The 57,287-nt window shown below is 59.7% G+C and carries 53 protein-coding genes and 2 pseudogenes (1 of these 55 running past the window's edge); 27 read left to right on the forward strand and 28 right to left on the reverse strand.

Annotated elements, in window-relative coordinates:
• From ACP8KU_RS02935 to ACP8KU_RS02945, 3 genes and pseudogenes are all read right to left on the reverse strand, one after another.
• Positions 1–447 (reverse strand): annotated as a pseudogene (locus ACP8KU_RS02935) (IS3 family transposase) (its annotated part extends 397 nt beyond the left edge of the window); the annotation flags it as partial.
• A 48-nt stretch (positions 448–495) separates the two neighbouring features.
• Positions 496–1,688, reverse strand: a protein-coding gene (locus tag ACP8KU_RS02940; RefSeq protein ID WP_484483954.1) for an IS3 family transposase whose coding sequence is annotated in 2 segments (ribosomal slippage) — positions 496–1,409 and positions 1,409–1,688 — 1,194 coding nt in all. Because the reading frame shifts where the segments join, the coding sequence is not laid out codon by codon here.
• Positions 1,689–1,764: 76 nt separating this feature from the next.
• Positions 1,765–2,073 (reverse strand): transposase, encoded by a 309-nt coding sequence (locus tag ACP8KU_RS02945; protein ID WP_484483955.1) that lies wholly within the window; start codon positions 2,071–2,073, stop codon positions 1,765–1,767.
• Between the two features lie 69 nt (positions 2,074–2,142).
• Between ACP8KU_RS02945 and ACP8KU_RS02950 the strand changes: the two are divergent.
• Positions 2,143–3,193 (forward strand): annotated as a pseudogene (locus ACP8KU_RS02950) (IS256 family transposase); the annotation flags it as partial.
• Here the strand turns inward: ACP8KU_RS02950 and ACP8KU_RS02955 are convergent.
• Positions 3,144–3,386: a hypothetical protein gene (locus tag ACP8KU_RS02955; protein WP_484483956.1), complete on the reverse strand. Its 243-nt coding sequence runs from the start codon at positions 3,384–3,386 to the stop codon at positions 3,144–3,146. The pseudogene ACP8KU_RS02950 and the gene ACP8KU_RS02955 overlap by 50 nt on opposite strands.
• Positions 3,387–3,543: 157 nt before the next feature.
• Between ACP8KU_RS02955 and ACP8KU_RS02960 the strand changes: the two genes are divergently transcribed.
• Positions 3,544–4,920 (forward strand): M20 metallopeptidase family protein, encoded by a 1,377-nt coding sequence (locus ACP8KU_RS02960; RefSeq protein ID WP_284629199.1) that lies wholly within the window; start codon positions 3,544–3,546, stop codon positions 4,918–4,920.
• 2 nt (positions 4,921–4,922) lie between these two features.
• Here the strand turns inward: ACP8KU_RS02960 and ACP8KU_RS02965 are convergent, their stop codons facing one another.
• The 11 genes from ACP8KU_RS02965 to ACP8KU_RS03015 form a co-directional block, all read right to left on the reverse strand.
• Positions 4,923–5,303 carry a hypothetical protein gene (locus ACP8KU_RS02965; RefSeq protein WP_284610434.1) on the reverse strand — a complete coding sequence of 127 codons (381 nt, stop codon included), beginning with the start codon at positions 5,301–5,303 and terminating at the stop codon, positions 4,923–4,925.
• Positions 5,303–7,102 carry a BCCT family transporter gene (locus ACP8KU_RS02970; RefSeq protein WP_484484149.1) on the reverse strand — a complete coding sequence of 600 codons (1,800 nt, stop codon included), beginning with the start codon at positions 7,100–7,102 and terminating at the stop codon, positions 5,303–5,305. The genes ACP8KU_RS02965 and ACP8KU_RS02970 overlap by 1 nt, the downstream gene beginning before the upstream one ends.
• A 144-nt stretch (positions 7,103–7,246) precedes the next feature.
• Positions 7,247–8,938 carry an FUSC family protein gene (locus ACP8KU_RS02975; RefSeq protein WP_484483957.1) on the reverse strand — a complete coding sequence of 564 codons (1,692 nt, stop codon included), beginning with the start codon at positions 8,936–8,938 and terminating at the stop codon, positions 7,247–7,249.
• Between the two features lie 60 nt (positions 8,939–8,998).
• Positions 8,999–10,447, reverse strand: coding sequence for an ATP-binding cassette domain-containing protein (locus ACP8KU_RS02980; protein WP_484483958.1), 1,449 nt, complete (start codon positions 10,445–10,447; stop codon positions 8,999–9,001).
• On the reverse strand, positions 10,444–11,265 hold the full coding sequence (locus ACP8KU_RS02985) for an ABC transporter permease (RefSeq protein WP_484483959.1): 822 nt from the start codon (positions 11,263–11,265) through the stop codon (positions 10,444–10,446). Before ACP8KU_RS02985 ends, ACP8KU_RS02980 begins: the two co-directional genes overlap by 4 nt.
• Positions 11,262–12,227: an ABC transporter permease gene (locus tag ACP8KU_RS02990; RefSeq protein WP_484483960.1), complete on the reverse strand. Its 966-nt coding sequence runs from the start codon at positions 12,225–12,227 to the stop codon at positions 11,262–11,264. Before ACP8KU_RS02990 ends, ACP8KU_RS02985 begins: the two co-directional genes overlap by 4 nt.
• Positions 12,224–13,744: an ABC transporter substrate-binding protein gene (locus ACP8KU_RS02995; protein ID WP_484483961.1), complete on the reverse strand. Its 1,521-nt coding sequence runs from the start codon at positions 13,742–13,744 to the stop codon at positions 12,224–12,226. Before ACP8KU_RS02995 ends, ACP8KU_RS02990 begins: the two co-directional genes overlap by 4 nt.
• A 189-nt stretch (positions 13,745–13,933) precedes the next feature.
• Positions 13,934–14,953, reverse strand: a complete 1,020-nt coding sequence (locus ACP8KU_RS03000; protein ID WP_005278049.1) for an LLM class flavin-dependent oxidoreductase — start codon at positions 14,951–14,953, stop codon at positions 13,934–13,936.
• 187 nt (positions 14,954–15,140) lie between these two features.
• Positions 15,141–16,568 carry a branched-chain amino acid transport system II carrier protein gene (gene brnQ, locus ACP8KU_RS03005; RefSeq protein WP_484483962.1) on the reverse strand — a complete coding sequence of 476 codons (1,428 nt, stop codon included), beginning with the start codon at positions 16,566–16,568 and terminating at the stop codon, positions 15,141–15,143.
• Positions 16,569–16,783: 215 nt separating this feature from the next.
• Positions 16,784–17,914, reverse strand: coding sequence for a MalY/PatB family protein (locus ACP8KU_RS03010; protein WP_484483963.1), 1,131 nt, complete (start codon positions 17,912–17,914; stop codon positions 16,784–16,786).
• A 42-nt stretch (positions 17,915–17,956) separates the two neighbouring features.
• Entirely contained in the window at positions 17,957–19,843 is a 1,887-nt protein-coding gene (locus ACP8KU_RS03015; protein ID WP_023029101.1) for an ABC transporter ATP-binding protein, read from the reverse strand.
• A 173-nt stretch (positions 19,844–20,016) separates the two neighbouring features.
• Between ACP8KU_RS03015 and ACP8KU_RS03020 the strand changes: the two genes are divergently transcribed.
• Together ACP8KU_RS03020 and idi are read left to right on the forward strand one after the other, a co-directional pair.
• Positions 20,017–20,565, forward strand: coding sequence for a hypothetical protein (locus ACP8KU_RS03020; protein WP_023017120.1), 549 nt, complete (start codon positions 20,017–20,019; stop codon positions 20,563–20,565).
• Positions 20,562–21,107, forward strand: a complete 546-nt coding sequence (gene idi / locus ACP8KU_RS03025; RefSeq protein WP_023017121.1) for an isopentenyl-diphosphate Delta-isomerase — start codon at positions 20,562–20,564, stop codon at positions 21,105–21,107. Before ACP8KU_RS03020 ends, idi begins: the two co-directional genes overlap by 4 nt.
• A gap of 8 nt (positions 21,108–21,115) precedes the next feature.
• Here the strand turns inward: idi and ACP8KU_RS03030 are convergent, their stop codons facing one another.
• Positions 21,116–22,378: a carboxylesterase family protein gene (locus tag ACP8KU_RS03030; RefSeq protein ID WP_484483964.1), complete on the reverse strand. Its 1,263-nt coding sequence runs from the start codon at positions 22,376–22,378 to the stop codon at positions 21,116–21,118.
• Positions 22,379–22,433: 55 nt separating this feature from the next.
• Between ACP8KU_RS03030 and ACP8KU_RS03035 the strand changes: the two genes are divergently transcribed.
• The 5 genes from ACP8KU_RS03035 to ACP8KU_RS03055 all read left to right on the forward strand — a co-directional run bounded on the left by ACP8KU_RS03035 (position 22,434) and on the right by ACP8KU_RS03055 (position 27,571).
• A complete protein-coding gene (locus ACP8KU_RS03035) occupies positions 22,434–22,619 on the forward strand; it encodes a hypothetical protein (protein WP_232218816.1) in 186 nt (61 codons plus the stop codon).
• Positions 22,612–22,887, forward strand: coding sequence for a hypothetical protein (locus ACP8KU_RS03040; protein ID WP_237792471.1), 276 nt, complete (start codon positions 22,612–22,614; stop codon positions 22,885–22,887). Before ACP8KU_RS03035 ends, ACP8KU_RS03040 begins: the two co-directional genes overlap by 8 nt.
• A 151-nt stretch (positions 22,888–23,038) precedes the next feature.
• Complete coding sequence (locus tag ACP8KU_RS03045) at positions 23,039–24,871, forward strand: AMP-dependent synthetase/ligase (RefSeq protein WP_237792472.1); 1,833 nt, start codon at positions 23,039–23,041, stop codon at positions 24,869–24,871.
• 224 nt (positions 24,872–25,095) lie between these two features.
• A complete protein-coding gene (locus ACP8KU_RS03050; RefSeq protein ID WP_005278077.1) occupies positions 25,096–25,776 on the forward strand; it encodes a hypothetical protein in 681 nt (226 codons plus the stop codon).
• A 358-nt stretch (positions 25,777–26,134) separates the two neighbouring features.
• Positions 26,135–27,571: an NOC3 family protein gene (locus ACP8KU_RS03055; protein WP_284898813.1), complete on the forward strand. Its 1,437-nt coding sequence runs from the start codon at positions 26,135–26,137 to the stop codon at positions 27,569–27,571.
• A gap of 93 nt (positions 27,572–27,664) precedes the next feature.
• Here the strand turns inward: ACP8KU_RS03055 and ACP8KU_RS03060 are convergent, their stop codons facing one another.
• The 4 genes from ACP8KU_RS03060 to ACP8KU_RS03075 all read right to left on the reverse strand — a co-directional run bounded on the left by ACP8KU_RS03060 (position 27,665) and on the right by ACP8KU_RS03075 (position 32,480).
• Entirely contained in the window at positions 27,665–28,606 is a 942-nt protein-coding gene (locus ACP8KU_RS03060; protein ID WP_284898816.1) for a hypothetical protein, read from the reverse strand.
• 165 nt (positions 28,607–28,771) lie between these two features.
• A complete protein-coding gene (locus tag ACP8KU_RS03065; RefSeq protein ID WP_237800959.1) occupies positions 28,772–29,926 on the reverse strand; it encodes an ATP-binding protein in 1,155 nt (384 codons plus the stop codon).
• A 107-nt stretch (positions 29,927–30,033) separates the two neighbouring features.
• Positions 30,034–31,092 (reverse strand): CNNM domain-containing protein, encoded by a 1,059-nt coding sequence (locus ACP8KU_RS03070; RefSeq protein ID WP_126319551.1) that lies wholly within the window; start codon positions 31,090–31,092, stop codon positions 30,034–30,036.
• Positions 31,092–32,480, reverse strand: coding sequence for a hemolysin family protein (locus ACP8KU_RS03075; protein WP_284639443.1), 1,389 nt, complete (start codon positions 32,478–32,480; stop codon positions 31,092–31,094). Before ACP8KU_RS03075 ends, ACP8KU_RS03070 begins: the two co-directional genes overlap by 1 nt.
• Positions 32,481–32,629: 149 nt before the next feature.
• Here ACP8KU_RS03075 and hemW point away from each other — a divergent pair, with 149 nt between their 5' ends.
• The 11 genes from hemW (at position 32,630) to ACP8KU_RS03130 (ending at position 44,050) form a co-directional block, all read left to right on the forward strand.
• The gene (gene hemW / locus ACP8KU_RS03080; protein WP_237800961.1) at positions 32,630–33,769 is read left to right on the forward strand and encodes a radical SAM family heme chaperone HemW; all 1,140 of its coding nucleotides are present in this window, start codon (positions 32,630–32,632) and stop codon (positions 33,767–33,769) included.
• Between the two features lie 163 nt (positions 33,770–33,932).
• Positions 33,933–34,973 (forward strand): heat-inducible transcriptional repressor HrcA, encoded by a 1,041-nt coding sequence (gene hrcA, locus ACP8KU_RS03085; protein ID WP_023023433.1) that lies wholly within the window; start codon positions 33,933–33,935, stop codon positions 34,971–34,973.
• 81 nt (positions 34,974–35,054) lie between these two features.
• Entirely contained in the window at positions 35,055–36,215 is a 1,161-nt protein-coding gene (gene dnaJ, locus ACP8KU_RS03090; RefSeq protein ID WP_484483965.1) for a molecular chaperone DnaJ, read from the forward strand.
• Positions 36,215–36,958, forward strand: coding sequence for a 16S rRNA (uracil(1498)-N(3))-methyltransferase (locus ACP8KU_RS03095; protein ID WP_023029095.1), 744 nt, complete (start codon positions 36,215–36,217; stop codon positions 36,956–36,958). The genes dnaJ and ACP8KU_RS03095 overlap by 1 nt, the downstream gene beginning before the upstream one ends.
• A 10-nt stretch (positions 36,959–36,968) precedes the next feature.
• Positions 36,969–37,946, forward strand: coding sequence for a PhoH family protein (locus ACP8KU_RS03100; protein ID WP_005278096.1), 978 nt, complete (start codon positions 36,969–36,971; stop codon positions 37,944–37,946).
• Positions 37,947–38,567, forward strand: coding sequence for an rRNA maturation RNase YbeY (ybeY, locus tag ACP8KU_RS03105; RefSeq protein ID WP_023029093.1), 621 nt, complete (start codon positions 37,947–37,949; stop codon positions 38,565–38,567).
• Between the two features lie 51 nt (positions 38,568–38,618).
• Positions 38,619–39,467 carry a pyridoxal kinase PdxY gene (gene pdxY / locus ACP8KU_RS03110; RefSeq protein WP_023029092.1) on the forward strand — a complete coding sequence of 283 codons (849 nt, stop codon included), beginning with the start codon at positions 38,619–38,621 and terminating at the stop codon, positions 39,465–39,467.
• 126 nt (positions 39,468–39,593) lie between these two features.
• Positions 39,594–40,613 (forward strand): formamidase, encoded by a 1,020-nt coding sequence (locus ACP8KU_RS03115; RefSeq protein WP_484483966.1) that lies wholly within the window; start codon positions 39,594–39,596, stop codon positions 40,611–40,613.
• Between the two features lie 913 nt (positions 40,614–41,526).
• Positions 41,527–42,564 carry a GTPase Era gene (gene era / locus ACP8KU_RS03120; RefSeq protein ID WP_484483967.1) on the forward strand — a complete coding sequence of 346 codons (1,038 nt, stop codon included), beginning with the start codon at positions 41,527–41,529 and terminating at the stop codon, positions 42,562–42,564.
• 6 nt (positions 42,565–42,570) lie between these two features.
• Positions 42,571–43,287, forward strand: a complete 717-nt coding sequence (gene recO, locus ACP8KU_RS03125; protein ID WP_237792607.1) for a DNA repair protein RecO — start codon at positions 42,571–42,573, stop codon at positions 43,285–43,287.
• A 10-nt stretch (positions 43,288–43,297) separates the two neighbouring features.
• The gene (locus ACP8KU_RS03130; RefSeq protein WP_284636514.1) at positions 43,298–44,050 is read left to right on the forward strand and encodes an isoprenyl transferase; all 753 of its coding nucleotides are present in this window, start codon (positions 43,298–43,300) and stop codon (positions 44,048–44,050) included.
• 31 nt (positions 44,051–44,081) lie between these two features.
• Here ACP8KU_RS03130 and ACP8KU_RS03135 read toward each other — a convergent pair whose 3' ends face one another.
• Entirely contained in the window at positions 44,082–44,501 is a 420-nt protein-coding gene (locus ACP8KU_RS03135) for a Fur family transcriptional regulator (protein WP_034658244.1), read from the reverse strand.
• Positions 44,502–44,569: 68 nt separating this feature from the next.
• Positions 44,570–44,860, reverse strand: coding sequence for an ArsR/SmtB family transcription factor (locus ACP8KU_RS03140; protein WP_005278104.1), 291 nt, complete (start codon positions 44,858–44,860; stop codon positions 44,570–44,572).
• 188 nt (positions 44,861–45,048) lie between these two features.
• Between ACP8KU_RS03140 and ACP8KU_RS03145 the strand changes: the two genes are divergently transcribed.
• The 3 genes from ACP8KU_RS03145 to ACP8KU_RS03155 are packed head-to-tail and all read left to right on the forward strand — an operon-like array spanning position 45,049 to position 47,472.
• Complete coding sequence (locus ACP8KU_RS03145; RefSeq protein ID WP_005278106.1) at positions 45,049–46,428, forward strand: glycine--tRNA ligase; 1,380 nt, start codon at positions 45,049–45,051, stop codon at positions 46,426–46,428.
• Positions 46,429–46,432: 4 nt separating this feature from the next.
• Positions 46,433–46,942 carry a hypothetical protein gene (locus tag ACP8KU_RS03150; RefSeq protein WP_023030407.1) on the forward strand — a complete coding sequence of 170 codons (510 nt, stop codon included), beginning with the start codon at positions 46,433–46,435 and terminating at the stop codon, positions 46,940–46,942.
• Positions 46,943–46,953: 11 nt separating this feature from the next.
• Complete coding sequence (locus tag ACP8KU_RS03155) at positions 46,954–47,472, forward strand: hypothetical protein (protein WP_484483968.1); 519 nt, start codon at positions 46,954–46,956, stop codon at positions 47,470–47,472.
• Positions 47,473–47,503: 31 nt separating this feature from the next.
• On the opposite strand, the gene ACP8KU_RS03160 is transcribed toward ACP8KU_RS03155, so the two are convergent.
• Positions 47,504–49,522, reverse strand: a complete 2,019-nt coding sequence (locus ACP8KU_RS03160) for a TPM domain-containing protein (protein WP_484483969.1) — start codon at positions 49,520–49,522, stop codon at positions 47,504–47,506.
• A gap of 71 nt (positions 49,523–49,593) precedes the next feature.
• On the opposite strand from ACP8KU_RS03160, the gene ACP8KU_RS03165 reads away from it, so the two are divergent.
• Positions 49,594–50,181, forward strand: a complete 588-nt coding sequence (locus ACP8KU_RS03165) for a YdcF family protein (RefSeq protein WP_484483970.1) — start codon at positions 49,594–49,596, stop codon at positions 50,179–50,181.
• An 11-nt stretch (positions 50,182–50,192) separates the two neighbouring features.
• A complete protein-coding gene (locus tag ACP8KU_RS03170; protein WP_237792601.1) occupies positions 50,193–51,485 on the forward strand; it encodes a deoxyguanosinetriphosphate triphosphohydrolase in 1,293 nt (430 codons plus the stop codon).
• A 208-nt stretch (positions 51,486–51,693) separates the two neighbouring features.
• Here the strand turns inward: ACP8KU_RS03170 and ACP8KU_RS03175 are convergent, their stop codons facing one another.
• Complete coding sequence (locus ACP8KU_RS03175) at positions 51,694–51,927, reverse strand: hypothetical protein (RefSeq protein ID WP_005278112.1); 234 nt, start codon at positions 51,925–51,927, stop codon at positions 51,694–51,696.
• Positions 51,928–51,929: 2 nt separating this feature from the next.
• Positions 51,930–52,352 carry a guanyl-specific ribonuclease gene (locus tag ACP8KU_RS03180; RefSeq protein WP_035108420.1) on the reverse strand — a complete coding sequence of 141 codons (423 nt, stop codon included), beginning with the start codon at positions 52,350–52,352 and terminating at the stop codon, positions 51,930–51,932.
• Between the two features lie 225 nt (positions 52,353–52,577).
• Between ACP8KU_RS03180 and dnaG the strand changes: the two genes are divergently transcribed.
• Positions 52,578–54,497, forward strand: coding sequence for a DNA primase (gene dnaG, locus ACP8KU_RS03185; protein ID WP_284644034.1), 1,920 nt, complete (start codon positions 52,578–52,580; stop codon positions 54,495–54,497).
• A 68-nt stretch (positions 54,498–54,565) separates the two neighbouring features.
• Here the strand turns inward: dnaG and ACP8KU_RS03190 are convergent, their stop codons facing one another.
• Positions 54,566–54,847 (reverse strand): hypothetical protein, encoded by a 282-nt coding sequence (locus ACP8KU_RS03190; protein ID WP_023017147.1) that lies wholly within the window; start codon positions 54,845–54,847, stop codon positions 54,566–54,568.
• Between the two features lie 154 nt (positions 54,848–55,001).
• On the opposite strand from ACP8KU_RS03190, the gene ACP8KU_RS03195 reads away from it, so the two are divergent.
• Positions 55,002–55,166, forward strand: a complete 165-nt coding sequence (locus ACP8KU_RS03195; RefSeq protein ID WP_005278122.1) for a hypothetical protein — start codon at positions 55,002–55,004, stop codon at positions 55,164–55,166.
• Positions 55,167–55,178: 12 nt separating this feature from the next.
• Here the strand turns inward: ACP8KU_RS03195 and ACP8KU_RS03200 are convergent, their stop codons facing one another.
• Both ACP8KU_RS03200 and ACP8KU_RS03205 read right to left on the reverse strand, forming a co-directional pair.
• Positions 55,179–56,396 (reverse strand): acetyl-CoA C-acetyltransferase, encoded by a 1,218-nt coding sequence (locus ACP8KU_RS03200; protein WP_278722948.1) that lies wholly within the window; start codon positions 56,394–56,396, stop codon positions 55,179–55,181.
• A gap of 9 nt (positions 56,397–56,405) precedes the next feature.
• Entirely contained in the window at positions 56,406–57,179 is a 774-nt protein-coding gene (locus ACP8KU_RS03205; protein ID WP_284623280.1) for an IclR family transcriptional regulator domain-containing protein, read from the reverse strand.
• Between the last annotated feature and the right edge of the window lie 108 nt (positions 57,180–57,287).

A 57,287-nucleotide genomic window follows, 5' to 3' on the forward strand; every position in this document is an offset into this window, starting at 1 on the left:
GCGAACTGCGCATAAGTACAACCAGCCCTCGCCGGTGCGCAGGTAGGTAATGTCTGACATCCATACTCGATTGAGCTCGCCGGTATCAAACATGCGCTTTACCAGGTCAGGAAGACTCGACTTACGTTTAGATTGAATCGTTGTCGCTGGGACGAAGGCACGCGGTGAAATTCCTTCAATGCCCATCAGGCGCATCCGCTTAGCCACAGTCTTGCGGTTAAGAACAATCTGGTAGCGCTCACCTAGTTCTGCGGTGATTCGCGGGGCACCGTAGACCTCGTTGGAGTCTTTCCAGATCTGATGAATCTTGCGGTCAACATCATTGTAAAATGCTGCACGATCATCCTTACCGGTTAAGCGTTGCTGCTGTATATGGGTCCATTTGTAGTATCCAGACCGAGATACCTTCAAAAGGCGTGCCATGCGCTTGATGCTGTAGTTAGCCTTCTCCTGCTGCGGGCCCGACCCCCGGAAAGTGGACACATCGGGGGTTAACTATGCGACTTTAGCTAGTATAGCTGAAGTCTCGGCTTCAAAGACATCAGGAGCCACAAGATTGCACCAGGAGTGGCGCCTGCGGGTGTTGTAGCGCATGCACCACCGGAAGACTTCCTGACGGCAGATAATGGGATTATCAAAGACTTTCCGATCACGCAGCACTTCCCGCTTTAAGGTGGCGTTAAATGACTCTGCCAGGGCATTATCGGCACTCGTTCCAACCGCGCCCATGGACTGGCGCACACCTAACGACGAGCAGTAGTTCCTAAAGGCTTGTGAGGTGTACACGCTGCCGTGATCGGAATGGAAAATAGCCCCGTCAAGACTGCCGCGCACGCCGTGTGCGTGGGCTAGAGCATCGATAACTAGTGAGACCCGCATGTGGTCTTCGAGTGCATAACCTGCAAGTTTCCGTGAATAGGTGTCAATGACTGTAGCCAAATACATGTTTTTGCCTCCCTTGCACGGCAGGTAGGTGATGTCGCCTACATAGACGTGGTTCGGCCTGTCAGCGGTGAAATTGCGGCCTACTAAATCTGGCATGACACGGTGGCCAGGCTTGCGCTTGGTGGTGATGCATCGACGTCGTTTGGTAAAGCCTTTTAACCCCATGGATTTCATGATGCGTGCGACCTTCTTATGATTGGTCGGGCCGAGGTCCGTATCGTCGTTGAGGCTTGCGGCGATGCGTTTGGCACCATAAAGCCCGTGCTCATCATCGAAGATGGTCTTGATTCTTGCACCAATAAGAGCATCAGAGCACATCTTTAACCTGCGATTTTCGCGGGTATTGACCCATTTGTAGAACGAGGAGCGATTGAGCTTTAACACATGGCACATCCGCTTGACCGAGTACTCGGTTCGGTGGTCATAGACAAACTGGAAGCGGATCACCAGCGTGTCTCTTCGGCAAAATATTTCGCGGCCTTACGCAGGATGTCGCGTTCTTCGCGCAGCTTAGAGACTTCTTTTTCCAGCTGACGGATTCGCGCAGAATCATTCGCCGCTTGGGCTTTATCATGCATGGCCTTTGTGCGAGCACGTTTGCCGGTGCCGTACTTTTTGACCCAAGAATGCAGCGAGGCTCGATTGATACCGAGCTCTGCTGATGCTGAGTTCAGCGAGAGGTCCTCATTGTTCTCATAGAGGGCCACGGCATCGCGTTTGAACTGTTCGGAGTACCTAGACATGGTGGTAGATTACCTTTCTTCCCAGCTCGACTGGGCTGGATATCAGGTGTCCACCACATGGGGGTCAGGTCCTGCATTAATTCGAACTTTTCTGTTCGCGTTGCTTTGCGGTGAAGAAGGCTGTCGCTTTTGACAAAAACTCATTATCCATCTTGGCTTCTGCCAGCTCACGACGCAGACGAGCGTTCTCCGCACGAAGATCAGCCTCGCTTAGCCCATCAGAGGATCCTCGGCGTTGACGCTCATTTTTCACCCACCGACCTAAAAGACCAGGTGCGACACCAATTTCTTTCGCTACATGAGCAATCGGGCGTTCTGACTCGATTACCAGGTTCGCGGCTTCGCGTCGATACTCCGGTGTGTATTTCTGGCGTTGTTGACTCACAATGAACATCCTCTCTTACGGACACAAGATCCGCACTAATCGGGTGTCCACTAAACGAGGGTAACCTCACCGGTTACGGTTGATGTGCCGAGAGATCGGGCTGGAACATTCTTGCCGACTATGGCCCCTCAAAGGCTCGAGGAGATTGACCGACGTTGATGACATGATCGTCAGCTTGTATGCCGGCGGGATGACGATTAGGGATATCCAGCATCATATGGCAACTGCGATGCGTGTCGATATTTCCCATGAGACGATCTCCGCAGTCACCGATGTCGTCGGCGATGAGGTCATGGTCTGGCAAAACCGCCAGCTAGACGAATTCTACCCCGTAGTGTTTCTCGATGCGCTGCGCATTAAAGTCCGCGACGGTGGCCGAGTGGTCAACAAGTCCGCGTACATGGCAATTGGTGTGGATCTTGACGGTATTAAGCACATTTTGGGGTTGTGGATTGCCAAAGAAGAAGGCGCTTCATTTTGGGCGCAGGTATGTGCCAATCTTTCTAACCGTGGGGTCAAGGAAGTCTTTATCGTCTGCTGTGACGGGCTTAAAGGCCTGCCAGAAGCTTATCGAGGCAACCTGGCCGAACTCTATGGTGCAAACCTGTATCGTGTACCTGATTCGCGCCGCTAACCGGTGGGTAGCCTACGGGGATCGCCGGGGCGTATCGGCCGCGTTGAAAAAGATTTACACCGCTGCAGACGAATCCACAGCTCAGGCTGCTTTAGACGAATTTGAAGCCTCTGAATTAGGAGAAAAGTATCCCCGCTCAGTCAAGGTCTGGCGGGATGCTTGGGCGCGTTTCGTACCGTTTCTGCAGTTCCCGCCAGCAGCCAGGAAGGTAATCTATACGACGAATTCGATGAATCATTCAACAATGAACTGCGTAAAGCTACCCGCAACAGGGTGCAGTTCACCAACGATGAATCAGCGATGAAGACGCTGTGGTTGATGATCTGCAATATTGAAGACAGACGAGCTGCCAAGAGGGTGAAGCAGGGCAAACGCGTCTCAGCGACAGCCGGCAGACTCATGGAAGGAGCCCGAGTTTCCGGCTGGAAACAAGCCATCAACCAAATGGCCGTGGCCTTTCCCGACCGCTTCGACAAGTACCTATAAACCTAACCCCACACACAAACAACTTGACACGCTCGGTGGGGCCGAAGTAGGCATCGGCAAGCAGCAGCAATTCGCGCGATTCCTGCCGGGAAATGACAATCCGGCGCAGGTCCGCCTCGGCAAGGCCGAAGACCTCTCCGAGAAGCTCCATCGGCGAGGTTAATTGGCGGGCGTAGTCCTGCAAGCGGGTCATGCCTGCGAGGTTAAGCCACCGTCCACCCGCGGGAAAGCCCTCGCCGCCCCGCCTGTGGATAACTCGCCCCACGCGTCACACCTGACGCCTCGACGCCCATTCACCCTGTGGATAACCTGCGGTATTGTCGAATACGACAGCGAGTAAAGGAGCCCACATGACTGATCCCACGAAAATTGTCCGCCCCAACCACCCCGGCCGTAAGTCCGTCCCGCGCCAGGCGCAGGAGTTGCCGCCGCTGCCGGTGACAAGGGCGCGCATCGGCAAGCAGCCGGCGACGGAGATTTTTCAGGACATGGGCGAATCCATGGTGGAGGACCTGCAGGACATTCGGCGCGATTTGCACCGCCACCCGGAAATCGGGCTGCATCTGCCGCGCACCCAGAAAAAGGTCCTTGAGGCGCTTGAAGGCCTGCCGCTCGAGATTCATGTGGGGCAGGATCTCAGCTCCGTGGTGGCGGTGCTGCGCGGTGGCAAGCGCGGCGAGCGGCCGGTTTCGGTGCTATTGCGCGCGGACATGGACGCGCTGGAGGTGCATGAGCAGACCGGCAGCCCCTTTGCGTCGATCAATGAATACATGCACGCCTGTGGCCACGACCTGCATACCGCGGGGCTGATTGGGGCCGCGCGCATGCTGTGTGAGCACCGCGAGGAGCTGCATGGCGATGTCACCTTTATGTTCCAGCCCGGCGAGGAAGGCCCCGGCGGTGCGCAGCCGATGATCGAGGAAGGCGTGCTTGATGCCGCTGGCAGGCGCCCAATTGCCGCCTACGGCCTGCACGTGGGCCCGCAGGACCGGGGCACGTTCCACTATGTTCCCGGGCCGATGATGGCGAGCTCGTCCAACCTGACCATTACGGTGCTGGGCAAGGGCGGGCACGGTTCCCGCCCGCACGATGCCATCGACCCCGTCGCGGCGCTGGCGGAAATCCAGATGGCACTGCAGACCGCGCTGACGCGCCGCTTCGACGCGCTGGAGCCCATCGTGATCACCGTGACCAACCTATGGGCGGGCAATGGTGCGTATAACGCCATTCCGGATCGCGCGGCGCTGGGGGCGACGGTGCGCGTGCTTCGCGATGAAAAGATCGACGCTGTCCGCCAAATGATCACCGAGGTCTCTAGCTCGGTGGCTGCCTCACACCGGTGCACCGCGCAGGTGGATTTCGAGGTGTTGTATCCCACGACCAAGACGAACCCGCGGGAGAACCAATTCGCTGCCACGCTGTGGGGGCAGATGTTTGGTGCGGAAAACATGCAGCCCTTCGAGGCCCCTATGATGGCGTCCGAGGACTTCGGCTATGTCCTTTCCCAAGTGCCGGGCACGTTTATGTGGATGGGCACGGCCAACCCTTCGACGCCCGAAAACCAGCGCGAGTGGAATCACTCGCCGATGATGCGTTTTGATGACTCCGTGCTCGGCATGCAAGCGGCGGCGCTCGCCGCCGTGGCCTTCGAGCGCCTGGCCACCGAAAACGAGCACCCTTCCGCGCAGACCAAGGCCATGCGCGAGGCCGCCGGCGTGCAGAAATAATGTTAATGTCGGCGGATAACGGCAGAGCCGAGGCCGATGAGCGCGATGGCGCCGACAATGATGGAGGCTACCGGCCAGTACTGCGGGAAGTACTTGAGCGTATAGCCGAAGACCTGGCCGTCATCGAAGCGCCGCGCCAAGGCGAAGGGCATCCACCACAGCTTGCTTACTGCGAGCACCGCGCCCAGTACACCGGCGATGACCCGCCCGCGCCCGCGTAGAAATATGCTGGCGGCCACGAGTACGATGCCGGCGATGGTGAGTGCGAAGAGCAGGGGAGTGTTGGTGCTAAGCGGCGAGCCGCGCAATAAGAATTCGTGGTCAATCTCGTGCTGCTCTATGAGGGTGTAGCCGTCGAGGACGACGTCGCTGGGAAGACCCATTACTTCTCCTCCTCTGGGTCGTAGCCATCGGACCATTCGCCGGTTTCGAAGTCATAATCGACGTTTCGACCTTCTTCGTCCGTGCGCTGGTACCACTCAGTGTAGCGGTCTGCGGCGGAATCGAAGTCATGGCCGGCCCCGCGGCCGTCTTCGGCGTGCTGGACGGAGAACTCGAACTCATCGCCATGCTCTGCGATGCCGCGCATGACCGCATTGTCCATTGCCGAACGGGCATAGGTGCGGCGGATAAACATTGGATCAGACCGCAGATCCTTGATGAACGCCACCATCATGGTTAGCAGCACGAGGCAGAAGGGCAAGGCGGCTAGGATGGTGAGGTTTTGCAGGCCCGTGAGCACGTCTTCGCCGCCGGTCAACAGCATGACGATGGCAATTCCCATCATGCACAGGCCCCAAAAGATGACGATGAGCTTATTCGGGGTTGGATCGCCCTTGGAGGACATGGTGCCCATGACCACGGATGCGGAGTCAGCCGAGGTGACAAAGAAGACCGCGAGGATGACCAAAAGGATAAAGGGGGTGATGGTGCCAAGGGGAAGATCCTGGAACATCGAAAAGAGCACCTGTTCATTGGAGGATTCACCGTCGATGCCCTCTACGCCATCTCGGCTGAAGGTAATGGCGGTGCCGCCAAAGATGGTAAAAGCCAGCGCCAAAATGGCGGTGGGGGCGAAAATGGTCACGGCGGCGAATTCGCGAATGGTGCGGCCGCGGGAGATGCGGGCGACGAACATGCCCACAAACGGCGTCCACGCAATCCACCAGGCCCAGTAGAACGCCGTCCAGTAAGACTGGAATTCAATGGTCTCATCGCCCCAGGACAGCCCCTTGGCCATCATGGGCAAGAATTGATCGATATAGGTCACGATGCCCGAAGGAATCAGGTTCAGCAGCAATAGGGTGGGCCCGACCAAGAAGACGAAGGCTACAAGCCCCAAGGTCAAGGTGATATTGATATTGGACAGGTAGCGCACGCCACGCGCGACGCCGGAGACCGCGGAGATAATAAACGCGCAGCCTAACACGGCGATGACGATGATGAGCGCGGAATTGGTCATGGGGCCCGCGCCGCGAATGATACTGACACCCTGGCCGATTTGAATAGCAGAAAGCCCCAAGGTAGCGGCGGTGCCGAAGAGGGTGGCGATAAGCGCCATGACATCGATAAGCTTGCCCAGCGGGCCATCCGTGGCGCGGGAGCCGAAGAGCGGCTGGAAGATGGAAGAAATGAGGGGAACGCGCCCGCGCCGGTAGGAGGAGTAGGCAATCGCGGCGCCAACCAAAGCATAGGCTGCCCACGGGGAAATGCCCCAGTGGAAGTGCGATTGGGCCATCGCTTGGTGCAGTGCCTCGACGGAGCTGCCATTATCCACGGTGTGCGGGGGAGGGCTGAGGTAGTGCGATAGCGGCTCGGAGGGGCCGTAGAAGAAGATGCCGACGCCGATGCCGGCGCCAAACATCATCGCTACCCAGCTGAAGTAGCTGAATTCGGGCGTTTCCGTATCCGTGCCGAGCTTGATGCGGCCGAGGCGAGAGAACCCGATATAGGCCATGGTCACGGTGGCTAGCAGCATGGTGATATTCAGCAGCCATCCGGTATTGGTGATGGCCCAGTTAAAGGCAGTGGAGGAGGCGGCGGCCAGGTTATCGGGCATGGTGATGCCCCAAATGATGAAGGCTACGATGAGGACGGCGGTGATGGAAAATAGCGATTTATCCAGGCCGAAGCGGTTGCGTTGGTCCTCAACGCTGATGCCCGGCACCAGCCCGGGGTGCATATTGTGCGGGTAGAGCCCGACGGCGCTGCCCTTATCGTGCGGTTCGAGGGAGCGCTTGTAGGCGCGGGAGGAAGAAGTCACGGTGTCCTTAGCTCGGCGAGGGTCCGACCCCCAATTGTTCAGTACCGCGACGCATTCCACAAGCTAGCGCTGTTGGGCGTGCGCGGCGTGAATCTGCTTGACGATGCCATCTAGCTCCTGCCTGCTTGCCATCCTGAACGGGTGCGTGGAGCAATAATCGAGCAAGAAATACCCCGCGTGCTGGATGGCGATGTGCCGCTGCCACAATTCGCGGGCGGTGGCGGGGTTATCGGCGGCGAGGGATTGGATGGCGCGGCGCTCGGATAATAACTCGTATTGCAGGTCGCGGCGGCTGGTGAGGACCTCTTCGGGGGTATTGATAAACAGCAGCCCGAGCAGGGTGGACATGGATTCCATGGCGCGGGTTTGCAGGCGGTGCTGGTTCCGGACGGGCGCGGAGCGCTGCCAGAACCACAGCACGATGGTGGCCACGATGATGGAGATGAGGACCTCGCTGATGCGCGCCTGGATGGTGGGCCAGAGGGGGCGCTGCGCGGAATTGCCCATCAGCAGCGCGAGCGGGGTGGAGAAGATGACGCAGATGGCGTAGTTCTTGGCCACGAAAATCTCCGCGCAGAATTGGCAGGCGGCGAGGGCTAGCAGCAGGCTCCACCCGGACACGCCGAAGTAGTGGAAGATAGAAAACAGCATGACGCCGACGATGGAACCGGCCATGCGGTGGATGCCGCGGACGGTGCCGGCAACGTGGTCTGGTCCCCACTGCAGCATGAGGAAGGCGGAGACCACGCCCCAGTCTGGGCGGTCAAAACCTAAAGACAGGCTGACCATCGTGGTGATGGCGGCGGAGACCACGATCTTTTGTGTGGTCACCATGGCATGCGAGTCCCGCACCGCGGCGCGGTAGATGCGGTAGCGCCCGGTGGGGCGGGTGTGCGGGATGGCGGTGCGGTGCGGATCCACATCGGTGGCGTAATCAGTCAGCAGATCGGAGGAAGAACCCAAGTCCAGCGCGCGGTTATGCGCGACGATGCGCCTTTGGGCCTGCAAGGTGCGATCCACCAAGCCCGCGGCGGCGGAGTTGATGATGCGGCCGCCGCGGATGATGCCGGCATCGGCAAGCGCTTGCCAGGCCGTTGAGAGCGCCGTTTGGGCCTGGTGGTGGCGGGCGAGGGAATCATCCTCGCCGGAGACAAACGCGGCGGTGGCTTTTTCCAAGGCGGCGACGGCGCGGCGCTCGGGGCCGTGCACATCAATGAGCGCGGGCGCCATGCCCAGAATCAGGCTGGCCAGCACGCCCGTTAGGGACCAGAAGAACAGCTGGCCGACGCTCGTATCCGTCCGCGCCAGCATCACCGAACCGCCGCCGACCAAGACGAGGAAGAAGGCGCCCGGCGGCGGCAGGCGCAGCGCGTTCTGGGTAAAACCGCAGAGCGCGGCGAGCAAGAGGGAATAGAATCCGGCGAGCAGCAGCCACCAGTGCCCGTGCCCGGGGACGAAAATGAGGTGGCCGACCAGCACGCCCACGGTCGCCACGGTGGTCAGGGCCAGGCCCGCGGTGAGGATGACGCGGGGCCGGGTGCGAAAGGGGTGGCCCTCGCCGAAAATCACGGCAAAGGCGCCGGTGGCCAGCAGCAGGATGGCGTAGTCGTGGCCGGTGAGCAGGGCGAAGGCGCCGGGAAGCAGCAGCGCCAAGGCCGCGCGCAGGGCACCGGGCCAGCGCACGGAGGCGGTATTAAAAGCGGTCAGCAACTGGGTGGTGCTGGGGCGTTGCGGGATAGGGTGGTCGGTGCTCACGAGCCTGCGGGACTCCTTTCGTTAGAAACTTCTACCGCAACCACCCTACGCTGCGCGAGCTTATTGCCCAGCGGCGGCGATGAGCCGGCGGGTGTAGTCGCTCTTGGGCTTCGACCACACGCGCTCGGTGGGCCCGTGTTCGACGAGCTCGCCGCGGTTGAGCACGGCGACCCTATCGCAGAGCCCGCGCACCACGGAGAGGTCGTGGGTGACAAAAAGCAGGGTCAGCCCGCGGTCCTCGATGAGGCGGGCGAGCAATTCCAGCACCTGGGCTTGCACGGACATGTCGAGGGCGGAGACGGCTTCATCGGCAAGCAGGATATCCGGCTCGCCGCACAGCGCGCGGGCGATGGAGATGCGTTGGCGCTGCCCGCCGGAAAACTCGTGGGGAAAGCGGTCGAGCGCCTTGCCGGACATGCCCACCTCTTCCAACGCGGCGGCGGCGCGCTCGCGCTGCTCGGACTTGGGCAGGCGCCCGGGCATGGCCTCGGCGATGGATTTCCAAATTTTTAGCCGCGGGTTTAGCGAACCTTGCGGATCTTGGAAGACCATTTGCACGCGCCCGTTCACGGTGCTGGTTCCAGAGGTGGGGGCATCTAGCCCCGCCACGATCTTTAGCAGGCTGGTCTTGCCGGAACCGGAGCCGCCGACGATGCCGAGCCGCTCGCCGCGGCGCACGCGGAGATCGATTCCCGCCAGCGCGGCCTGGGAGCCATGCTGCTTGCCGATGCCCTCCAGCACCACCACTTCCTTCTCCCCACCCGCCGGGGTGAGGGCGAAATCTGGCGGCTGTGAGGCCGAAACTAGCTCCTGGGTATAGGCGTGGCGCGGCTTGGTGAGCACGCGCTCGGTGCGGCCTTCCTCCACGATGTAGCCATCGCGCATGACCAGCACCCGCGGGCACATGCGCTGGATGACGTTGAGGTCGTGGGTGATAAAAAGCAGGGCGGTGCCGCGTTGTTCGGTCACGCGCTCGATGACGCGGAGGACCCCGTCTTGCGTGGTGGCATCGAGGGCGGTGGTGGGCTCGTCGCAGATGAGCACGTCGGGGCTGCCCGCCATGGCCATGGCGAGGAGCACGCGCTGGCGCTGCCCGCCGGAGAGCTGGTGGGGAAAACGCGAGGCGAGATCGGCGTCGAGATCGACTTCTTCTAGGGCCGCGGCGATATCGCGCGCGCCGGCGTGGGTGAGCTGGGTGCTAATGCGCATCAAGGGATCCAGCGCGCTCATGGGTTCTTGGAAAACCATGGCCATGGTCTTGCCGCGCAGCGGGCGGATGGCGGAATCCCGCGCGCCGATGATCTGATGATCGGCCACGGTGACCTCGCCGGTGGCGGAAATCCCCGTGGGCAGCAGGCCCATGATGGACAGCGCGGTCAGTGATTTACCGGAGCCGGATTCGCCGATGATGCCGAGCTTTTCGCCCGCCTCGAGATCGAAGCTAAGCGGGCCGACGAGGGAGGATTCGGAGGCGCTGAGGCTGAGATCGCGCACGCTTAAAAGGCTCATCGCGTGGCTCCTTTCATGCGGGGGTCGAGGGCGTCACGGAGGGCATCGCCAAGCAGGTTAAAGCCCAAGACCGTGGCGGCGATGGCGAGGCCCGGCCACAGGGCCTGGAGGGGATCGGTGCTCAGCAGTGATTGGGAATCCTGCAGCATGCGGCCCCACGAGGCGGCCGGGGGAGGGGTGCCCAAACCGAGGTAAGACAGGCCCGCCTCCGCGAGGATGGCGAGGGCAAAATACACCGAAGCCTGGACGATGATAAGGCCTGCGATATTCGGCAGCACGTGTCGCACCGCAACCTTCCAGCCCGGCACGGCGGAGATGCGGGCGGAGGCGATATAGTCCTGCGTGACCACCTGCAGCGTGCCAGAGCGCGCCACGCGGGCAAAGGACGGGATGCCGGAAATACCGATGGCAATCATGGCAGTCAACGTCGATGGGCCCCAGACCGCGCCGGCGATGATGGCGAGCAAGAGCGCCGGGAAGGCGATCACCACGTCCGCGCCGCGCATGACCACCGCTTCTACCCAGGTGCCGCGGCGCATGCCCGCGAGAATCCCCAGCGGGATGCCGATGAGCCCGGCGATACCGACGGCGATTAGCCCCACGAAGACGGTGATTTTCGCGCCCGCCATGATGCGCGAGGCGGTATCGCGCCCAAAGCGGTCCGTGCCCAGGACGTGATCCGCGGTGGGGCCGGACAAGCGGCTGCCCGGCTGGGCGAGGGTGGGATCGTACGGCGTCCACACCAGCGATACGAGGGCGATTACCACGACCGCGCCGACGAGCACGGCGCCTAGCCAACCAGAAAAACGCATTTTCATCGCGCGTCACCTGCCTTGATTCGGGGGTCGATGAGGCGGTAGGCGACATCGGTAAGCATGTTTACTGCCAGCGCGAAGGTGACCAGCAGCATGACGAGGGTCTGCACCGTGGTCAGATCGCGCACGGAGACCGCATCGAGCAGCATGGATCCCACGCCGGGGATGACAAAGACGGATTCAATGACCACGGCGCCTACCACCATCGAGGTCAATTGCAGGCCAGAGACCGTGAGCACCGGCAGGGCGGCATTGCGCAGTCCGTGGCGGTGCAGGGCCTCCCGCGGGGAATCGCCCAGGGCGCGGGCGGTGCGGATATAGTCCTGGTCCATAACGTCGAGCACCGAGGAGCGCATATAGCGCGTGAGCATGGCGCCCTGGACCAGGGCCAAGGCGATGACCGGCAGGATCAGGTGGCGCAGGAAATCGCCCACGCCGCGATTCGGCGGAACCCAACCATTGGCCGGTAGCCAGCCCAGGTGGACTGCAAAGATGGCCACCAAGATGATGCCGACCAAGAAGCTTGGCACGGCGATGCCCAACTGCGTTCCCGCAGAGACCAGGCCGGCTAGCCGTGAATTGCGGTTGCGCGCCAACCACATGCCGATGGGAATCGCGCAGGCCAGCGCCAAGGCCATGGCCAGGCCGATGAGGATGAGCGTGACCTGCAGGCGGTCCACAACCAGCGGGGTGATGTCCTGTTGCGAGGACAGCGACTTGCCAAAATCGCCGGTGGCAAGGCCCTTCATCCACTCGCCGTATTGCGCGATGAGCGGCCGGTCGAGGCCGAGATCTGCGCTGAGCTCGGCGATGGCGTCCTCAGTGGCATTTACGCCCAACGCGACGCGCGCCGGGTTGCCGGGCACGGCGCGCATGAGCGCGAAGATGATGAGGGAGGTGATAAAAAGCGTGAGAACGAAGCGTAGCAGCGGCCGGATTATGGCCTGTGCCCGAGAGGTACTCATTGGTCCTCCTTGTCGTCGGTGAGATCGCGCAACACGATGGCGTCGGTGACCTGATCGGTGTGCAAGCCGCTGATGCCGTGGCGCGTTAGAACGACATTCGGCATATTCATCACGGTAAGCGCGCCGGCATCGGCCATGATTTGGTCCACAACCTGCGTCATGCGGCGGGGATAGTCTTCAGGCTTCGCGGTATCGGCCTTTTCGAGCAGCTCGCGCGTGCGGGCGGAATCGTAATTCAGGTAATAATCCGGGTTGCCAAAAAGCGCCGGGATATCTCGGGCCTCCACGTGGGAGATAAGCGACATCTGATAGTCCTTAGCGCCGTGGACCTGGCCCAGCCACACGGCAGGGAACTCGGCGGTTTCGAGGGTGACGTCGAATCCGACATCGGAAAGCTGCGAGTACAGCAGCTCGGAGATGGCCTGGGCATAGTAGAGCGTAGGCACGGTGATGGTGAGCGGGGTGCCTTGGGCGCCGGCATCGGCAAGCAGCGAGCGGGCCTTATCCGGGTTGAAGTCGTAGTAATTCTTGCCTTCGAACCACGGATCGGTAGGTGGGATGGGCGCGCCGCCGGTATCGGTGGCCATGCCAGACCAGACGATGTCATTGGCCGCCTTGCGGTCGACGGCGTAGGCCACGGCCTGCCGCACCCGCGGATCGTCGAAGGGGGCGCGGTCATTATTCATCGATAGCAGGACCTCACCATTGGTGGTGCCTACGTTGGTATCGATGGAATCATCCAGGGAATCGAGGATTTCCGGGTTACCCACGCCCCAGACGACGTCCACGCCGCCCGAGCGCAGCGCGGTGACCGAGGAAATGGCATCGGGGAAGTAGCGCACCGTGACATCGTGCGCAGACGGCGTGCCCCAGTAATCCTCGCGCTTGTGCAAGGAGACGAATTCCGAGGGCGAGAATCCCGCCACCTCGTAGGGGCCGGTGCCAATGGGCTGGGCCGCGAGATCGTCCATGCCCTTAGGCGACATCATCGCGCCGATGGTGGTGCCCATGGACCACAGCCAGCCGTTGGAGGGCTTAGCCAGGCGCACTTTGAGGGTGTGGTCATCGACCGCGGTGGCGCTGTCGACCGGGTCCATGGCGGAGGAAATGCCGTTGGCCCAGTCATTTTTGACGTAATTAATGGAAAAGGCGGCGGTCTGCGCGGTGAAGGGATCGCCGTTGGAAAAAGTCACGTCATCGCGCAGGTGGAAGGTGTAGGTCTTCGCATCCTCGCTGATGTCCCAGTCCTTGGCCAAGCCTGGGGTGATGGAGCCGTCTTCATCGATGCGCACCAAGGTCTCATAGACGTTATCCATCAGCACCGAGGGCGCGGCGGCCCCACTCGTGGTGGTGAAGTCGAGCGAGGTGGCTCCCGAGCTGGACGCCACCGTCAGGGCGGCTTCGTTCCCGGAGGTATCTACCACCGCCGTATGGCCCGCTGAACAAGCTGTTACCGTGCCCAGCGCTGTCGCCACCGCGAGACAGCCCAGCGCTGAGCGCGCACGCAAAATTTTCATAGATGAAGAATAACTTGTGTGTTACTCAACACATAAACGCCCTAAAACCATTCGGGGGGAGGCATATATTGCCATAAATTAGGGCAATCCCAGCGGATTGTTGTGCGGCGGATTCGGTGGCACCGCGCGGCCAGCGTTGAGACCGAGGGCAGCCCAACGCGACGCTGTGTAGCGCAGCGAGGCGGGGGTTTAGCGCGGGGTGCCCGCCACGTTGGCGGGATCGAGCTGCCAGCCCTCGGCCAATACGTGCATGTTCTTGATGACGTTTTCGTGCGAGCTGGACTGCAGGGAAATCATGAGCTCATCGGCCTTGGCGTGCTCTTGGAACTTCTCCAGGTATTCGGTGACTTCCTTGGTGGTGCCAACCGCGGAGTAGCGCAGCATGTCCAGGATTTGCTGGCCTTGGTAGGACTCGATGATCTGCTCTACCTGCTGGTCGGTCAAGTACTTGCCGCGGCCGGCGAAAGACTTCACGCGGTTAAAGCACACGCGCTCGTACTCGGCTTCTGCCTCTTGCATAGTATCGGCGGCGGTGACGTTGACACCGGCGATGACGTAGGGCTTGCTAAACCGCTCGGAAGGCTGGAAGTTCTCCCGGTAGTAGGTCGTTGCTTCCTCGAGGTGCTGCGGGGCGAAGTGGGAGGCAAAGGCGTAGGGCAGGCCGAGCTTTGCCGCGAGCGAAGCGCCGAACATGGACGAGCCCAGAATATAGATAGGAACGTTCGTATTGGCACCGGGAACCGCGCTGACCCCAGGAATATAGGCCTTGCCCTCCAGATAAGCGTTGAGCTCTTTGACGTCTTCTGGAAAACGCTCGGCGGATTGACCATCGCGGCGCAGCGCACGGCCCAAGGTATTCATGTCCGTGCCGGGGGCGCGGCCGACGCCCAAGTCGATGCGCTCCGGGTACATCTCCTCTAGGGTGCCGAATTGCTCGGCGATGACGTACGGCGAGTGGTTGGGCAGCATCACGCCGCCAGAGCCCAACCGGATGCGCTCCGTCTTCGCGCCGATGTGCGCGATGAGGACGGCGGGCGCGGAGGACATAATGGACTTCATATTGTGGTGCTCGGTGTACCACATGCGGGAATACCCCAGCTTTTCGGCCTCTTGGGCCAATTCCACCGACCGGTTAATAGATTGGGCAGGGGTTTCACCGTCATAAATGGTGCAAAAGTCCAATACGGAAAGCGGCGCGTGATCAGTCATGGGAAATAATCCTTTTTCTCGCGGGGATAGTACCTATAGTGCAACGGTACGCGGGGCGGGGCTATTCCGTACTTTTTCGCGCGAGCATGTGCATCCCGGCGACCCAAGCTGAGTTGAACCGCAGATAGAAAACCCGCCGTGGAACCCGAGGAATGCGGGCCCACGGCGGGGTGTGGAAGGAAAAAGATTAGCTCTTTGGCGATGCCGCTGCATCGAGCGGCGAGTCAACGACGGCATCGCCATCGGCATCGGCCGCCGCGGTCACAGAGTTAGAGTGCTTCTCGCCGGCCCTGGTGGAGATATCGACAATCAGGCCAATAACTGCCGCGATGACAGTCGGCACGATCCAGCCAAGATCCACCGCTTGGCCCGGCGCCAGCGACAAGATGGGATCCAGGGCGGCGGTGCCCCAACCCTGGGCGGAAATGACGGTCAGGGCGGACCAGATGACCGATACCCACAGGGCAAGGCGGTAGGTCCAGTAGAACACGACGGAATTCTTTACCGCCGGTTGGATAAGCGTGAGCAGAATGAGGGAGATGGCCGGTGGGTACAGGAAGGTGATGAACGGAACCGCGATGGATAGCACGGTGTCGAGGCCTTGGAAGGCGAAGAGGATGGACATCGCGGTAAAGATGCAGGCCCACAGGTGGTAGCTCGTCTTCGGCACCAGCATCTCGAAGAACGCGGAGGTCGCGGTGATAAGGCCCACCGCGGTGGTCAGGCAGGCGAGGACGACGATGGCGGAGAAGAGGGCCTGGCCGAAGGTGCCCATGGTGAGATTGGCGGCCTCGGCAAGCAGCGGCGCACCGGATTCATAGGACTGGCCATCGGGCAAGGTCTGGCCTACCCAAGCCAGCCCCAAGTAGATGGCGGCAAGCAGGGCGCCGGCGACGAGCGCCGCGGTGATGGTGCCCTTCACCAGGGACTTTTGGGTCTTAAAGCCCTTAGAGCGCAGGGAACCCACGATGACGATGGAAAAGGCCAGGCCGGCGATGGCGTCCATGGTGTTATAGCCCTCGAAAAGGCCGGTGACCATGGGGGAAGAAACGTAATCTTCGGTCGGCATCTGGGGATCGCGCGGGTGATTCAGCGCGGCCAAGGTAATGAGGATGACCAGCAGCGCAACCAGGGCTGGGGTGAGGAATTTGCCCAGGGTATCGATGATGGAATTGGGCTTCCACGCCAGGCCGAGCGCGATGAGGAAGAAGATGGTATTGAATAAACCGCTAGCCAGGGTGCCTTCCCAGCCCAAAAGGGGAGTAATCGCCGTTTCCATGGAGACCGCGCCGGTGCGTGGGAGCGCGTAGAAAGCGCCGATGGATAGGTAGGCCATGGCGGAAAAGACGACGCCGAAGATAGCGCCGCCATTCGCGCCCAGGTCGCGCACGGAGCGGCCGGAAATGGCGACCGCGATGATGGCCAGGACGGGCAAGAGTACGCCGGCAGCGAGGAAGCCCAGCACCGCGGGCCAGAAGTTGGTACCGGCGGATACGCCCACCATGGGCGGGAAAATGAGGTTGCCGGCGCCGAAGAACATCGAAAAGAGCATGAGCGAGGCAATGACAACGGTGGCCTTGCTCTTGGGTGTGCCTGAGGCGGTGGTGGTAGCCATCCTGGCTCCTTAACATTGCGTACTAAAACCATCAGCCGCGCCGAGAGCCGTGGTGGCAGGCGACGCGAACGAGAATGCGAATTCTGTAGCCCTATAGGGACTATTCGTGTAATGAGATATTACTGCCCACCTGTTGAGAAATCAAAGCATGGTGAAAATGCAATAAAAGCCCCATCGCGCGTGCGATGGGGCGAGGAGAAAGGATGGCGGGGGAGCTAGTCGAGCTCGGCGAAGGCCTTTTCCATGCGGTCGAGTGCCTCGCCCAAGATCTCGCGGGAAGTGGCGAAGTTCAACCGCGCGTGGCCGGGGCCGCCGGTGCCGAAGGTATCGCCCTCGTTGAGGGCGACGCGGGCGTTTTCGCGCAGCCACTTGGCGGGCTGGGGATTGCCAGCGAGGGCGGTATCGGAAAAGTCCAGCCACAACAGGTAGGTGGCTTGGGGCTGCGAGGTCTTTAGCCCAGGGATGCGCTGCGGGAGTTCTTTCACCAACCAGTCGCGTGTCTCGCGCAGGTACTCGATTTCCTCGTCCAAGAAGCCCCCGCCGTGGCGGTAAGCGGCCTCGGCGGCAAGCACGCCCAAGGTGCCGGTCCCGTCTTTGGCCACGCCGGTCAGCCCGTTCCACTTTTGGGCATCGGCGGCATTGGAAAAGATGATCTGCGCGCACTTAAGTCCCGCGGTATTAAAGGCCTTGGAGGTGGCGGTGACGGTGATGGTGCGCTGCGCTGCTTCCTCGCTTAGCGATGCCACCGGGATATGCTTTCCTTCATAGACCAGCGGGGCATGGATTTCATCGGCCAAGATGCGGGCATCGTATTTCTCCGCCAACTCCACCAGCCCGCGGAGGTAGTCCTCCGACAAGACGTGGCCGTGCGGGTTATAGGGGTTGGCCAAGAGAATAGAACCGGCACCGTCCTTGAAGGCCTGCTCGATTTCCTCTAGCTCGAGGCTGGTTTCGATCTTTTCGCGCCCAGCCGTGCGGGGAAGTTCCAGCAGCGGTGGGTAGGAGGGCACGGGCACGATGACGGGGGAATCATCGCGGGTAAAGTACTGCACGCCGAGCAAGAGGCCGCGGACGACATCGCCTATCCAGAAGATGTGATCGGCATTGGGGCGCCAGTCGTAGCGCTCCGCATAGAAATCCGCGAAGGCCTCGCGCAGCCCCGAGGCCTTGGGGGAGGGAGTATAGCCGAAGGTTTCATTATCCACCATCTCCTGCAGCGCCTTCTTGACGGCGGGGGCGGTGGGGAAATCGGACTCCGCGATCCACAGCGGGAGGACGTCTTCATCGAAGACGGTCCACTTGCGGGTTCCGCGGGCTTGCAACTCTTCTAGGCTAGGAAACTGCATGCACACAAGCTTAACGCTTTAAGCGCAGCAGTCCCAGTGGATTTATTCACTTTCTTCGCCGTGCTCGCTGCGGGAATTGGCCCCGGTAACAAAGCCGTACTTTTTCAGCCGGCGGCGGTCCGCCGCGGAGCTGGATTGGGTGAGTTTGAGCAGCTCGGCATAAATGCCGCCGGATTGCGCGAGTTCGGCAGGCGAGCCCATTTCATCGATCCGCCCTGCCTCGAGGGTGATGATGGTATCCACATCCGCGATGGTGGATAGGCGGTGCGCGATAATCAGCGTGGTCCGGTCCTTCATCAGCTCGTCCAGGCCGGCTTGGACGGCGCGCTCGGCCTTGGTATCCAGCGCGGAGGTGGCTTCATCGAGCACCAAGATGGGTGCGTCCTTCAGCATGGCGCGCGCGACGGACACGCGCTGCTTCTGCCCGCCGGAAAGCTTGAGCCCGCGCTCGCCGATGACCGTGTCATAGCCATCCGGGAAGGCCTCAATGAAGTCATGGGCATTGGCGCGCTTGGCCACATCCACGATTTCTTCCTCCGTGGCCCCGGGCTTGCCATAGGCAATATTGTCGCGGATTGTGCCCGAAAAGAGGTAGGACTCCTGGAAGACCACGCCGACAGAGGCGCGCAGCCGGGACGCGCTGAGATCATCGATGCGGTGACCCAAGACCTCTAGATCGCCATCCGATGGATGATAGAGGCCGAGCAATAGGTTGACCAAGGTAGATTTACCGCCGCCGGATTCGCCGACTAGGGCAACCTTGTGGCCCTCATGCGCAGTGAAAGAGATGTCTTCTACTACGGGTTTTCCTTCTTCGTAGGAAAACGACACGTCATTAAAGGCAAAGACCGGCGCGCCGGGGGTGGTCTCTAGCGGGGCTATCGGGGTGAGATCCAGCTCTGGGGTGCCAGAACCGGTGGTGGCAGCAACGAGCTCGCGTGGGGCAGTGGGCTCGATTTCTTCCTCCATGACATGGAAATAGTCGCGGGAGCCCGCGATGGCGCGCTGGGCGGTATCGACGATCCAACTCATCATGAATACCGGCTGCTTGGTTCCGGCCACCATCTGCAGCAGCATCACCATGTCACCGATGGAAAAATATCCCTCGAGCGTGCGCCAGAAGATGACGGCGTAGATGCCCAAAAAGATGACCGCCATGGCCAACCCGCGGAAGGTATCCATGGTGTGCCACCAGCGCGATTGTGGCTTAGTGGTCTCGACCACGCCGCCGTAGTGCTGGGCAAAATGGTTAAGCTCCCGCGATTCACTGACGAAAGATTTGGTGACCTTGACCTGGCCGATGACCTCTGCAAAGCGGCCGTTGGCGAGGTCAATGTGTTCGTTTTTAATAGCCTCGAATTCCTGCCACCGCTTAGATGTCAGGGCGGTAAGCCACATATACACGGGAAATAGCAGCGCAAGCAGGATAGTCAGCGGCCAATAAAACCACGCGGTAATGGCCAATACGGCGATGGTCTGGATGATCATCGTGAAGAAGTTATTGGCAAAGGACTGAATAAACTGCGTGATATTGGCGATAGAACGGTCGAGCCGGGCAATGATGGTGCCGGTGATCTGGTCATCGTAATAGCCCTGCGGCAGCGCCAAGAGCTTGGCAAAGTACCGGTTGGATAAAATTTGGCGTAGCCGGGAGACCATGACATCGCCGATATAGCCGCCGATATTATTGAACAGGGCCTTCGTGGCATCGGCAATAAACAAGGCTAAGGCTAAAAGCAGCACTGTGCGCAGGGCGCCTGTGGTATCGCCGCCAGACTGTACGGTCTCAACGATGACATCGGTGGCCTCCCTCGTTAAAAACGGTGCCACCAGCGAGACGAGGGCGGTGATAGTCGCGGTAAGCAGGACGCCGAGATAAAAAGGCCACAGGGCAGAAGCGCTGCGGACGATGCGCACTAGGGAAGACATAGGAAAATACTCGATTCAAATACGCGAAAGAAAGCAGCTAGGGAAGAGTGAAGCAACGGACAAGTATGCCACACGCCACGGCGCGCAGCCCAGATGCATACCTTGGGCGGGCTTTCGGCTAAGGTATCTGTGCAGAAATAAAGTTATCTTCGCGTGCAAAGGATCCATCCACGGTGAAAATTTCTCACACTTTAGGCGCAGGCGTGGTCAGCCTTCTCGCCGTGACCCTGGCCGGATGCAGCATTCTCCAGCCGGAAGAGACCGGTTTGGGGGACAATATCACCGTCTCCAGCTCGGAAGAAGCGCCTTATCAAGCGGAAGACACCGACGATAAGGAAGTTACTTCCAACCTGGCCAGCCCGGTAAAGGATGCCGGCCTCGGCGTTAGCTGGGAGCTGCAAGGAGTATATGCGGATAGTAATTCCGGCGGGTCCGTGGTGACCATTTTGCTCAAGAATGAAAACGAAATGGCCCTGCCCACTGATGCCTTCGACGACCCTGTCCTCGAACGCGCCGACGGCAATGGTGGCTGGTCTAAGGTGCAATCCCTGCCTTATGACCAAAACTCCGCGCCTGGGGTGGAACCACCGGGGCTTGATCACCCGCTGGGTGCGGGCGCCTCGGTCAACCTGCAATATCGCTACGATGTCGCGCCGGGCAACCTATGGAATGCCCGCCTGCATATTGGAAACGTCACCTGGGTGGGTGACCTGAACCTATGACGGAACGGGTAGTCCTGGCGGGTGCCGATGGAAAGGCCATTGGCACTGCCCTCAAATCCGAGGTGCATACCACCGACACCGCCTTGCACTTTGCCTTTTCCGCGTGGGTTACCTGCCACGGAAAAGTACTCATCACCCGCCGGGCGCTGAGCAAGAAAACCTGGCCCGGCGTGTGGACCAATTCTTTCTGTGGCCATCCTGGCCCGGGAGAGCCAACTGCCGATGCCGTCATTCGCCGCGCTGAATTCGAGCTAGGGATTCCTGCAGACGCGCTTTCTAACCTGCACGTGGTGCTGCCCACCTTTTCTTACCGTGCGGTGGATTCCTCCGGCCTGGTAGAAAATGAAATCTGCCCCGTCTATTGCGTAGAGCTTGATTCCCAAGCGCAGTGGCAGCCGAACCCGGACGAGGTCGACTCTTGGGAATGGGTCGATCCCGCCCGCCTCATCGCCGCGGCCGATGCGGTTCCAGCGGCATTTAGCCCATGGATGTGCGAGGAACTGGCAGAAGCCGAATTGCGCGCGGCGCTTCAGGCGCGATAGCTGGCCAACTAGTCTTCTTCATAAAACGCCGCCGCCACGTAATCCAGGGTGGCATAGGCAATGCGCCGATCCCCGGTATCCAAATCAAATTCGAGGACGCGGTGGTCGCTGCCATAGCGGGGAAAACCCGGCTCGCCGGTGGTAGCGAAGTGGCAGAGCCATTCGTTCAGCTCACAGTCGGTGCCGAATAGCGGATAGAGCTCATCGCAGTGCAGCGCTGGCTTGAGATTCCTCGTAAATTCCATCATCCAGGTCGGCCCCGGTGCGCCGCTGGCAACTTGCGCCGTCCAGCGGCGAACGAGGGAGTCGCCGATCATCCGGCCCATGAGACGGTCTGGGTCAACGTACTGCGCCAGCTGGCGCCATTGCGTGTAGCGGCCGTGCGGGAAGCCGAAGCGCTGGGAAAGATAATTGCAAATAAATTTGCCAAGGGCCATGTTATCGATGCGCTTGCCGGCCGGATGATCGTAAAACTCATCGCGAGTGGAGCTGACCACTATGGGAATATCAGCTAATTCGGATGCCCGCAGCGGTGCCGGGCCCAGGGCCAAGTCATAGCGGTGCTTCTTGCGGAACTTTTTGTAGCCCTTTTCTAAAGACTCGGGCGAAAGCGACTCCAGAGCGTTGCGTTCGATGGGTGCCGAGAGGTACCTGTGCAATCCCGCCACGCGGTGCTCAAAGGTATCGCGGGGGTAGGCAGGCGATAGCGCGAGGACGCGCCGAAAAGCGCCGCGGTAGTGATCGCGCCGGGCAAGCCACAGGCTAATAGCCGCGCCGGCGGATTGGCCCACCAAGGTGATATTCGTTTTATCCCCGCCAAAGGATTCGATATTGTCTTGCAGCCACTCTAAAGCCAGCACGCAGTCATCGATCCCGCGGTAGCGGTCTGCTTCATCCTCAGCAAAGCGGGCAAATCCGGCTAGGCCCACGCGGTATCCCACCCGCACATGGATGATGCCCTTGCGGGCCGTTACCGTGCCTGGCACCCGCTCGTCCTCATGAGAGCCGCCTTCAAAACTTCCACCGTGGATATAGACCACCACGGGGCAATCCGCCGCGTTATCGGGGGCGGTGATGCTGAGAGCTACCTCATCCGGCTGCGGTGTGCGCGCATCCTGGTCGAGGGGCGTATCCAATGCCCGCGCCGGGGAAAAGCGGCTAGGGATTTCGCAAAAGCGCAGCGAATGAAAATAACAAAGGCCATCGCGGCTAAAACCGGTGATGCGGCCAGATGGGCTGGCAATGGTGACGGGTATCTGTGCGCTCGACATACCTGCCAGATTACCGTGGGCAGTAATATAAAGACCCATGGAGTGGTTGACTGACGTGAGCAGCGCATTTTCGCAGTTCTTGGTGCAGGCGCCTGTGTGGGTACAGATGATCATCGTGGTCATCGTCGTGGTTCCCATTATGATTGGGCTGGCCTGGTGCCTGATGTGGGCCGTGGACCGCAGCGCCGCCCTAATTTCCCAGTTTCACAAGCGCGGCACTACAGTAAAAGACCATGGCTGAACAACATTCGGAGGGCGCGGGCGATAACGCCGCGAGCGGCGACGTGCCTGGCGCCAGCTCGGATAGGATCCAGCCGGTCGATCCCCGCGAAGGCCTGTGGGATCCAGAGCGCAAAAAGGATGAGCGCGCTGCAAACCCGCCGGTTGTCGGCACCTCTCAGCCCGTTCGCCGCAAGCGCGCCCTGCCCAAATCCCGGGTCTCGCTCACGCTGTGGTCCATGATTGCGCTAGTTCTCATCGTTGCGCTCATCGGCAGCCTGTGGCCTTAGTGCGGATTGGTGGTTTGCTCCAATAAATGGGACACTGTGGTGTTATAAACCCTGAATAATTACAGCTTCGATCGTGGGTAAAACGCGTTGATACACCAACCGGTTGGTACAGTAGGCAGAGATTATTATTAGCTGTGCGAAAGGATATCGCGTGACCCTGCAACAAGTGCACACCCCGGCGGAATTTACCATTGAGCCGGGGGAGACCTGCCTCACCGCCCTGATGGATACCGCGAAGAAGCGCCCGCACGGCGTCATGTTTACCCGCCCAGCTAATTATGAGTGGGTCAATGTCACCGGTAAAGAGTTTATCGATGAGGTCTTTGAAGTAGCTCAAGGCTTAATCGCGCTAGGCGTGGAGCAGGGCGATCGCATCGCCCTGATTTCTGCTACCCGCTACGAATGGTCCCTGCTGGACTATGCCATCTGGGCCGCCGGTGCGGCATCGGTTCCGGTTTATCCTTCCTCGTCCGCCTCCCAGGTGCGCTGGATTATCGAGGATTCCGGGGCGGTGCTGGCGATTACCGAAACCCGTGAGCACTCCGAATTAGTAGAAAACTTGGTCCTGCAAGACGATGGGGAACCGAATTTGAAGGGCTCACCATCGCAGCTGCGGCGCGTATTAGAGATTAATTCCTCCGCCATCGATACCTTGAAATTCGAAGGCCGCAGCGTTGGCACCGACGAGGTGTCTGCCCGCATCGCCGCCACCAATACCGATGACCTGGCCTCCTTGGTTTATACCTCCGGCACTACCGGCCGCCCGAAGGGCTGCATCCTGACGCACCGGAACTGGCTCTCGGAAGCTAGGGCGCTGACCACCAACCCCATCGGCGTCTTCGCCGTGCCGGGCAGCCATACGCTGACATTTTTGCCCTTGGCCCACGTCTTTTCCCGCGCCGTATCGATTGCCGTGGCCATTCGCGGTGCCTCGCAGAACCACTGGTCCGATTTTTCCACCATCTCCATCGAGTTCGCCCGCTCTCGCCCCAACGTGATTTTGGGCGTGCCGCGCGTATTTGAAAAGGTCCGCAACTCCGCGGCCTCGAAGGCGGCGGATTCTGGCATCAAGAGCTTCCTTTTTGAGCAATCCGAAAAGATCGCCATCGAATACTCCAAGGCACTCGATACGCCGGACGGCCCAGACCGCCTGCTGAAAATTAAGCACAAGCTCTTTGACAAGCTGGTGTATTCCACCATTCGCCAGGGCGTGGGCGGCAATGTTCGGTACTGCATTACCGGCGGCTCCGCGATGGGCCACGATCTGTTGCACTGGTTCCGCGGCATCGGCGTGCCCATCTATGAAGGCTACGGCCTGACCGAGACCGCCGCGGCAGCTGCCGTGGACTACGTGGACCAATCCATTGGTACAGTCGGCCCGCCTCTCGGCGGGGTTACCCTGCGCATCAACGATGACGGCGAAGTCTGCATCAAGGGCGGCATGGTCTTCGAAGGGTACTGGAATGACCCCGAGGCCACGGAGGAAGCCTTTGAAGACGGCTGGTACAACACCGGTGACTTGGGCGAAATCGACGATGATGGCAAGCTCACGATCACCGGCCGCAAGAAGGACCTGATTGTTACCGCGGGCGGAAAGAATGTCTCGCCTGGCCCGATGGAGGACATCCTGCGCGGCCACCCGCTGATTTCGCAGGCCATGGTCGTAGGCGATGGCAAGCCATTCGTGGGAGCGCTTATCACCCTGGACCCGGACATCCTCAAGCGGTGGAAGCTGGACCACAATATCCCAGAAAACCGCTCCATGGACGATATCGCTACCGATGCCACCCTGCGCGCCGAAGTGCAAGACGCCGTCAACAAGGTCAACTCCACGGTGTCCCATGCGGAAGGCATCAAGAAGTTCTACATCCTAGAAAGCGACCTCACCGAGGATGAAAATGAGCTCACGCCAACGATGAAGGTCAAGCGCAACGTGGTGGCGCAGCGCTATGCCAGCGCCATCGAGCACATCTACAAGCGCTAGAAAACGGCGAAGCGGGTACACCCGGGGATTTTATTCCTCGGGTGTTTAGTTTCTTGCAGGTCACAATGGCGCAAGCGCGAACCTGCCATAAACCTGTGAAACGCTTCGGAGTGTCGCACTCTCGCGGTAGACGATCTGGCATAGAGTCATGAGTCGTCGCCGAAAACCTCAACCTCTACTAGAGGTTAGAAAATGAAAACCGCGGAAGGAGTGGCTCGAAGCCTATGCAGAAGATCGCCGCCGAGCTGCGTCACCGCGAGCTCACCCAGGAGATTTACAATATCGGCGACGAAGTCGCGGAATACCTCGAGCACCTCATCGAAGCAATCGAGGATTGGGATGAGGAACTGTCCATGGATTGCCTGGCAGAACTCGGCGATATCGTCGACGATGCCCGCGTGGACTCGGGGCGCTGCGTGGGTGAGCTAATTGGGCTTCGCCAAGCGCTAGTATCCGGCGTGCGTTCGGGAACCATTTCTGCCGCTCCTTCTGGAGCAAATGATGCGGAGGAGCCGGAGCAGCTGACCCCGCGCCTGTTGGATGAGCGTTATCCCATTGCCAAGCCCATCGTCGTGCATGAATTGGCAGAAGCTCTGCGCCAGCGCACGCAGGCGGTAGCAGATTACCTGCGTGAAGTCGTGGACTACGTGCTGGCGCAAACCGATGCCGTCGCCCGCAACCTCGACATGGTCTCCCTGCCGCACCTGTATAAGTGCACAGGGGAATCCGCGCTCATCGCCGTGCAGGCGTGGAAGCACACCGTGCTCGATACGCACCCAGCGTACGTGCGCTCAATGCGTGGACATAACCCGCCGCAGTTCCTTGAAGAGCGCGCCCGCATTGCTGCGGTCGTAGAAAAAGTTCGCGCCAAGCGTGAGGCAGCCCGCAGGGCCACAACCGCATAGATTTTTAGACTTCCTTGCTTTAAGCAAGGGGATTTTAGCGGCCACCGAGATTCCCTCTCTCGGTGGCCGGTGTAGTTTTACCTCCTTTTAGGGGGTGCTTAAGGGACGAGCGTTAGGTAACCCTGAAAAAGTTTTTGGCTAACGGTGGACTAATTAATTTTCCGTTATTCCATGTGGGCGTGGAAAACCAATAAAGAACCATGATTAGCACCTTGAGGAAAACTGAAAAACTAACTGGAAAAGATTTTCATTACTGTGTAATGTTTCCGCCGTCTACATCTTTGTTGGCGGCGATGCCGTTCTCAGCGACGGAGTAGACATGAAAATTCGTATATTGCACAACACAAGGAGATTTCCGATGGGAGCACGCCGTTCTTCCCGCCTGATTGCCAGCGCAGTGGCTATCGCCACGTTCTCTACTGTCACCGCCGTTCCGTCGTCCTTTGCCGCGGAAGATAACACCACCTTCGTCGAGGAAAAGACCACCGACAATACCGTTGACGTCAACGGTATTGAGTTTGATGAAGACGGCCACTTGCTTGAGGAAAGTAATGCTGGCGATGAAGCATTGGACGAGCTCGAAGCAGAAACCGATGAGTCTGTGGTCGATTCTGAAGACGAAGAATCCAGCAAGCCTTCCTCCCTCGCTGAGCTCAAGCAGTCCGCAGCGTCCAATGAGGACGTCAACATCAAGGTGCTCCAGGACGAAAAGAAGGGCAAGCTTGTTTGCGAGGTAACCGATGCTCCTGGCAAGGAAGGAAACCTGCTCGGCCTCAAGCTTGCCTTGGCCAAGTCTTTCTATGATGGCGGCGAGCAGATCCTAGAAACGGTATGGGAGCTTCTTCCCGTCGTTGGGGACGTTGTCCCGGCGGAGTTTATGGAGAAGATTTCCGGCTTGACCTGGGAGGGAATCGAAAAGCTAGTGCGTAAAGGCGAGCAGGACAAGACCGTGACCTGGGATCTCTCTCGCGCACAAGGCATGGCCATTGGGCGGATTGACAACGCCGATGCGGATGTCGATCTAAAGGACCCTGAGGCGGCAAAGCGCACCGTATCTGGCCTCATTAAGTTCGCGGACGGGGTATTTGGCAGCGGCGCGAAGACCGTTCTTCAGCTCTTCAACGTAGCCGTGACCGTTGCGGGCTTGGTCCCTGGAGCGGGTGCGGCAAACCACCTGAAGCTCAGTGCGCAACAACAAAAAGCCATCGCGGATTCTTTGGGTACCATTTCTGAGCGGGCTTCAGACCTGGCTGCGGTGAACGCTCCGGCCGGTCAAATGTGCTCGGATATGTTGAACGGTAAGGAAGTTTCTGCTCAGTCCACCAGCGACCACAACGCGGAGTCCGCCGCAGCTTCTGCTGCATCCACCGCCACCGCCGCAGCATCGGCTGATGAGGAAAGCGAATCTAGCTCATCAACCAGCGAGAGTACATCTGAAGAGCTTTCCGAAGAAGAGCCTGCTTCCCAGGGGACCGCCGAAGCCTCCGAGCTGAAGAATGATGACGAGGATGTGCAAGAGGCTACCGACGAAGCAGAGTCGACTGCACAGGCTGAAGATGACGAGGCCAGCATCGAGGCGGATGAGGACGATTCTGACGCTGACGACGCAGACGCAGATGATGGAAAGGAGGAAGAAAGCCAAGCCCACAAGGCTTCTAAGGCCCCTTCCGCGAACGGGTTTTCCTTGGCCTCTGCTCTGGTAGGTGGCGGCACGGTACTGGGCCTGCTTTCTGTGGGCGATTACCTTTACAAGCATGGTTACCTGTCCAAGAATAGTCTTCCTTGGAACAAGTAGCCTCAAGGATCGGCGCTACTAGACCTTAAGGGCGCGTTGCAAAGTTCCCGCGTTTTCTACCAGAGCGCGGGACTTTCGCGGTTTTCAGACCAATTAAGTCGCAGCGTTATTGCGATTGCGTTGCGACCGGAGGGAGTTTTGCCGTGCTGAAATGACCGAGGTGACCGCAGAGAGAAAGCGCTGGGGGTGTTCTACAAGCCGGTGTGGGCAGTAGCGAAGCACCGTATAGCCGGCTGCGCGTAACCGGTTTTCCCGTAGGTGGTGGGCGGCGGTAGCGGGTGTGGAGAACTCTGTGTCGGTGATATGGGAGCTATGTCCGCAGGAACAGGCGTCGACCTCGATGATGTAGGTGTTATTTATACACAAGGCGACCACTATTCCGGCAACGGCGGTATAGCGTGCTTGAAAGAATAACGGCCATGGAAACTCCGCTTGAATAAGGAGCGCTCGGGCATAGGATTCATAGGGCGACTGGGATAGCTCCGAGCAGTGGTGGATAACCTCGCGCACGGTGGAGCTATTGCGGACCCTGCCCATGCGGGCGTGTTCCTGTGTCATGTCCTCTTTTGTTACACCTGCTCGCAGCGCAGAATCGGCGGCGACAAGGCCGTCGCGGAAGCCATGGTAGCGAGCGACATCGATAACCGCGCGCGCCTTGCTTACCGTCCGGGCACCGTCGACAGTGTCTGGGGCGGGAATAGTGGCCTTGCGGTAAATGCGATCCGGATGGCGGCGGTCTTTGTGCGGCAAGGAATTGCAAGGAAGGGCCATTTCCACTTTCTCTTCGGTGGAGGCAAGCACCCATAGCCCATGGACGCGAGCGGCTGATTTGGAAATGAGTACTGCGGTATAAGCACTGCGGGCGGCGGCAATGGCACGCAGACGCAGCTGGGCAGGTAGGGGTAGGCTGCGGTAATGATCACGGTGCACCGCGATGCGGGGTGCGAGTTTAAGATAGGTGCCGTTATTGAGGTCGTGCCAGAAGGTGGGATGGTTGTTCCGGATGGACGGAATATTAGTTAGTGCTTGGTTCATGCCCTCGAGCACAAACGAGGAGCACGATGCCCGCTACCCGAATGCGCGCGAGGCTGTGGAGTTCTCGTTGAATCTTCACTAAGTGTGAATCATGATGCCCCAGTGGTGCCACGAGCTTAAGTTATCCACACCCGCGCTAAGGATGGGTTGCGTGACTGAACTCGATTAGTACGAATCGATGACCAAGCTAGCTGCATGCTCGCGCAAGTAGTCCCGAAGGTAGGGCAGGGCAAAGTCTACTTGGCCACTGGCTGGTATTTCGATTAGTTCCGAGTCAAGCAAACGGCGCCGGTAATTGGATGCATATTGCGAGCTTTTTCCTAGGCGGGCCGTGATATCACTCATGGATGAGGGGCCATTGTCTTGAGCCATGTGGAGCAGGAATGTCCGATCGATGGGGGAAAGCTCCGCTAGGGCGGGCTCATGGACGAGCTGCCCTAGCTTTCGTCGCGCTTTGGAAATGCCTTCCTGCGCAGCTTCCACCGAAATCGTATTGTTTGTTCGGTGGCGGAAAGCCCATAGGCCGACAAGCTGAATCATAAAGGGGTATCCCTGGCAAGCGGTTACGGCAGAATTCAGCGCGTCCGAGTCCCAATTAACCTCTGTTTCTTCTACGGGAGCATTGAGTGCCTTCCGCACGTCCGTATCCGGCACTCGGTCCAATTCAATGCGGTTCGCACGGCGAAGAAAAGTGACAGGATTAGAGCCATCTTGGCTAGCCAAAAGCGGTTTAATCGAGGATGGGATTCCTGCCATGACTACAGCAATATTTTCCCCTTCTCGCACGAGGTGCTGGATGGTAGCGCCAAAATCGATGACCTCATCACTGCGCTGGTGGTGCATTTCATCCAACGTAATGAGTACCCCGGTGGGCTCGCTGTGGGAAATGCGGTCTAGTTCCCGCTGCGCATGGAGGAGGTCTTTCAAGGCCTTTCTTAAGGGGTAGGTTTCCGCGGATAATGTCCTTGGATCCCGTTCCATCCCGATGCCCAATTGGAAAAGGTGCAGGTTGAAACCTTTTAGCGCTGTCCGGTTGAGATGAAGGGTATTTATAATTTCAGCACGGAGCCGTTCCGCAAAACCGGCAGCTGCCGTGTCATTAAGGATGCGCCACCCGCGATCTGACGCGGTGTCTTTGAAGGCATTGAGCAATACCGTCTTACCTATACCGCTCGGACCCACGACGAGGGAAATGCGTTCATGGGATCCGGGTCCATCGTCCAAGGCATAAGCAAACTCCTCGATGGAGTCTTTACGGCCAGCCAGGTAGGGAGGCGTGGCCCCAAGCGTGGCGGTAAACGGGTTCTTCCGGTTGGTCATAGTCCAAGTGTAAACACCGCGCTTGTGTACGCTTGTTTATCTTTTGAATTTTGTTTATAAAACTATTAGGCATCGAAACCAACGGGTTGGTTGGTTCGGCGAGACAGTTAAACCGCTGGGGGAGGGGTGACCTTGTCCAGCTGCTCGGTAATCTGCGGCCACAGCTGGCCCATGATGTCATCCCAGGTAAGGATCCACACGGCCTTGTCCTTATCCGCCTTGCCCACGACGACGAGCTGCTCATTGCGGGCGCGCATGTGATCGAGCGTCTTTTGCACGGTGGTGGCAGAAGAGACGGAGATCGGGGCGCGGGAGAATTCGAGGACTGGGGTATCGGGATCCGCCATGAGGGTATCGCGCACGTGCACCACGCGGGGGACGCGGGAATCCTTGGGGAAGACGAGCACGCGCATAATGTTTTTGCGCAGGACAAGCTCTTGGAGCTGTTCCACCGTGGCATCGGAAGGCAGGGGCACTACCTCGGAGCCGTGGGCGCGCGCCATGGAGCCCACCGTGGAGTTCTCCAGCTCGATGACATCGGAAATCTGATTGGCGGAATTATCGTCAAGCGCGCCCGTCTCACGGGAGTGCTCGACCAAGGTGCGCAGCGTCTCGGCATCGTAGCCGGCAGCACCGGCGCGATCCACCGGTTCCTCGCCCGTCATGGCCACCAATTTATTGGCCATCGTGTTGATCCACTTCAACAACGGACGGAAGACCCACACGAACCCGCGGGCGGGGATGGCAATGACCTGCAGGGCGGATTCTGGGTGCGCGATGGCCCAGGACTTGGGCGCCATTTCACCCAGTACCAGGTGCAGGAAGGTGACGATAAATAGGGCGAGGATGAAGCTGGCGACATCGGCAATGCCTAGCGGCAGGCCAAGGGCCTCTAGCGGGGTCATCAGGAGGTGATGGACCCAGGGCTTGGTCACGGCGCCGAGCACGAAGGTGGCGGCGGTAATGCCCAACTGCGCACCCGCAAGCATAATGGTCAGCTCATTGAGCGAGCGCAGGCCGGCACGGGCGGTGCGCGAGGACTCCGCGTTTTCTTCGAGCCGGTTGCGGCGTGAGCCCATGAGGGAAAACTCGATGACCACGAAGAAGCCGGATGCGGCGATGATGAGTAGCGTGACGATGAGGTTGAACCACCACGTATCGGTCATTATGCCTCCTCCTCTTCGTCGTCGCTATCATGAACGTAGTCCTCAATAAGTTCGATGGCCAGGGAGGATGGCACGTGGCGGTCCACGTCATCCACGCGCATGCGGATGGAGCGGGTGGGCGCTTCGTCCTGATCCACCCAGTCGTCCGGCTCTGCCTCCAAGGCGATGGTGTGGACCTCACCTACCTCTGGCAGGGCGCCGGCGTGCGCAATAAGTAGTCCAGCGATGGTTTCAAAGTCACCCTCTGGAAGATCGTGGCCAATGGCGCGCTCGATCTCATCCAGCGGCGTATCGCCATCGACTAGCCAGTGAGACTCGTCCTGCTCGGTGATTTCTTCGGTTTCCTCGATATCGTGTTCATCGGTGACATCGCCCAAGATCTCTTCGGCCAAGTCCTCCATGGTGACGATGCCGACGAATCCGCCGTACTCGTCGATGACGCAGGCCAGCTTTTGTTCTTCGCCGCGCAGCTCATCGACGACATCGGGAAGCGGCATGAGCTCCGGAACCACCAGGGGCTCGCGCATGATGGCGGTGGCGCTGGTGGCGGCAGGGAGATCGGAGCCCAAGACATCGAAAAGATGGACCACGCCGATGGGATTGTGCTCATCATCGATGACGGGGTAGCGCGTGTGGTTTTCGGACATCAATTCGCGCACTTCACCCAAGGTGGTGCCGGGGTCAATCACATCCACGCGGGAGCGGGGAATCATGGCGTGCTCGACGTCGTGTTCGGGAAAGTCGAGCAAACGGTCCAAAACCATATAAGTATCCTCATCCAAAACGCCGGTTTCGTGCGAGGAATCGACGATGGACTCGAGGTCATCGGCAGTAGCAGAAGAATCGACATCTTCTACCGGCTCGATACGGAATAGCTTCAAAATCGCATTGGAGGAGTATTCGAAAAAGCGGATGAGCCAGCCGAAAATGCGCAGGTACCACTGGGTGGAGGCAGCTAGGCGCAGCGCCGTTTTCATGGGCGCGGCGATGGTGTAGTTCTTGGGGAAAAGCTCCGCAAAGAGCATCGTGGCGATGGTAGAAATGAAAAGCGCCGCGATGGTGCCGATAGCCACGGATACGCCGGTGGGAATGCCCACGCCGCCGAGCAGCACGCCCAGGCCCTGACCCACCAAGGGCTCTGCCACATAACCAATGAGCAGGCCGGTAATGGTGATGCCGAGCTGCGCACCGGAGAGCATGAAAGAGGTGCGCTTGGTGATGTCGAGCGCGCGCTGGGCGGATTTATCCCCTTCAGCAGCCATGGACCGCAATTGGGTGCGGTCCACGGACATGAATGAAAACTCTTGCGCCACGAAGTAAGCATTCGCGACGATGATGAGCCCGATGACGACAAAGCCTGCCAGGATCATCGCAATAGCCGATAACATGATTTACTCCCCACCGCCTATAAGGTGGCGGGGACATCGACTGGGAGGCTCCACTGAAGGTACCTTTCTATACGCGGGAAGTTGGCAATATACTACATGTTTAACACCCATTTCGGCCATTTTGTTCCCCTCCTATTAGGGTTTGATTCATGACTGAACCATTCGGGCTGTATATCCACGTTCCCTTTTGCGCCACCCGCTGCGGTTATTGCGATTTCAATACCTATACCCCCGGCGAGTTGGGCAGCCCGCGCGATCTCACCGGTCCGTACCTCGACGCCCTGGACAAAGAGCTGGAGATGGCGGCTGGCCGCGTGGGGCGCACCGCGGATACCGTTTTCATCGGCGGCGGCACGCCCTCGCTCTTGGGTGGCCAAGGCTTAAGCCGCATCCTGGATACGGTGCGTTCCACCTTTGGGCTTAGCCCAGACGCTGAGGTCACCACCGAGTCCAACCCGGAGTCCACCTCGCCGGAGTACTTTGCCGCGCTTGCCGATGCCGGCTTTAACCGCATCAGCCTCGGCATGCAGTCCGCCTCGCATAGCGTGCTCCAGGTACTCGAGCGCGCCCACACCCCCGGGCGCGCCTTCGACGCCGCGCGCGAGGCCCGGGAGGCAGGCTTCCAGCACGTCAACCTCGACATGATCTATGGCACGCCCACCGAAACCGACGATAACGTCCGTGAGACCTTGGACCGCGTGCTCGAAACCGGCGTCGACCACGTCAGCGCGTACTCACTCATCGTGGAAGACGGCACCCGTATGGCCCGCAAGGTGAATAAAGGACTGCTGCCCGCCCCCGATGAAGACGTGCTGGCCCGGCGCTATGAAATGATTTCTTCCACCCTCGAAGACGCCGGCTTCGAGTGGTACGAGGTCTCCAATTGGTCGCTGCCCGGCGGCGAATGCGAGCACAACCGCATCTACTGGGTGGACGGCAACTGGTGGGGCGCAGGACCTGGTGCGCACTCCCACCTAGGTGACGAGCGCTTTTATAACGTCAAGCACCCCAACCGCTATATCCAAACATTAGGAAACGGCGAGCTGCCCATCAAAGACAGTGAAACCCTAACGGGTGCCGATCGCCACATGGAGAAGGTGATGCTCGGCCTGCGCCTGCGCGAGGGCATCCCAGAATCCTGGCTCGGTTCCCACGCCGCCCCGGCGCTGGAGGGCTTCATCGACCGCGGGCTGCTCGAGCGCGCCGGCCAGCGCGTGCGAGTGACCAAGCCTGGGCGCTTGCTTGCCGATGGCATCGTCTCCGACCTCCTCATCGCCGAAGAGTCCTAGCCGCCGTCAGAAAGTTCTTATATTCCCCTCTGAACCACCAAAACCCCTTATTCGGGCTTATTCTTGTTAGACTTTTAAGATCGGCACTGGATTTACGCTGTATTTATAGAGAGACGCCGGCACATCGACGGAAACTAACCCGCAGAGAATAGGAGCACTCGAAGTGTCCACCTCAACTGATGCCCGCCGCAAGGAGGTCCTGCGGGCCATCGTTGCGGATTACATTGCCTCCCAGGAGCCTGTCGGTTCCAAAACGCTGGTAGAGCGCTACCGGCTGGGCGTTTCTTCCGCGACCATCCGCAATGACATGGCCGTGCTGGAATCGCAGGGGCTGATTTCGCAGCAGCATGCTAGTTCTGGGCGCGTTCCCACGCAGCAGGGCTACCGGCAGTTCGTTGATTCTCTCCACGAGGTTAAGCCGCTTTCTACCCCTGAGCGCAAGGCGATGCTGAACTTCCTGGAAGGCGGGGTAGACCTCGAAGATGTGCTGCGCCGCTCCGTGCAGCTTTTGGCTCAGGTCACTGAGCAGGCGGCCGTGGTGCAGTTGCCCAATTTGAAGGTCTCGCGCGTTAAGCACTGTGAGGTGGTCACGCTATCTCCGGTGCGGGTGCTGCTGGTGTTGATTACGGATAATGGCCGCGTGGATCAGCGCAACGTGGAACTGGATGAGGTCATTGACCAAGACCAGACGTATCGCCTGCGGGACATCGTCAATAATGCACTGGTGGGCAAGACGCTTACTGATGCCTCCGTGGAGCTCGCCCACCTCGTCGATGACGCCCCGCTGGATATCCGCCACCACGTGCTCAAGGTGGCGACCACGCTCATTGAAACCTTGGTGGAACAGCCATCTGATCGCCTGATTATGGCGGGCACCTCTAACCTCACCCGCGTCGCGCGCGAATTCCCGGAAGGCCTGCCTAAAATTATCGAGGCCTTGGAAGAACAGGTCGTCGTGTTGAAACTGCTGGCACGCGTGCCGGACCTGGGCAATGTATCCGTGGTGATTGGGGACGAAAACGAAGAGGATCAACTGCGCGATGCCTCCGTCGTTGCCGCCGGGTATGGTTTTGGAACTGGGGGACAGGCGGCGACGCTTGGCGGCCTTGGTGTCGTGGGACCGACGTTTATGGACTATTCGGGAACAATCTCTAAGGTCTCTGCTGTTGCACAATACGTAAGTGAAATTTTGGCAGGCGAGTAGTGCGAGTAGACTAGCCGGTCGCTACATAAATTTTTGCAAGGTAATACCAACAAGACGATCGAGTAAGGAATATCTCTAACAGTGGCTCGTGACTATTACGGCATCCTCGGTGTTGATAAGGACGCAACGGACCAGGAAATTAAGAAGGCGTACCGCAAGCTGGCCCGCAAGTATCACCCGGATGTGAACCCGGATGATGAGGCAGCGGCGGAGAAATTCCGTGAGGCCTCGGTAGCCCAAGAAGTTTTGCTGGATCCGCAAAAGCGCCAGATCGTCGATATGGGCGGCGATCCCATGGAGCAAGGCGGCGGAGGCGGCGGCGCCGGTGCCGGCGGATTTAGCGGCTTCGGCGGCGGTGGCTTGGGCGATATCTTCGCCGAGTTCTTCGGCGGTGGCGCCGGCGGCGGATCCCGCGGACCTAAGTCGCGCGTGCAGCCCGGCAACGATGCCCTCCTGCGCACTCGCATTAGCCTGGAAGAGGCCTATACCGGCCTAAAGAAGAAGGTTACCGTTGATACCGCGGTGCTGTGCGATTCCTGTGGCGGTACCGGCTCGAACTCCAAGTCCAAGCCCGTTACCTGCGATAGCTGCAATGGCATGGGTGAGATCCAGGAGATGCAGCGCAGCTTCTTGGGCAATGTGATGACCACCCGCCCGTGCCCGAAGTGCCAGGGCTTTGGCGAAATCATTGAGGATCCCTGCAACCAGTGCGCCGGCGACGGACGCGTGAAAAAGCGCCGCGATCTCACAGTTTCCATCCCGGCCGGCATCAACGATGGCATGCGCATCCGCATGGCCTCCCAGGGTGAGGTCGGCCACGGCGGTGGCCCTGCAGGTGACCTCTACGTGGAGGTGCACACCCAGGAACACGAGGTCTTCCAGCGCAATGCGGATGACCTGAACGTTACCGTGCACGTGCCGATGATCGATGCTGCCCTGGGCACCAATTTCACCATCGACCAGCTCAACGGCGAAGAGCTCACCATCGATATCGAGCCGGGCACCCAGCCGGGCGAGTCCATCAAGGTCGAAGGCGCGGGCATGCCACGCTTGCGCACCGATGGTTACGGCAGCCTGTTTGCCCACGTGGACGTGGTTGTTCCCAAGGATCTGGACCGCAAGAGCCGCGAGGCGCTGGAAAAGATCCGCAATACCCGCGATGAGGGCGCCCGCGTGCGCACCGCCAGCGACGGGCAGGAAGACTCCTTCTTTACCCGCCTGCGCGATAAGTTCCGCCGCTAATGTCGCTGCCCGTCTTCATCCACCCGGATCTCTCCGCCGCCCAGGCCGGAGACGCCATCACGCTGTCTGGGCCTGAGGCGCGCCACGCCGTGACGGTCAAGCGGATGCAGCAGGGGGAGAAGCTGGCGCTTATCGATGGCACCGGAATCCGCCTTACCCTCACCGTCACCGAGACCTCGGGCAAGGACCACTTGACCGGCACCGTCGAGTCCGTTACCCAGCTTCCGGAACCGAATCCGCGGGTAACCGTGGTGCAGGCGATCCCCAAATCCGAGCGCGCCGAGCTAGCCGTTGACCTGGCTACACAGGCCGGGGCGGATGAGATCATCGCCTGGCAGGCGGATCGCTGCGTGGCCAAGTGGGACGGGAAGAAGGCGCCGAAGGCCGTTGCGAAGTGGCAGGCCGCGGCCGAAGCGGCCGCAAAGCAATCCCGACGAGACCGCATCCCGCAGGTGCGCGGCCCGCTGACTACCCGCCAATTGGTTGCGGAACTGGCAGAGCGCGCAGAATCGGCGAGCGTATTAGTCCTGCACGAGGAAGCCACCGAATCCATCCGGGAGGTGGGCTTGCACGGCGAGGTCTTCCTCTTGGTCGGCCCCGAAGGCGGCATCGGGGAAGAAGAGCTGACAACACTGCGCGAGGCAGGAGCCGTTGCCATCAAATTGGGCCCGGAGGTTTTGCGCACCGCCAGCGCGGCGATGGTGGCCTTGGCGGCTATCGGCATGCGGACTGAGCGCTGGTAGCCTATTAGACGTGCCTATCATCACCAAGAAATGTGAGATCGATTCCGCGTATGTCAGCAGCGTTTTGGGCAGCGCGGACGATAACCTTCGCGTGCTTAATGACCGCCTCGATGCGGACCTTTTTGCTCGCGGCAATATTGTCACCGTCACCGGCCCCGATTACGAGGTAGCCCGCGCCGCGAAGATCCTCGATGAGCTCGAGGCCATCGCTAGGCGCGGCCATGCCGTATCTACCGATACGGTCAAGCACACCATGGACATGGTCGCTGTAGAGGCGCCGCAGTCGGTAGCGGCGGCGATGGCGGCGGACATCGTCAAGCGCCGCGGCAAGTCAATCCGTCCCAAGACGGTTGGGCAGTCTGAATACGTGCAGGCCATCGATAATAATACGGTGGTCTTTGGCATTGGCCCGGCCGGTTCAGGCAAGACCTACCTGGCGGTGGCGAAGGCCGTGCAGGCCCTGCAAAATAAACAAGTCTCGCGCATTATTCTCACCCGTCCGGCGGTTGAGGCGGGCGAAAACCTGGGCTTTTTGCCAGGCACGCTCAATGACAAGATCGACCCGTACCTGCGCCCGCTCTATGACGCGCTGCGGGACATGCTCGATCCAGAGATGATCCCCAAGCTCATGGATGCCGGCATCATCGAGGTCGCCCCGCTGGCGTATATGCGCGGGCGCACGCTCAATGATGCTTTTGTCATCCTCGATGAGGCGCAAAACACTACACCGGCGCAGATGAAGATGTTTTTGACCCGCCTGGGCTTTGGTTCCACCATAGTGGTCACCGGCGATATCTCTCAGGTGGATCTCCCGCGCGGCCAGGTTTCCGGCCTGCGCATTGTGCGGCGGATTCTCAATAACGTGGACGATATCCACTTTGCGGATCTCAGCGCCCAAGACGTGGTGCGCCACCAGCTGGTGGGCCGCATCGTGGATGCTTATGATTCCTTTGATAATAAAAACGCCGCGGAAAACGAGGGGGAATAAGTGAGTATCGAATCTCTCAATGAGTCGGGTTTTGATGGCGTCAACGAGGAGATGCTGATCGATGTCGCCTCTTATACCTTCGGCGCAATGGACATCAATCCCGCTGCAGAATGCACCATTACCTGCGTGGACCTGAAATCCATCGAGGATCTGCACATCCGCTGGATGGATCTAGAGGGCCCTACCGATGTGATGAGTTTTCCCATGGACGAGCTCACTCCCGGCGCCACTTCTGGTGGCGGGCGCCCCGATGCCGCCGATCCGGGACCTGCCATGCTTGGCGATATCGTCTTATGCCCCGAGTTCGCCCTGCGACAGGCCGATGCCGCCGGGCATTCGCTCGGCCACGAGCTCGCGCTATTGACGGTGCACGGCTGCCTGCACTTGCTGGGCTACGATCACGCCACCGCGGCGGAGGAAAAGGAAATGTTTGCCCGGCAGAATGAACTGCTGGCGGATTGGTACGATGACCTCGCCGCACGCGGGAAAAGCTACCAGCCAAAGCCATCGGGCCCGAAGGCCTTTCCGGATGCTGCCGAGCGCGCACGCCTTGATGAGCAGGTGCCTGGTGGCGGAATTCCTGCCATCGGGGAACCACGCGACGAGGAACCCCAAGAATAATTTCGCCCATTCCTTTGTCTCTGTGCACAGTCAGTAGCACAATGGATAGCTATGACTATCCTTTCCATCCAGTCTCATGTCACCTACGGCCATGTGGGAAATTCCGCGGCCGTCTTTCCCCTCCAGCGCGCCGGCCACGAGGTGTGGCCCGTGCACACGGTGAATTTTTCCAACCACACCGGATACGGTGACTGGGGCGGGCCGATGATTCCGGCCAGTGATGTCACGTCGATCATCGATGGCATCGAAAAGCGCGGTGCTTTTGAAGGCATCGACGCCATTCTTTCCGGTTACCAGGGCGGCTCCGACATTGCCGATGCCATCGTGGACACCGTTCGCCGCATCAAGGCCGTCAACCCCAAGGCGCTCTATGCTTGCGACCCCGTGATGGGTAATGCGAAGTCGGGTTGCTTCGTTTCCGATGACATTCCGCCGCTGCTGCGCGACCGCGTGGTGCCGGTTGCCGATATCATCACTCCAAACCAATTTGAGCTGGGCTATCTGACCGATACCGAGGTCAGCACCTTGGACCAGACCTTGGCGGCGGTGAAGAAGGCGCAGGAAATGGGGCCGAAGACGGTACTGGTTACCTCCGTAAAGCGCCCGGAAACCCCTGCGGATCAGATTGAGATGCTCGCCGTCGACGGTGAGCGCGCTTTCTTGCTCTCGACCCCGCTGTTGCCGTTTAAGCGCAACGGCTCCGGCGACGTGACCGCCGCGCTGTTTACCGGCCACTACGTTGAAACCCATGACGTTAAAGAAGCGCTGCGCCGCACCGCATCTTCCGTCTACGAGCTTCTGCGCACCACGTATGAAGCCGAATCCACCGAGCTGCAGCTCATTCAGGCCCAAGACGCTTTCGCCCACCCGAGCATGCAATTCCAAGCCGAGGAGCTCTAAAGCTGTCTCCCAGAGGGGATGCGTCTGCAATCTGAGACAAGAGCGTCGTTTTTCTAGTGGATACGTGATGTTCGCCATATAGAGTGATAGGTGTAACTTAATCGACGACGTGATTGGAGTCCCGTCTTGTCCAGCACCGGAAGCATCAGCGCATCCCCCGACGGCCTGTTGATGGCCCTTATCCAATACCCAGTTCCCGTAGTCAATACCCCAGAAGACGTTCAGGCAAACGTCGATGAAATCTGCCGCATGGTTGCCTCGACCAAGGCTGGCTACCCAGACCTGGATCTCATCGTCTTTCCGGAATACTCCTCGTCGGGACTGAACACCAAGATTTGGTCCTACGATGAATTTCTCATCGACCTCGATGACCCCAAGGTGGACCAGTACAAGCAGGCTTGTAAGGACAACGATGTCTGGGGCGTCTTCTCCATCATGGAACCCAACCATGAAGAGGGGGAACCCCCGTTCAACACGGCGATTATCATCAACTCCGACGGTGAGATTGCATTGCACTATCGCAAGCTGCAGCCATGGACCCCCATCGAGCCGTGGTACCCAGGCGACTTGGGCATGCCGGTATGCGATGGCCCGAAGGGGTCCAAGCTCGCGGTCAATATCTGCCACGATGGCATGTTCCCTGAGCTCGCCCGCGAAGCCGCCTATAAGGGCGCCAATGTCTACATCCGCATCTCGGGCTATTCCACCCAGACCCAAGACCAGTGGGTGATGACCAACAAGACTAACGCCTTCCAGAACCTCATGTACACGGCATCGGTGAACTTGGCAGGCTATGACCAGGTCTTCTACTACTTCGGTGAGGGCAATGTCTGCAACTACGATGGCCACATGATTTCTGAGGGCCACCGCAACCCGGGCGAAATCGTCACTGCAGAGGTATTTCCAGCGCTGGCTGATAAGGCGCGCATCAACTGGGGCCTCGAAAACAACATCTTCAACCTGGGCAATCGCGGCTACGTTGGCTACCCAGGCGGAAAGACCGAAAACTACCTCACCTGGGTAGAAGATCTGGCCAAGGGCGAGTACAAACTACCGTGGTCCGATGATGTCCGCATCAAGGACGGCTGGAAGTACTACCCGGACGGACCGCAGCTAGGCCCGCTTCCGGATGAATTCAAGAAATAGGCGCCTGGCTAGTTCTTTTAGCTCCTGAAGGCCCCGTACCCTCGTACATTATGAGGGAGCGGGGCCTTCGGGCGGGTGTTGAACTGATCGAGAACGCAAAAGGTCAACGTCCTCGGGTATATCTGAGCGCCATTTGCTACATTTCAGGCGCGAATATGCTCAGTTGTTGCAGTGGACCTATAGCATCTGCGAAAGGGGCGGAGCGGTACAGCTTCGGGGCTCCGCTCTAGTGGCCTTCCCCTTGTACTTCTATGGGCATTCCCGTGAGAGAACCTTCGTCATAGAATTCTGGCGAGGCTCCACCCTGCGGTGGTCCGGAATATGGAGCGCCGCCGTTGCAAAGTTCTGGCCACTCGTCTGGATAAAGCAAGTGTCCATTAAGGCCACCGCATACTCCTTCTGCGCGCACGGAACGCTGGAGTGCAGGGGTATTGCACAGTTCGGTTTGGTGCGAAGAGCCATCAGAAAATCTCCCGACTGCGCCAAGGCCCATTTCACAGTACAGCAGCTCTGGCTCAGCGGCTGCCGCTTGTGGTTGTGCACCTGACTCCTCAGTTGCTACTTGGGCTTCTGGCTCTGCTGGGGTTTCGGAGGTGGGCTCTTGCGTGGTGGCTTGTGCAACGCTGCTCGAAGAGGAGGCACTGGGTGAGCTGGATGATGAACTAGTAGAAGTACTGGTGGATTCCTCTTCGGCAGGCGAAGGGTCAGCATCAGGGGATGAACAGGCACTAATGGAAAAGGTGAGAAGAGCGCCCAGGAGCAGTAGGGGAGACTTGGTTGGCATGGCGGAGTGCCTTTCAGAAAGCGGTGAGAGATATACCTTGGAGGAGAGAACTGTCTTAGCTTAGCCTGCAGATTTGTTGTGGCGTGAAACAATCGGAGATTTTGGTGCGGTGGGCTATCATTGCAGGTAATGAGTTCTGATATTGATGCACAGTTTGATGCGGCATTCGAGGGCCTGCCAGATGACCCCGATGATGCCGCTCCGGAAGCCGCCGGGGAGAAGGCCGCTCCGTTAGATTATTCGCAGTACACGGATACCCCGGAGGGTTTCCGCTCTGGATTCGTATCCTTTGTGGGCCGCCCGAATACTGGTAAGTCCACGCTGACCAACGTGCTAGTGGGCCAAAAGATCGCCATTACCGCGGACCAGCCGGAAACGACTCGCCACACCATCCGCGGTTTGGTTCACCGCGAGGACGCACAGGTCGTCGTGGTGGATACACCGGGCCTGCACCGACCCCGCACCTTATTGGGTGAGCGGCTGAATGAAGTGGTCAAAGAAACGTATGCGGATGTGGATGTTATCGGGTTGACCATTCCGGCAGATGAAAAGATCGGCCCGGGTGACCGGTGGATCTTGGATAATGTGCGCTCGATTGCGCCGCAGACCCCCATCATTGGCATCGTGACCAAGCTGGATAAAGCATCCAAGGACCAGGTGGGCGCACAGCTTCTGGCCTTGCACGAGTTGTTGTCGCAAGAGGATCCGGAGGCTGTGGTGATTCCGGTTTCTAGTAAAAAGGGCGTGCAGTTGGATGACTTGGTGCAGGTCATCGTGGAGCACTTGCCGGAGGGCCCGAAGTTCTATCCGGATGATCACATCACTGATGAGGGGCAAGAAAAGCGCATTGAAGAACTCATCCGTGAGGCCGCGCTATCTGGCTTGAAGGCGGAGCTGCCGCACTCAGTTGCGGTGCAAATCGATGAAATGCTGCCCTCGCGCACGCGTGAGGGAGTGCTGGATATTCACGCCATCATGTACTTGGAGCGTCAAGGGCAAAAGCGCATCATCGAGGGTAAAGATGGCCTGCGTTTCCGCCGGATTGTGGGCAATGCCCGCAAGAAAATCATGGAACTACTGGGCCAGAACGTGTACCTGGACCTGCGCATCAAGGTACTGAAGAATTGGCAATCGGATGCCAAGTCGTTGGGCAGGCTCGGGTTCTAAAAGGCCATGCGCGAAAATTACCGCGACCGCGCCGTGGTCATTCGCTCCTATGATTTTGGGGAAGCCGACCGCGTAATCGTACTTCTCACCCAAAACCATGGGTTGGTGCGTGCGGTGGCCAAGGGCGTGCGCCGAGCAAAATCCCGTTTTGGATCGCGGCTGCAGCTCTTCGTCAATTTGGACGTCCAGCTGTATGTGGGGAAGAACCTGGCCACGATTTCCCAAGCGGATACGGTGAATTATTTTGGTGCGCGTCTCATCGAAGACTACGAACGCTATACGGCCGCCTGCGCGGTCTTGGAATCGGCGGAGCGGCTCATCTACGCGGATGGCGACGGCGACCCGTACCTCTACAACGCAGTCGTAGCTGCGCTCGAGCAATTGCAAACCGATGAGCCGACGCAAACGCTCGATGCGTTCTTATTGCAGGCCATGGCGCATGCCGGGTGGGCACCGAGCCTTTTTGATTGCGCCCAGTGCCAGCGCCCCGGCCCGCACCACGCCTTTCACCCGGCCGTCGGCGGCGCCGCCTGCCACGAATGCCGGCCACCAGGTGCTGCAGAGGTGGATCCGGAAACCCTGCACCACTTGTGGCTTTTGGCACATGGCTACCCGACGGACCCGACGAATGCGCAGCGGCAGGAGGGGCATCGACTAGCGCGGGCGCACCTGCAGTGGCACATGGAGCGAAATGTGTCCGCATTACAGGTGATGGAACAGTAAACTGTAGTCCGTGATTACCCCAGATCCTTCTCGTCGCCTGACCCCGCCGAATATCCCGGATGAGCTGCTGCCGCGCCATATTGCGTTGGTGATGGATGGCAATGGCCGCTGGGCCCAGGAAAAGGGCATGAAACGCACGGAAGGCCACCGCAGGGGAGAGGCGGTGCTTCTCGATGTCGTCGATGCCTGCCTCGCCGCCGGTGTCCCGTACCTTTCGGCCTATGCATTTTCCACTGAAAACTGGCGGCGCAGCCCTGAAGAGGTGCGCTTTTTGATGGGCTTTAATCGCGACGTGCTGCGCCGGCAGCGCGAGTGGCTCAACGAGCGCGGCGTGCGCGTGGTGTGGGTGGGAAGGCGCCCGCGCCTGTGGCGCTCAGTGATTAAGGAGCTCGAGGCCGCCGAAGAATTGACCAAGAATAATACAAAAATGACGCTGGCCATGTGCGTTAATTACGGTGGCCGGGCGGAAATGGTCGATGGCGTGCGTCAGCTTGCGGAAAAGGTCGCCGCCGGTGAGATCCGTCCGCGCGATATTAAAGAAAGCACCATCGCAGAGAATCTCTATGATCCCGGCATGCCGGATGTGGATCTATTCTTGCGGCCTTCCGGTGAGAAACGCACCTCGAACTTTCTGCTGTGGCAATCTGCCTACGCCGAGATGATTTATCAGGATAAGCTTTTCCCGGATTTCACCCCGGAGGATCTCTTTGCCGCTATTGAGGAATATGCCCGCCGCGATCGCCGCTTCGGTGCTGTGAAGTAGGGAAATAGGGAGGTTAAAACAGCACGCGTGATTACTGCGCGGCGGCGCACTGCGAGCACACGCCGAAGATCTCCGCGTCGTGGCCGGTAAGTTCGAAGTTGTACTCGGCGGCTACGGCCGAAGCCCACTTTTCAATGGGGCCGCCATCGATTTCTTCGGTGCGGCCGCATTTGGTGCATACCAAGTGGTGGTGGTGCGCGTCGGTCTCGCAATGGCGGTAGAGGGTTTCGCCGTTGGGCATGTGTAGCGCATCTACGGCATCAATATCAGAAAGAGACTGTAGGGTGCGGTAGACGGTAGTGAGACCGACCTTTTCTTGCCGCTCTTGGAGCTGGTGATAAATTTCCTTGGCGGAGGCGAACTTGTCGATGTCCCGCAGGACCTCGACCACCGCGGTGCGCTGTTTAGTATTGCGCGAGCCGAGCTTGGGGATACTCTCATGAATGGACATGCCATCCATATTATCAACTCTTTTTCAACAAGCGCTATAATAAATCGTCTTTATATGCAGACTAGTGATTAAGAGGCGATTTTCGCGGCGTCTTCCAAAAGGGTTAAAACCTCCGGCGCAACTAGGGAATAGGTCACCTCGCGGCCATTGCGCTCAGAGCTGACAATCCCTGCCTGCTTAAGTACCCGCAGGTGCTGGCTAATCAGCGGCTGGGACTTGCCGGTGGCTTTTACTAGCTCGTGCACGTAGTGGTCGCGTTCCGCCAGCCGGGTAATAATGGAAATGCGCAGCGGGGAATCGAGGGCCGCGATAACGCTTGCGGCCGCAGAGTTATTAAATGCTAATTGAACGGTCGTCATAGGGAGTGGGCACCTTCAATACGGTATCTATTATCTGTCGACCACTACTATATTACCTCAAGTTGGTCATTACCTGTACATTAACCGAATTAAATTTGCACCCCCTGATCCCACTACTGATGGGGGATAAGGGTTAGACTGAATGAGATTGTCACGACTGTCCCCTACCAGAGGAGTCCTTTACAACCATGGCATCCCTTATCGATACCGTTGTTAATCTGTGTAAACGCCGCGGCTTGGTCTACCAGGCGGGTGAGATTTACGGCGGTTCCCGCTCCGCATGGGACTATGGTCCTCTTGGTGTGGAGTTGAAGGAAAACATCAAGCGTCAGTGGTGGCGCCACATGGTCCAATCCCGCCCCGACGTCGTGGGCGTGGATACCTCCGTCATCCAGCCGCGCCAGGTGTGGGTCTCCTCCGGCCACGTGGAGGTCTTTACTGATCCACTTGTGGAATCGCGCCACACCGGTAAGCGCTACCGCGCCGACCACCTGATCGAAGCCTACGAAGAAAAGCACGGCCACGAGCCAGAAAACGGCCTGGCAGACATCAACGATCCGGAAACCGGCCAGCCAGGTGACTGGACCGAGCCGAAGGCCTTTTCTGGCCTGCTGAAGACCTTCCTGGGGCCAGTCGATGACGAGCAAGGTCTGCACTACCTGCGCCCGGAGACCGCACAGGGCATCTTCATCAACTTCAAGAACGTGATGACCTCCTCGCGTATGAAGCCGCCATTTGGCATTGCCAATATTGGTAAGTCCTTCCGCAACGAGATCACCCCGGGTAACTTCATCTTCCGCACCCGCGAGTTCGAGCAGATGGAGATGGAGTTCTTCGTCAAGCCGGGCGAGGACGAAGAGTGGCACCAGTACTGGATCGATGACCGCTACAAGTGGTACACCGACCTGGGCATCAAGGAAGAAAACCTGCGCCTGTACGAGCACCCCAAGGAAAAGCTCTCGCACTACTCCAAGCGCACCGTGGACGTGGAGTACGCCTTCGGCTTCAAGGGCTCCAAGTGGGGCGAGCTGGAAGGTGTGGCCAACCGCACCGATTATGACCTGTCCGTCCACGATAAGGGCTCTGGCGAGGACCTGTCCTACTATGACCAGGCCAATGATGAGCGCTGGATCCCGTACGTCATCGAGCCGGCCGCCGGCTTGGGCCGTTCCATGATGGCCTTCTTGGTAGATGCCTACGACGAGGAAGAGGCCCCGAACGCTAAGGGCGGCACCGACAAGCGCGTGGTTCTGCGCCTGGACCGCCGCTTGGCGCCCATCAAGGTCGCCGTCCTGCCATTGTCCAAGAAGGAAGAGCTTTCCACCCCGGCCCGCGAGCTCGCGGATAAGCTGCGCGCTTACTGGAACGTGGACTTTGACGTCTCCGGCGCCATCGGCCGCCGTTACCGCCGCCAAGACGAGGTTGGTACGCCATTCTGCGTCACCTTCGACTTCGATTCGCTCGAGGATAACGCCGTGACCGTGCGCGAGCGCGACACCATGGAGCAAGAGCGCGTAAAGATTGAGGATCTTGAGTCCTACCTCGCCGCGCGCCTGATTGGATGCTAAGCAGATGCACTACACCAGCTGGGATCGCTCCGACCGCGAAAAGCCCGTCCTCCTCGTTGAGGAGGGGCCGGAGCGCCTAGGCGTCTTTGCGGAGCATTCCGCCGAGGTAGACGGCAACTTTTGGCGCGTCGAGGTCAGCGATCTGGGCGCTTCGGCCACGCTTGACGATGGCTCCGTCTACCGCCTCGCCGGCCGCCTCGGCCGCGATAAGCGGCTGGAGGCCTCGCTCAATGGCCGCACCTTTCATTACGTCAATGAAAATAGCGGCGATTGGATCATCGATGATGTCGATGACAACAAGGTGGCGCAGTTTTCCGCCAAGAATTCTGGTGTCCGCAAGGCCATCTTGGAATTCGAAGACGATGCGGAGGGTCTAAGCACCGCTGAGATCGCCGGTCTCAGCTGGTTTACCCGCGCAATTTTGGAAAAGAACACCAAAAATTCCGCGTGGGTATGGATCATCACGTTGGTGTTAGCCTCCATCGTCGCCCTGCTGGCGGTGTTCATCTTCTAATGGCGGGAACGATGCCGTGGCAGTGGACAGGTACTACTCTGCGCGACGTACGCGGCACCGACATCGCCTGGGTGCGAGACGGGGTACTGACCATTGCCGGCGCGCTCTCTGGGGATCCCGCACAGCCGGATGTGCTTTTTGATGTGGAGACCTCGCTAGACGGGACAACCGCCTCCCCGCGTTTCTTCTTGCGGGCTAGGCCGCGTGCCAGCCGCAGCGCGGGCTCCGAGGCAGCGAAGCAGTGTGAAGTTTCGCAGGCGGGTTTGACCGTCACGCGCCTGCGCGCGACCTGCGGAGATGCACACTACCTTTTGGAGCGCTCCGCCATCTTTGGCAAGCAGCGCCGCATACTGGCCCTCGACAGCCAAGATGGCAGCGCGGAGGGCACCGAAGTTGCGCGCCTTAACCCGCGGGGCAATGGCCTAGAAGTAGCGGCCTCTGAAAACAATGGCCTTCCAGACCTAGATGCGGTGGTGCTGAGCTATAGCTGCCTGCTTGTCGATGCCGCACCGCGCATCGTGCGCGGCTAAGCGCCAACAAAGCAGGCCTTCTGAGCCGGGCTTAGAAGGAGCCGCCGCGGAAACCGCCTCCGCCACCGCCGCCGGAGAATCCTCCGCCGCCGCCACCGAAGTTGCCGCCACCTCCGCTGAAACCTCCGCCGAAGCCGCGGCCACCGCCGCCCAAGATTTGGCCTAGAACCATACCGGTGATGATATTGCCGGCCGTGGAACTCGTCTGCTGGCGTTGTTGCTGGCGGCGGTACTCATCGGAATCATCCTTGGCCCGCTGCAGGGCGGTCTGTGCTGCGGCAACGGCTTCGCGGGAGGATTGCAGCGCGCTGCGGATATCGCTGCGCTGGGTGTGCAGGGCTTGGGCGTGGAGACGCTTGGCATCGGCAAGCGCGGTGCGGGCGCCGGAACCAACAATGCGCCCGCGCGAAGAAATGAGATCCTCGGCGGCCTGGATATTGGATTCCGCCACCGACATTTGCTGGTGGAAGAGCTCGAGCTGGCGCGCGTGGGTGGAAGTCTTTTCCCGCACACGGTCGAGGCGCTCATCAAGCTCGGTATCGATGCTCATAAGGGCGGTGTGCTGGCCCAAGGGATCCGTATCGCCCTTCTGCTTGGCGTCAGTGACCGCGGCAGAAGCGCGCTCAAGCAGCTCCTCGAGGGCCTCCCAATCCGCCTGGGTTCCCTGGGATTTGCCTTGGCGCTCTAGCTCCCGGGCTTCCTCGATTTCGCCCTCGACCTCGGTAATGAGCGCGCCCAGATTGCGGCGCGCGGAGGAAATATTCTCCTCGGCGTGCTCTACACCGGTCAGGAGCCTATCGGTAACCTCCGTGGCGTGCTCGATATCGCGGATAAGCCCCACGAGCGAGCCCTGTTGGCCGGCGGGTTGGCCCTGCACCTCGCGGGCTTGGTCCAAGAGCTTTTCCGCCTCATCGAGGGAGGCGCTCGCCAATTCTGGGTTATCCGCAATGGAGGATAAGACCTCTGCGGAGTAGTCCTCTTGGAGCTTTGTGAGGGTACCTTCGGCGCCCGGCAGGCGGGTCCGCAGCCCGACGATGCGCTGGGTGAGCTCGTCCAACTTGGAGTCGCTTTGCAGCAGCAGGTCGCGCATCCGGGCAAACTCTTCTGCCTGGCTATCCAGTGCGTCATCGGCTTGGCCGCAGGTAGAGACGATTTCTACCAGCATCTGCCGTCGCTCGGCTTGGGATTCTGGCACCGCATCATCGAGGCGCTGGCGAATCTTGAAGGCCTTTTGCAAGGTAGAGGTGGAATGATTCATCGCCTTGGTAAACGGGCGGGTGCGCTCCGGCCCGAATTCAGATAGGGCGATATTGAGCTCTTCCTTGCCGCGGCGGATGGATTCATCCGTGGAGACCAGTTCCTCCTGGGCCAACTTATCCAGGGTTTCCAGCGGTAGCCGGTTTAATTGATCGGTATCTTCTGGCGCAATCTCGCGGGCGGACTCTAAGGTCTTTGCCTGATTCTTCTTTGTATTGCGGCGCGAGTAGTACCAGATGCCACCGCCTGCAGCGACGATGGCGGCGGCGCCACCGCCCAACCAGGCTATGCCGGAGGAATCGGAGGAGCTGGAGGAGCCAAGGGCGGCATCGGCAAGCGCGATCGCAGAAGCGCCGTATTCCTCAGCGGAGAGCTTGCTATAGGCGGCATCGTACATCTGATCCAGGCGGTCTTCCGGCCATTGATCGCCGGTTTGCACGCCCACCTGGCGCTCATTCACACCAACGACGTAGGCCGCAGAATTCGGGCCTTTCTCGTTGACGATGTTGCGCGCATAGCTTTCTGGATCAGTGCCTAGATCGTTTGCGAAGACAACGAAGATGATGAGCGACTGGTCTTTTTGTAGCTGGGTGATCTTCTCATTGATCTCCCTAATTTCCTCGGTGCTTAAGACCCCTGCCTCATCATTTACCCTGTCTGTCACCGCCGCCGTATCCGCGGCTTGGGCAATGGTAGTGGTCTCCGAGGCTAAGGCCTGGCCTGCGCCAATGGAGGTGCAGCCGAGCAAAAATGCCGCGATGGTAGCGCGGCCGATTCGTGCACTAAGATTCATGCCCACAACTCTACCTGCCCGAACGCCCAATCCGGAGAACCTCCTCTGCAGGCAGTAGGGTGGGAAGCATTGTGAAATACGTCGTTGTTTTAGGCACCGCGCAATACGATGGCCGCCCCTCCCGCATCCTAGCCGGGCGCCTGCGCCATGCCGGGGAGCTGGCCACCTCCCGCGGCCTGCCCGTCATAACCGTCGGCGGCCAGCTGCCCGGAGACCGGTTTACCGAGGCCGGGGTAGCGCGCGATTACCTGCGCGAGCACTTCCCTGAGCTGCAGGTATCCGCCGTGGAGGAAGGCCTCGACACGCGTGAGTCCTTAGCTGCGGTTATCGATGCCCACGGCCTTGCCGATGCCATCATCGTCACCGATCCCTTGCACAGGTTGCGCACGTGGGTCATCGCCAAGCAGGAAGGGCTCAACGCCCACGTTTCCGGCACGCCTTATTATCCCGCCCGGCGCTTTTCCAAGCCCTGGTGGCGCTACCTCGCGCACGAATGCGGCGGGCTGTTTTATATTGGGCTCGCCAGCATCGTTTCTCCCCAGTGCGCGCGTGCCTGGAAAAGGCGCCTCTACCGCATTGAGCTGCTGCTGCGGCCGAATCAGAAGCTGCGGCACGAAACGATGCAAAATAAAGACGCAGACCGCACGCAGGGGGAATAGACTAAAACGCCGTGTCTTACTCTTATGCTGCAGCTGATTTTGCCCGGCTGGCCGAAGAACGGCCCAAGGGATCCACGATTAGCGATATCGAAGAACACCGCGGGGTTTTCTCCCGCGACCGCGCCCGCGTCTTGCACTCGGCTGCGCTGCGGCGATTGGCGGATAAAACCCAGGTTGTAGGCCCACGCGATGGCGATACCCCGCGCACCCGGCTTACCCACTCGCTCGAAGTAGGCCAGATTGCCCGCGGTATCGGAGCAGGGCTTGGTCTTGATCCGGATCTCTGTGACATGGCCGGGCTCACCCACGATATCGGCCACCCGCCCTATGGCCACAATGGCGAAAACGCGCTCAATGAGGTTGCACAAGGCGGTTTCGAGGGAAATGCGCAAACCCTGCGCATCCTGACCCGCCTCGAGCCCAAAGTCCTAGTCGAGGACACCGATGGCACCGCCCATAGCTTCGGCCTCAACCTCACCCGCGCCGCGCTCGATGCGGCCTGCAAATATCCCTGGACCAAGACCAATCCGGATGGCACCATCAACCGCAAATACGGCGCCTATGATGAGGATGCGGACCTTTTAGCGTGGCTGCGCGAAGGCCATAGCGATAAGCGAAAGTGCATCGAGGCCCAGGTCATGGACTGGTCCGATGATATTGCCTATTCCGTGCATGACGTGGAAGACGGCATCATCTCCCAGCGCATTTCCTTGAACGTGTTGTGGGATTTGGTGGAGCTGGCCCACCTTGCAGAAAAGGGCGCCGAGGCCTTTGGCGGAACTGCCGATGAACTCTTGGAAGCCGCCGATAGCCTGCGCAACCTCGATGTCATCAACGCCCTTGGCAATTTCGACTACACCCTGCGCGATTATGCCAAGCTGAAAAAGATGACCTCTGAGCTGGTAGGGCGCTACGTGGGCGCCACCATCGGTGCCACCTCGGAGGCGAATGCCGAACTCATCAGCGCCAATACGCTCGGCCGCATGCACGGTGACCTGCGCGTTCCGCCATTGGCGCAGGCAGAGGTCAAGCTCCTAAAAACCATCGCCGTGCTTTACGTGATGGATGAACCAGCGCACTTGGCGCGCCAAGACCGCCAGCGCGAGCGCATCTATCGCGTCTACGACTACCTCGTTGCGGGCGCGCCCGGTTCGCTCGATGCTACCTTCCGCCTGTGGTGGGAGCAGGCCGATACAGACGCCGCCCGCGACCGCGCCATTATTGATCAGATCGCCTCCATGACCGAATCCCGCCTTGAGCGGCTGGCCCGCCGGAGCGCTGACCTTTCGGGGTTCTTGGATTAATGGTTAAACGGGCTGGGTGGCCCCTTCGGAGGAGCTTGGGCGCGGCCTTTCTCTAAAAGTGCAACCTCCGCTGCTATTTTTGAGGCGAAAAAGTGATAACTGAGGGCGCGCGATGCTCAGTTATTGCAGAGGACCTATAGCATCTGCGGAATGTCCGCATCTGCGGGGCACCAGCATCCTCAGAGCTCCAGCATCCGCGGACTAGCTATTAGCGGGCGAGCCTAACGCCTTCATCCTGGACTACGGCGGCGATGGCCGCGAAGTCATCCAATTCCATTTCCATGTTGGCAGCCACGATGGTGGATACTTCATTCTCCCGCAGGAATTTAGCTAGATCCTCTAGGCTGCGCGGGCCACAATCCACGCAGCCGTGGGTGCGGCCTAAGGCGTTGAAGAAATCCGTACGGGTACGGATGGGTTCCGTAATTAAAATGCGGTGCACTATTAATCCTCTGCGTCCGGGATAGAACAGAATGTTTGGTAATGGTCGTCGGTGTAGTACCACACATCGGGGTCGGTTTCGGTGCCGCCGCCGGTGACGATGCGCCTCGAACCGCGATGATTGCTGCCAGGGGTTTCTACCGTGTACTCGCGGTAGTAGTCCTGCGCCTGCTGGGGGAGGACGCCTTCATAATTGCCAAAATGGGAATTGTCATTGTCGGGGTAGGCATAAGGGCCGCCGGCGAGAATATCGTCCGCGGTTTCTTCGACCTCGCTGGGAAGAGAAGAAATTGCGCAGGTCTCATCCGTCGACGTTGCATCCTCATCACCGCCGAGGTCGAAGCCGAAATAACTAGCGCCTGCGACGATGGCGAGTCCACCAAGGGCCACTGGAAGCGATTTCTTAGACGCTTTGGACTTGGACATGCTCCCTATTGTTGCAGGAACTATCTCGAAAACATAAACGTCCACCGCGTCAAGACCGATATCCAAAATTGCCCCGTCCCGGGGGTGGGAATACCCAGGGAGAAGGCGCCCCACATGTGGGTAAAACACGGTGATTCTGTGTACTTGCTAACCGGCGCGGTCCAATGCGACCATCCTGGCTTTGGCAGTTAAGCATCCGATATATGGGCGGGGTAGTCTGTAGCCATGGCAAAGGGCAGAATTCCGGACAGTGATATCCAAGCTATCCGTGAACGCGCGCCTTTAGAAGAAATCGTGGGCGAATATGTGCAGCTCAAACCTGCCGGGCACGATTCTTTGAAGGGCTTGAGCCCTTTCAAGGATGAAAAGACGCCGTCCTTCCACGTCCGCCCGCAGCGAGGTTATTATCACTGCTTTTCTACCGGTAAGGGTGGCGATGTATTCAGCTTCCTGATGGAAATGGAACAGGTCTCTTTCCCGGAGGCCGTGGAAGCCGTAGCGCAGAAGATTGGCTACCACATCAACTATCAGGGCGGCTCGACCGGTGCTCGCAACGAGAAGCCGGGTACGAGGCAGCGGCTCATCGCGGCGAATAAGGCGGTGCACGAGTTCTACCGGAAGCAGCTGGAAACCCCAGAGGCGGCAACGGCGCGCAATTTTTTGCTGGACCGCGGGTTTAGCCGCGAGGTTATTTATGATTTCGAGTGCGGGTACGCCCCAGAAGGTTGGGACACCGCCACAAAGCACCTATTGCGCATGGGCTTTTCCTTTGAAGAACTAGAGGCAGCCGGCATTTCCAAGATGGGCAAGCGCGGTCCCATTGACCGTTTTCACCGCCGCTTGTTGTGGCCCATTAAGGATCTTTCCGGCAACGTTATTGGCTTTGGCGCGCGCAAGCTCTTTGATGATGACAAGCTGGGCAAATACATGAATACGCCCGAGACCATGCTTTATCACAAGTCTAAGGTGCTCTTCGGGCTGGATTTGGCCAAGCGCAATATCGCAGAAGGCCACCAGGCCGTGGTGGTGGAAGGCTATACGGATGTGATGGCCATGTACGCGGCAGGCATTAAGACTGCCGTGGCTTCGTGCGGTACGGCCTTTGGTGGGGAGCACCTGCAGGTGCTGCGCCGGCTCATGCTGGATGATTCCTATTTCTACGGCGAGCTCATCTACACCTTCGATGGTGATGAGGCTGGGCAGAAGGCCGCGATGCGTGCCTTTGACGGCGAGCAGAAATTTACCGGACAATCTTTTGTTTCCGTGGCCCCAGACGGCATGGACCCGTGTGATCTGCGCTTGGAAAAGGGCGATGCCGCGGTGCGCGATCTGGTGGCAGACCGCATCCCCATGTTTGAGTTCGTCATTCAATCAGTCATTGCTGATTTCCGGATCGATACTGCTGAGGGCCGCTTGCAGGCTTTGCGGCGGGCGGTGCCCATCGTTGCGCAGATCCGGGACCAGCCCCTACAGCGCGAATACGCCCGCCGGCTTGCCGGCTGGGTGGGCTGGAACGATCCGGAAGAGGTGCTGCGCCAAGTGCGCGCGGAGGCGAAGAAGCCGAAGAAAGCAGACAAGCCGACGATTCGCCGCTTTGATAATGCACAGCCGCAGCCGACGCAGCAAGACGTGCCGATGATCCATCCGCCCAGCCCGAAGGAGACCCATCTGTGGCCGCAGCGGGAGGCACTGAAATTGGCCTTGCAGATGCCGGAGGTCGTTGGCTCGTATTTTGATGGCATTACTGCCGATGCCTATACCAACGACGCCTATCGCATCGTCCGCCAAGCGATTTCCGCCGTGGGCGGGGCAGAAAAGGGTGCCACCATGTCCGGGGTGGATTGGATTGCCGCCGTTGCCGGGGAAATGCAGGATCTGACGGGGAGGAATTTCGTTTCCGAGTTGGCAGTTGAGGCCATCTTGCCCACGGACGTGGGCGCGGAAAAATATGCGGACTCGGTGCTCTCGCGGCTGCAGGAAACCGTCGTGGGCGATCAGATTGCGCAGCTGAAAGCCCAATTGGGCCGGATGCGGCCTACCGATGATGAGGCCGGTTATAACTCCCTGTTCGCGGACTTGATTGCCTTGGAACAGGCCCGCCGCGAGCTCAATGACCGCGCCTTTCGCGGCACCCCGGGGATATAAAATCCCCGGGCAGGCACTCGGACGCTAGTTCAGGTGCTGCGCGGGGAGGGGGTTAGCGCGGAAGGGGTTTAATCCTCATCCGGCTCATAGATGCGATCGGCTTGCGGAGTTTGGTCGCCCCGAATTTTTCCTTTTCCACGGCGCTTTTCAGAAAGGTCGTGGATTTCGCGCATGCGTGGCTCTGGATCCAGGCGGTTGGCTACCATCTTGCGCGCGGAGCGCACCGCGGACTTGGTGGCGGGGGAGTTGACGGTCTTTTGGTAGGCGCTTTTCATCTGGTGGTAGCGCTTGCGGCCCGCCTTGGTGCCAAATACGTACCCTGCGGCGGCGCCAAAGACGAATTGGATCATTATTGACTAAGTCCCCTTAAAATCATGCGAGCAAAGTTCCACTCCAGCTTACAGCGAAGTGCGGTGTCGTTGTCGGGTTATCCACCGCACCCCTCATCTACCCCTTATTCTCTTTTTCCTTTCCCCGAACCTTGATTCGCGCTACGTTAAGGAAATGAAGTATTCCATGCGGGCAGGTAGGGACTCGGCGATGGCCTCAGCTGCGGCTTCGGCCGTGGCCCTAGCCGCGCTGGTTACTGCCAGCATCGCGGCGGGCGAGCCCAACGCGGATGGCGCCCTGGTGCAGCGCCCGGTGGGGGATTACGGCAGCAGCGAATAGCGCTTGTGGAGGCTAGACCGCCTCAACGATGGCGGCAAGGCCCTGGCCGCCGCCGATGCACATGGTAACCAGCGCGCGCTTGCCACCGGTGCGGCGCAGGTGGTGCGCGGCGGTAACCACGATGCGGGCACCGGTCGCGCCCACCGGGTGGCCCAGTGAGATGCCGGATCCGTTGGGGTTGAAGCGGGGATCTTCGGGCGAGATGCCCCACTGATCTAGTACCGCGAGGGCTTGGGCGGCAAAGGCTTCATTGAGCTCGATGAGGTCGAGGTCATCGAAGGTGAGGTCGAGGAGGTCCATGACCTTGCGGGTTGCCTCAACCGGTGCGATGCCCATGCGCTCTGGTTCCACGCCGGCAAGCGCCCAGCCCTTCAATACCACCATCGGCTCGAGACCAAGCTCGTCGGCCTTTTCGCGGGTGGTAACGAGGACGGCGGCGGCACCGTCGTTTTGACCGGAGGCGTTACCTGCGGTCACCGTGGCCTCGTCATCCTGCTTGCCCATCACCGGGCGCAGCTTGGACAGTTTTTCCACGCTGGAATCGGCGCGCACGTGCTCATCCTTATCCACGATGATGGGATCCCCCTTGCGTTGGGGGACGGAGACGGGGACGATTTCGGCATCGAAAAGCGCCTGCTCCTGCGCGCGGGCGGCGTTGTGGTGGGAGCGCACCGCAAGCTCGTCTTGGTCCTCGCGCGACAGGGAACGCTCGCGGCGAAGGTTTTCGGCGGTTTCGATCATGCCGCTGGGGATGGGGTGGTTTTTACCACCGGCGGTTTCGCGGGCCTCCTGGAGGCGATCGCGAAAGACCATGTTTCCGCCCTTCGCACCCCAGCGAATATCGCCGTCCACGGTGTACTCGGTGCGCGACATGGATTCGGCGCCGCCGGCGATGACCACCTCGGCCGCGCCGGTGGCGACGTGGGCGGCGGCGGTGACGATGGCTTGCAGGCCGGAGCCGCAGCGGCGATCGAGCTGCATGCCGGTCACGGAGACGGGCAGGCCGGCATCGAGGGCGGCGACGCGGCCCAAGGCAGGCGCAGCGCCGTTCGGGGAGGCCTGGCCGAGGATGATGTCATCAATGACGTTTGGATCGATGCCGGATTCTTCCACTATGGTGGATACCACCAGGCTGGCCAGATCCTGGACGGGGACGGATTTCAGCGCGCCTCCGTAGCGGCCGACTGGGGTGCGCTTGGGGTAGCACAGGACGACGTCTTGGGTATGCATGGATTCTCCTTAGGAAATTTCGGTGGTAGTGAGATCGTGGGAAATGGCCGCGCAGGTAGTGAGGAGCTCGGGGAGGAGTTGCGCGGTGAGATCTTGGGTGGAATACACGGAGGTCTGGGTGGAAATATTGATGGCCGCCACCGCGCGCCCGGTGCGATCCCGGATGGGAACGGCGATGGAGCGCAGGCCGATTTCTAGCTCTTGATCCACGATGACCCAGCCGCGCCGCCGCACCTCGCCGAGCCGGGCCCGCAATGCATCCTGGGATACCAGGGTGTGCGGGGTGACCTGCTCGAGCGGGCCGGTGGTGGCGAAGTACTCATCCAGCTCCGCCGGCGTTAAATCAGCGAGCAGCACCTGGCCCATGGACGTGGCGTGCGCCGGGAAGCGCGTGCCGATGGTGATATTGGTGGACATAATGCGGTGCGCGGCGGCGCGGGCGATGTAGACCACGGTGTCGCGGTCGAGCACACTCACGGAGCAGGACTCATCGAGTTTGGTGGATAACTCCCTCAAATGGGGCTGGGCAATATCCGGCAGTCCCAAGCTAGATAGGTATGAATAGCCCAGTTCCAAAACGCGCGGGGTGAGCCAGAAATCCGAGCCATCGGTGCGGGCGTAACCTTCCGCGACAAGCGTGTGTAGAAAACGGCGTGCGGTGGCGCGGGCTAGGCCTGTGACCTCGGCAACCTGGGCCAGTGTTTGCCGTGGGCGTTCGCCATTAAACGAGTGAATGACGTTGAGTCCGCGGGCTAATGATTGCACTACGGGGGTATCTGCCACGGTGTGTCCTCCAAGCTATTTTTAGGGTTAAGTGGCCCAGGTCTCTTCAGTGTACCCGATCGTGTTCGCATTCTGAACCCTTGTGCTGTCTGTGAACCGCACGTAGTC

The sequence above is a fragment of the Corynebacterium sp. LaCa_282 genome (assembly GCF_057198125.1).

Excerpts from the sequence above, each read along its gene's own strand:
- era (WP_484483967.1), top strand. The coding sequence starts at position 41,527 with ATGAGTTCTGATATTGATGCACAGTTTGATGCGGCATTCGAGGGCCTG.
- ACP8KU_RS03135 (WP_034658244.1), bottom strand. The coding sequence starts at position 44,501 with ATGTCCATTCATGAGAGTATCCCCAAGCTCGGCTCGCGCAATACTAAA.
- brnQ (WP_484483962.1), bottom strand. The coding sequence starts at position 16,568 with ATGGCTACCACCACCGCCTCAGGCACACCCAAGAGCAAGGCCACCGTT.
- ACP8KU_RS03010 (WP_484483963.1), bottom strand. The coding sequence starts at position 17,914 with ATGCAGTTTCCTAGCCTAGAAGAGTTGCAAGCCCGCGGAACCCGCAAG.
- ACP8KU_RS03190 (WP_023017147.1), bottom strand. The coding sequence starts at position 54,847 with ATGATCCAATTCGTCTTTGGCGCCGCCGCAGGGTACGTATTTGGCACC.
- recO (WP_237792607.1), top strand. The coding sequence starts at position 42,571 with ATGCGCGAAAATTACCGCGACCGCGCCGTGGTCATTCGCTCCTATGAT.
- ACP8KU_RS02965 (WP_284610434.1), bottom strand. The coding sequence starts at position 5,303 with ATGGGTCTTCCCAGCGACGTCGTCCTCGACGGCTACACCCTCATAGAG.
- ACP8KU_RS02985 (WP_484483959.1), bottom strand. The coding sequence starts at position 11,265 with ATGAAAATGCGTTTTTCTGGTTGGCTAGGCGCCGTGCTCGTCGGCGCG.
- ACP8KU_RS02960 (WP_284629199.1), top strand. The coding sequence starts at position 3,544 with ATGACTGATCCCACGAAAATTGTCCGCCCCAACCACCCCGGCCGTAAG.
- hemW (WP_237800961.1), top strand. The coding sequence starts at position 32,630 with ATGACTGAACCATTCGGGCTGTATATCCACGTTCCCTTTTGCGCCACC.
- ACP8KU_RS03140 (WP_005278104.1), bottom strand. The coding sequence starts at position 44,860 with ATGACGACCGTTCAATTAGCATTTAATAACTCTGCGGCCGCAAGCGTT.
- ACP8KU_RS03195 (WP_005278122.1), top strand. The coding sequence starts at position 55,002 with ATGAAGTATTCCATGCGGGCAGGTAGGGACTCGGCGATGGCCTCAGCT.
- ACP8KU_RS03200 (WP_278722948.1), bottom strand. The coding sequence starts at position 56,396 with ATGCATACCCAAGACGTCGTCCTGTGCTACCCCAAGCGCACCCCAGTC.
- ACP8KU_RS03000 (WP_005278049.1), bottom strand. The coding sequence starts at position 14,953 with ATGACTGATCACGCGCCGCTTTCCGTATTGGACTTTTGCACCATTTAT.
- ACP8KU_RS03050 (WP_005278077.1), top strand. The coding sequence starts at position 25,096 with ATGCAGAAGATCGCCGCCGAGCTGCGTCACCGCGAGCTCACCCAGGAG.
- ACP8KU_RS03160 (WP_484483969.1), bottom strand. The coding sequence starts at position 49,522 with ATGAATCTTAGTGCACGAATCGGCCGCGCTACCATCGCGGCATTTTTG.
- ACP8KU_RS02970 (WP_484484149.1), bottom strand. The coding sequence starts at position 7,102 with ATGCACCCCGGGCTGGTGCCGGGCATCAGCGTTGAGGACCAACGCAAC.
- ACP8KU_RS03145 (WP_005278106.1), top strand. The coding sequence starts at position 45,049 with ATGGCATCCCTTATCGATACCGTTGTTAATCTGTGTAAACGCCGCGGC.
- ACP8KU_RS03040 (WP_237792471.1), top strand. The coding sequence starts at position 22,612 with ATGGCTGAACAACATTCGGAGGGCGCGGGCGATAACGCCGCGAGCGGC.
- pdxY (WP_023029092.1), top strand. The coding sequence starts at position 38,619 with ATGACTATCCTTTCCATCCAGTCTCATGTCACCTACGGCCATGTGGGA.
- ACP8KU_RS03150 (WP_023030407.1), top strand. The coding sequence starts at position 46,433 with ATGCACTACACCAGCTGGGATCGCTCCGACCGCGAAAAGCCCGTCCTC.
- ACP8KU_RS03065 (WP_237800959.1), bottom strand. The coding sequence starts at position 29,926 with ATGACCAACCGGAAGAACCCGTTTACCGCCACGCTTGGGGCCACGCCT.
- ACP8KU_RS03075 (WP_284639443.1), bottom strand. The coding sequence starts at position 32,480 with ATGTTATCGGCTATTGCGATGATCCTGGCAGGCTTTGTCGTCATCGGG.
- ACP8KU_RS02980 (WP_484483958.1), bottom strand. The coding sequence starts at position 10,447 with ATGAGCCTTTTAAGCGTGCGCGATCTCAGCCTCAGCGCCTCCGAATCC.
- dnaG (WP_284644034.1), top strand. The coding sequence starts at position 52,578 with ATGGCAAAGGGCAGAATTCCGGACAGTGATATCCAAGCTATCCGTGAA.
- ACP8KU_RS03060 (WP_284898816.1), bottom strand. The coding sequence starts at position 28,606 with ATGAACCAAGCACTAACTAATATTCCGTCCATCCGGAACAACCATCCC.
- idi (WP_023017121.1), top strand. The coding sequence starts at position 20,562 with ATGACGGAACGGGTAGTCCTGGCGGGTGCCGATGGAAAGGCCATTGGC.
- ACP8KU_RS03095 (WP_023029095.1), top strand. The coding sequence starts at position 36,215 with ATGTCGCTGCCCGTCTTCATCCACCCGGATCTCTCCGCCGCCCAGGCC.
- ACP8KU_RS03070 (WP_126319551.1), bottom strand. The coding sequence starts at position 31,092 with ATGACCGATACGTGGTGGTTCAACCTCATCGTCACGCTACTCATCATC.
- ACP8KU_RS03030 (WP_484483964.1), bottom strand. The coding sequence starts at position 22,378 with ATGTCGAGCGCACAGATACCCGTCACCATTGCCAGCCCATCTGGCCGC.
- ACP8KU_RS03155 (WP_484483968.1), top strand. The coding sequence starts at position 46,954 with ATGCCGTGGCAGTGGACAGGTACTACTCTGCGCGACGTACGCGGCACC.
- ACP8KU_RS03180 (WP_035108420.1), bottom strand. The coding sequence starts at position 52,352 with ATGTCCAAGTCCAAAGCGTCTAAGAAATCGCTTCCAGTGGCCCTTGGT.
- ACP8KU_RS02995 (WP_484483961.1), bottom strand. The coding sequence starts at position 13,744 with ATGAAAATTTTGCGTGCGCGCTCAGCGCTGGGCTGTCTCGCGGTGGCG.
- ACP8KU_RS02990 (WP_484483960.1), bottom strand. The coding sequence starts at position 12,227 with ATGAGTACCTCTCGGGCACAGGCCATAATCCGGCCGCTGCTACGCTTC.
- ACP8KU_RS02955 (WP_484483956.1), bottom strand. The coding sequence starts at position 3,386 with ATGACCCGCTTGCAGGACTACGCCCGCCAATTAACCTCGCCGATGGAG.
- ACP8KU_RS03055 (WP_284898813.1), top strand. The coding sequence starts at position 26,135 with ATGGGAGCACGCCGTTCTTCCCGCCTGATTGCCAGCGCAGTGGCTATC.
- ACP8KU_RS03015 (WP_023029101.1), bottom strand. The coding sequence starts at position 19,843 with ATGTCTTCCCTAGTGCGCATCGTCCGCAGCGCTTCTGCCCTGTGGCCT.